The sequence below is a fragment of the Dechloromonas denitrificans genome, assembly GCF_020510685.1.
GTDB lineage: Bacteria > Pseudomonadota > Gammaproteobacteria > Burkholderiales > Rhodocyclaceae > Azonexus > Azonexus denitrificans_A.
In genome coordinates this window covers 1-57,671 of record NZ_CP075185.1, presented here as the reverse complement: position 1 = coordinate 57,671, position 57,671 = coordinate 1, and the positions used below count along the sequence as shown (strand labels likewise).

The window sequence follows — 57,671 nt, the reverse complement described above, 5'->3', positions numbered from 1 at the left end:
CTGCTGGTCATCACCCGGCCGGACGTCATCGGCGGCATTCATCGCGGCTATCTGGAAGCCGGGGCCGATATCCTCGAAACCTGCACCTTCAACTCGACCTCCGTTTCGCAGGCCGACTACAACCTGAGCGAACTGGTCTATGAGCTGAACTTCGAGGGCGCCCGGCTGGCCCGTCAGCTGTGCGACGAATTCACCGCCGCCAACCCGGCCAAGCCGCGTTTCGTCGCCGGCGTCCTCGGCCCGACCAGCCGTACCGCTTCGATCTCGCCGGACGTCAATGACCCCGGCTACCGTAACGTCAGCTTCGACGAATTGGTCGCCAACTACATCGAGGCGATCACCGGCCTGGTCGAAGGCGGCGCCGACATCCTGCTCGTCGAAACGGTGTTCGATACGCTGAACGCCACAGCCGCGCTGTTCGCCATCGAAACCTTTTTCGACCGCGCCCAGCGCCGCTGGCCGGTGATGATTTCCGGGACGATCACCGACGCTTCCGGCCGCACGCTGTCCGGCCAGACCGCCGAAGCCTTCTGGAATTCGCTGAACCACATCAAGCCCTTGTCGTTTGGCCTGAACTGCGCGCTCGGCGCCAAGGAACTGCGCCAGTACGTCGAGGAACTGTCGCGCGTCTGCGACTGCTACGTCTCCGCCCACCCGAACGCCGGCCTGCCCAACGCCTTCGGCGGCTACGACGAAACGGCCGAGATGCTGGCTGACGAGATCGAGAGCTGGGCGAAGAGCGGCATCGTCAATATTGTCGGCGGCTGCTGCGGCACCTCGCCGGAACACATTCAGGCCATCGCCGAACGCGTCGCCGCGGTCACGCCGCGCGCCGTGCCGGTAATCGAAAAGAAGCTGCGCCTGTCCGGTCTCGAACCGTTCAATGTCGGCGCCGATTCGCTCTATGTGAATGTCGGCGAGCGGACCAACGTCACCGGCTCCAAGGCCTTCGCCCGGATGATTCTCGAAGGCCGTTTCGACGATGCGCTGGCCGTCGCCCGCCAGCAGGTCGAAAACGGCGCCCAGATCATCGACATCAACATGGACGAGGCGATGCTCGATTCGCTGGCCGCGATGGATCGCTTCCTCAAGCTGATCGCTTCGGAACCGGATATTTCCCGCGTGCCGATCATGATCGACTCGTCGAAATGGGAAGTCATCGAAGCCGGCCTGAAGTGCATCCAGGGCAAGGGCATCGTCAATTCCATCTCGATGAAGGAAGGCGAAGCCAAGTTCGTCGAACAGGCCAGGCTAGCCCGCCGCTACGGTGCGGCGGTCATCGTCATGGCCTTCGACGAACAGGGCCAGGCCGACACCTACGCCCGCAAGACCGAAATCTGCCAGCGCGCCTACGAGTTGCTGTTGAGCATCGGCTTCCCGGCCGAAGACATCATTTTCGACCCGAACATCTTCGCCATCGCCACCGGCATCCCGGAACACAACAACTACGCCGTCGATTTCATCAATTCGGTGCGCTGGATCAAGCAGAACCTGCCGCACGCCCACATTTCCGGCGGCGTCTCCAACGTTTCCTTCAGCTTCCGCGGCAACGACGCCGTGCGCGAGGCGATCCACACCGTCTTCCTCTACCACGCCATCCAGGCCGGCATGACCATGGGCATCGTCAATGCCGGCATGCTCGGCATCTACGACGATCTGGAACCGGTGCTCCGGGACAAGGTCGAGGACGTGGTGCTCAACCGCCACCCGGACGCCGGCGAAGCGCTGGTCGATTTCGCCCAGACCGTCAAGGAAGGCAAGGCCAAGGACAGCGGCCCCGATCTCAGCTGGCGCGAACAATCCGTCGAAAAGCGCCTGGAACATGCGCTGATCAAGGGCATCACCGATTTCGTCGTGGCCGACACCGAGGAAGTGCGCGCCAAGCTGGAAGCCGAAGGCAAGCCGCCGCTCGCCGTCATCGAAGGCCCGCTGATGAACGGCATGAACCACGTTGGCGACCTGTTCGGCGCCGGCAAAATGTTCCTGCCGCAGGTCGTCAAATCGGCCCGCGTCATGAAACAGGCGGTCGCCCACCTGCTGCCCTACATCGAGGCGGAAAAGACCCGCACCGGCCTGGGCAGCAAGGGCAAGATCCTGATGGCCACGGTCAAGGGCGATGTGCACGACATCGGCAAGAACATCGTCGGCGTGGTGCTCGGCTGTAACGGCTATGACGTCGTCGACCTCGGCGTCATGGTCAGTTGCGACAACATCCTGAAGGCGGCGCTCGAGCATCGCGTGGACATCATCGGCCTGTCCGGCCTGATCACGCCCTCGCTCGAGGAAATGGCCCACGTTGCTAGCGAAATGCAGCGCCTGAAGATGAAGCAGCCGCTGCTCATCGGCGGCGCGACGACCAGCCGCGCCCACACCGCGATCAAGATCGCCCCCAACACCGAAGGCGCCGTGGTCTACGTGCCGGATGCCTCGCGCGCCGTCGGCGTCGCCACCAAGCTGCTGTCGATCGACCAACGCGACGGCTACATGGCCGAGATCGTCGCCGAATACGAAACCGTGCGCGCCGAACACGCTGGCCGCAAGGGCGCCACGCTGGTCACGCTGGAAGAAGCCCGGGCCAACCGTTTCACGTGGAACGAAGCCTACACACCGGTCGCGCCGCAACAACCGGGCCGCCACACGCTGACGCTGGACCTCGCCAAGCTGGTGCCCTACATCGACTGGTCGCCCTTCTTCCAGAGCTGGGACCTGGCCGGCCGCTACCCGGCCATCCTGCAAAACGACGTGGTCGGCGAAACCGCCCGCCACCTGTTCGCCGACGCCCAGGCCATGCTGGCCAAAATCGTCGATGAAAAATGGCTCACCGCCAAAGCCGTGTTCGGCCTCTACCCGGCCCGTGGCGACAACGAAGACATCATCATCTACGGCGATGAAAGCCGGCAAAGCGAACTCACCCGCTGGGTCGGCCTGCGCCAGCAGCACAAGCAGCCTAAGGGCCGGTTCAACGTCGCGCTGGCCGACTATGTCGGCGAAAACGATTACATCGGCGCTTTTGCGGTCACCGCCGGTCTCGGCATCGACGAACACGTCGCCGCCTTCGAAAAGGCCAATGACGACTATTCGGCGATCATGCTCAAATCGCTCGCCGACCGTTTCGCCGAAGCTGCAGCCGAATGGCTACACGCAGAAGTACGCACTCACTACTGGGGTTACGCCAGCGACGAGAAACTCGACGCCGACGCGCTGATCGCCGAGCAATACCAAGGCATCCGCCCCGCCCCCGGCTACCCGGCCTGCCCGGACCACACGGCCAAGCGCGAACTGTTCGCCCTGCTCGATGCGCCAAACACGGCCGGCATGCACCTCACCGAGTCCTACGCGATGACCCCGGCAGCAGCGGTGTCCGGCTTCTACATCGGGCATCCAGCGGCTGCCTACTTCGCCATTCCGAAGATCGGCAGGGATCAGTTGGAGGATTGGGCTGAACGGAAACAAATGGCGGTGAAGGATGCGGAGTATTGGCTGGCGCCGTTGCTCTGATTTTTCGGCACCACGCGGCGGTTGATTTGGTCACCTGATCGACCGCCGCTTTCCGCCCTGCGAGGCGTCTCAGTTTTTTGCTGTGTAGCTGTACCGAATGGCTCCGACGTGCTCAAGGCTGACTTCAATACTTTGACTTCCCGACGATAGCTTCAAAACTCGATGGGGTTAAGGCGAGTTTGAGAACATCATCTCCCATAAGCAAGCCGCATCCAGGACATTGATGCCAGCACTCCATGTGTGCGTCTAGCGAAACTCCACGCCCCTCCTTGATTTCCCAGTTATAGCTGCATTTTGGACACCGAGCCTGTGGTGCGATATATCGACTCTCAAATACCCGTAGAAATAAAAAGGCAGCACCGGGGCCAACCATCATTCCTAAATAAACTTTAGTTGCAGATTTGGGCGACGAGTTTGGTGCAACTAAATCCCAGATGACTGCAATGCTTATCCCGAACAAATATCCAATCAAAAGAATCACGTTTCGCTTCGTGCGATTGCGTCGGGCTAAAGCTTTTGCCTCAAGAGTTTTAGATGCAATGTCAGGCGCGATGTACGGCATGAATAAATCCGAAACATTCGTGAACAATGGAACGGATAATCATATCGGATACCGGAATACTGCTCGTGGCCAAACTGAGGCACTCTTCACCACTGTGACACCCGTTCGAGCCCCTTGAGAGTCGCCGAGCAACGCAGGCTTGAGCGGATAAGGGCGAGGACTGTTTGAGGGCCGCAGGCCCGAGTTCCGCAGCCCCCGCTCAAGACGAGTAGCACAGGGGACCGGGCGCAGCCCGGCGACGACCCAGGGGTCGCCTTTTCTTTGGCTACTTTCTTTTGGCGAAGCAAAAGAAAGTACGCCCGCCCCCAAGGCGGAACACAGCGGCAAATCAACGACGCCACCCAATTCAAGCGCGAAATCGACGAAAATGCCCCCATGCCCCCCGAACAAAACGTGGACCTCACCCCCTTCAACACCCTCGCCCTCCCCGGCCAGGCCGCCCGCTACCAACGAATTACCACCCCCGAGCAGTTGACCGCGGCCAACCTGGCCAACGAGAAGCGTTTCATCCTCGGTGGCGGCAGCAATCTGGTGTTAACCGGCGATTTCCCCGGTCTGATCCTGCACATGGCGATCCCCGGCAAGCGGCTGCTAACGGAAGACGCCGAGGCTTGGTACATCGAAGCCGGCGCCGGCGAAAACTGGCATGACTTCGTGCAATGGGCGCTGGCGCAAGGCTGGCCGGGACTGGAGAACCTCAGCCTGATTCCCGGCACGGTCGGGGCCGCGCCGATCCAGAATATCGGCGCCTACGGGCTGGAAGTCGGCGAGTGTTTCCATTCACTGACCGCCTGGGATTTTGAAAAACAGGCTGTCGTCGGTTTTGACCGTAAATCCTGCCGCTTCGCCTACCGCGATAGCCTGTTCAAGCAGCAAGGCTGGCATTTGAACGGCCGGATGGCGATCACTTCGGTGGTTTTCCGTCTGCCGAAGGCCTGGCGGCCGAATATTCGCTACGCCGACGTGACGCAGCAACTGGCGGCGCAGGAAGTCGCCAGGCCGACGCCACTCGACATCGCCGCCGCGATCATCGCCGTGCGCCAGCGCAAGCTGCCCGACCCGACGCAGATTCCCAACACCGGCAGCTTTTTCCACAATCCCGTCGTCGAGGCCAGCCTGGCCGAACGGATCGCCGCCGATTACCCCGGCCTGCCGCGCTATCCGCAGCCGGATGGCCGGGTCAAGCTGGCCGCCGGCTGGCTGATCGAGCAGGCCGGCTGGAAAGGCAAAGACCTCGGACCGGTCGGCATGTACGAAAAACAGGCGCTGGTTCTGGTCAATCGCGGCGGCGCCACCGGCGCCGATGTCCTGCGCACCATGGCCGCGGTACAGGCGGCCGTCCAGGCGCGCTTCGGCGTGGCGCTTACTCCGGAACCGATATTTCTTTGACGTACAGGCAGGCGGCGATGCCGGTGGCCAGCGCATCGGCCATTCTGGCCTGACGCTCCGGATCGAGCAGCTCCAGTTCTTCTTCCCGATGCTTGATCACCCCGGCCTCGAAAAGCACGGCCGGCAGCGTCGTCCGGTAGAGAACGACGAGATTGTCGTAATACCAGACGCCATTCTCGGCGTCGGCCGGAACATGCTTGCGGCTGTGCCAGGGCGTCGGGATGAAGCCGGCCCGCCGCAGCACGGCGCCAATGGTCGAGGCACAGCGCAGGCTGGTGGCGAGATCGGGATTCTGCGCCGAGACGAAAATGCCGAAGCCGCGCTTGACCTCGGTATAACTCGCCTGGCGCCCATCCCACTCCCAGAACTGCAGGTAACGCTCGCTGACCGAATCATGATGCAAGGCGATGAAGAAATCGCTGCCGACCGCCTGCTGCGGACGCTCGGCCAGGCTGCCGATATCGCCGGCAAAATTGATTTCGCGAACCGCCAGCCCATGGTCGATCAGGGCGTTCGCCAGCACCCCGGCGAGCTGCCGATTGAACTCGAATTCGGGGCGGCCACGCGCACTGATCGCACCACTATCCTTGATGCCGTGTCCGACATCGACAGCGACCAGCGGCGCTGCCGATAACGCTGCGGTAGACAGCCAAGCGAGGATAAAAAGCAGAATGCGCAGGAAAGTCATGCGCAAATTATCGCGGCAATCTAAAATAATTTGCTTCCGGACAGACAATATTCCCCGCGCTTTCTTGCCGCCTGTTGCCTGCCAACCCTGTCATGAGCAAACGGCAAGCCGATTTCGCCATGGATTGGCTCCCCCGCCAGAAAGCGCATAGCAATGACGAACGAGAAGAATCTGCCACGCGGTTCAACCGCCCACCAGCCCGACCTGAGCTGGAGCCAGGTCCGCGAAACGGTGCTGATGCTGGAACTGGCCGCCGTCCAGATCGAGTCGGCGATGAAGGACAGCAACGCCTCGGTCGAGGTCCTGGCGGACTCCTTCACTACCATGGCCGGCTACATGCGGATGATTTCCGACACCGTGCAGACGCTGCCCGACCAGGGCGAGGTCGGCGTCGCCAAACAAAGCCTGAGCGGCGTCTCCGACCATGTCGCAGGCATGGTGAACCAGGCCATCATCGCCTTTCAGTTTTACGACAAACTGGTCCAGCGTCTGGCCCATGTCGGACTCAGCCTTGGCGACCTGAGCAATCTGGTCGGCGACAGCCGCCGTCTGTTCAATCCCGGCGAATGGGTCGACCTGCAGCAAAAAATCCGGGGTAAATACACGACCCGCGAGGAAATCGCGATGTTCGATGCCGTCATACAAGGCATGCCGGTGCAGGAGGCCGTAGACAAGTTCATGGCCGACATGAAAGACAAAGGCGACGATATCGAACTCTTTTGAGGCCGGGGACAGCGCCCCCCGGCACCCGCTCAAAAATCGCTGGCCGCTTCCCAGACGATATTGGCCTTCGCACCGCCGCGTGCGGTGCGTTCCAGCATGTCGATCAGCGGCCAGGCCCGTTGGCCGAACACCACAACCGGAACTTTCTTGCCGTTGGCATCTTCGACGTCGTCGGGCGGCGGCCCTTCGGCGCGCTTCACCGCTTGCCGCAACAACTCGGCGGCCCCGGCCATTTCGGCCTGGGTAAAGGCGCCACGCGCCGTCGTTTCCTTGCCGATGGCCTGCAACAGATCCTTTGCCGCATCGGCAAACATCAGTATCTCGCCGGTCTCGCTCGAATCAAATCTAACTAGCATATTTTTTCCTTCCGTTGCCCAGCTTCCGGTTGTCAGAACGTCCGGCCTTAATGCAGAATGGGGCGATAACGGAGACAACCAATGAGCGTAGATACTACAGCCAATCCCTTCCAGTCGGGAACAGACGAAAACGAACGTCTGGCCCTGGAAGAATGTGTCAAGCGCCAGCGTTACGACCGCCGCGTTTCCGTATTGATCCTGCCGGCCGGGCATTGCGAACTGGCCACTGAAATTGCCCATCTTGGCGCCCAGGTAACTGCCGCGGATACGCCTGCCAAGCGGCACGACATCGAAGGGCGGATTCTCGCCGGCGGCCTGCGCGACAATGTTTCCTACGCCGCCGGCGAAATAACGAACCTGCCGGACGATCTGCCGGGCGAGCCTTTCGACATCGTCGTCCTCCGCCGTGGACTGTGCAGCATGCCCTACGAGCAGGCACGCAGCGTCGTCCGCCAATTACTGTTGAAGCTGAAGATCGGCGGCAAGCTCTACATATCCATTCTCGGTCTGCATTCGGAACTGGGCGATGGCTACCCGGGCGGCGAACAGCTGGTAGAACAGCGCTTCACCGAGCTTTCGCCGAGCGTCGCGAAAAAATACGGAATCACCCACCCAGTCTGCCTTTACAGCGAACGCAACCTGTTCATGCTGTTGCTTGACGCCGGAGCCAGCGTATTGCGCACGCTGACCACCACCTACGGCAATGTCAAAGGCGTTGCCGTGCGGGTTTGAACTTGCGTCTCGGGGTTGACCTTGGCGGCACGAAGATCGAGATCATTGCGTTGGCGGACGATGGTCGCGAATTGCTGCGCCAGCGTATTGCGACACCACAGGGCGATTACCGGGCGACGCTGCGGGCGGTTGCCGGACTGGTGGAAAATGTCGAGCGCGAAACAGGTCAGCACGGCACGCTCGGCATCGGCATTCCCGGCGCCGAATCGCTGGTCACCGGCCTGATCAAGAACGCCAATTCGACCTGCCTGATCGGCCAGCCGTTGCGACACGATCTGCAGACATTGTTGCAGCGCGAGATCCGACTGGCCAACGATGCCAACTGCTTTGCCCTGTCGGAAGCCGTCGATGGCAGCGGGCGGGACGCCGCGACCGTCTTCGGCATCATTCTCGGGACCGGGGTCGGCGGCGGCATCGTCATCGAGCGCCGGGTGCTGACCGGTGCCAACGCCATCGCCGGCGAGTGGGGCCACAATCCGCTGCCGCTACCGGCCACCGACGATTTGCCGCTGCCGCCCTGTTACTGCGGGCGAGCCGGCTGTATCGAAACCTATCTTTCCGGCCCGGCCCTGGCGGCCGACCATTTCAGGCATACCGGCCAACAGCTCGATACGGCCTGCATCGAAGCGCGGGCGACGGCCGGCGATACGGCCTGCGAAGCGACCCTGCGGCGCTACGAAGATCGGCTCGGTCGAGCGTTGGCTGGCGTCATCAACATCCTCGACCCGGCAGTCATCGTCCTCGGTGGCGGCCTGTCCAACATCTCCCGCCTCTATCGCAATCTGCCCGCCTGCTGCGCGCCGCACGTTTTTTCCGATGTTTTGTGCACCAAAATCCGCCCGCCGACACATGGGGATTCCTCGGGGGTGCGGGGCGCAGCGTGGTTGTGGGATTGATGGCAAAATCCGCCAACCATGGCAAAAATTTCATTATTCGTCGGCGGCATCCGGCCGCTCCCTGAATCCGGTCGGCCGACCGGTATTTACAAACAGCCGGTAACGGCACCGCTCGATCTCGGTCGCGAAGGCTTCGTCGGCGACCAGCAGGCCGACCGCCGGGTGCATGGCGGTCCGGAAAAGGCGGTCCATCTCTATCCGGCCAGCCACTACCCGCGCCTTGCCGCACGCTTTCCCGACGCGGCGGCACACCTCGTGCCCGGCAGCCTGGGCGAAAACATCTCGGTCGCCGATCTCGACGAAAACGATGTCCGGATTGGCGACATCTGGCAACTGGGCAGCGCCCGTCTGCAGGTCTGTCAGCCGCGCAACCCGTGCTGGAAAATCGACGAGCGTTTTGCCACCGACGGCATGGCCGCCTTCATTGCCGAACATCGACTGACCGGCTGGTACTGGCGGGTGCTGCAAGCCGGCCGGGTGGCGCCGGACGACCAACTGCAACTGGCTGAACCGGCGACGACCGCCCCGACGCTGGCCGAAGCAATGCAACTCTGGCAGTCGCATCGCCCGCCCCTGGCCGACCTCGAACGACTGGCGACAACCCCCGGCATCGCCGAACATTGGCGGCAAAAAATTGAACAGCGGGCCCGCTGGCTTCGCGACAATTCGGGCAGCGCCCCGCCTCCGACGACGTTCCACGTGAAACCGGAGCAAGCGTGATTTACCCCGCTACCCGAGGCCTGTGGCTCAGGCTTTTTCTGCCGTTTGCCGCCGGTTACTTTCTCTCCTACCTCTACCGCACCGCCAATGCCGTCATCGGCCCGGTACTGGCTCATGAACTGAGCCTCGGCGACAACGCGCTGGGGCTGCTGACCAGTACCTACTTCCTCGCCTTTGGCGCCGCGCAGTTGCCACTCGGCATGCTGCTCGACCGCTTTGGCCCACGCCGGGTGGAAGCCGCGTTGCTGGTGATCGCCGCCAGCGGCGCCGCCGTTTTCGCGCTGTCCGATGCGCTGGGCGGCCTGGCGCTCGGTCGGGCGCTCATCGGCCTCGGGGTTTCCGCCTGCCTGATGGCCTCATTCAAGGCTTTTGCCCAGTGGTTCCCGCCCGAACGGCAGGCTTCGCTAACCGGCTGGATCATGGCTGCCGGCGGTCTGGGCGCGCTGGCCGCAGCGAAACCGCTGGAACTGGCGCTCGGCTTCGCCAGCTGGCGCACAATCGCTCTCGGGCTGGCCGCTGCCACGCTGGCCGTTGCGGCGATTATCTGGTTCGTCGCACCGGACAAGGAAAGCGAAGAAAAAGGCACGGGCATCTTCGCTCAGCTGGCTGGCGTCAAAGCAATCTATTCGAGCCGTCACTTCTGGCGCTACGCCCCGATGGGCTTCTGGTTTACCGGCGGCTTCATGGCCGTGCAAGGGCTCTGGGCTTCACGCTGGATGGCGGTGCTCGAAGGCATGGATGGCGCGGCGATCGCCCTTCGCCTGACCTGGATGAGCGGTGCGATGCTGGCCGGCTTCCTGTTCATGGGTTTTTTCGCCACCGCGCTGGTACACCGCGGCATCAAGCTCGAAAAGATCTATCTCGGCGCCATGCTCGTTGCCGTTGGCCTGCTCAGCCTGATCTGCACGCTGCCGAACTTTGCCGGCGGCCTGTTATGGCCTTTGCTTGGCATCTGCTTTTCGTTGTCCAACGTCTCTTATTCGCTGGTCGCCCAGGCTTTTCCGCCAGCCCTTTCCGGGCGCGCCAATACGGCGCTCAACCTGCTCGTCTTTGCCGGCGCCTTCGGCCTGCAATGGGGCATCGGCGGGTTGGTCGGCGCCTTGCAGGCCGCCGGCTGGACGAGCGACGCGGCTTTCCGCGCCGCTTTCGTCACGCTGTTAGGCGGCCAGTTGCTCGCCCTCGGCTGGATGTTTCTCTCCCGCCGGCGGGGCTGAGACAGCCAGGTCGACCTGCTGCATCTGGCCGACCTCGCCCGCTTCCGACAGATAGAGTCCGGCCGCCCGGATCTGGCCGAGCAGTTCATTGGCTCCATTCTTCAGCGAGAATGGGGCCTCTACCGCCCCCGTATAGAGGGCACCGACGCCCCGCTCGGCCAATGACTGGAAGCTGTCGCCCGACCACACGGCAAGCTGTTTGAAGGCCTCGTCAGCCTCGTCGATCCAGCCGTTATGATCGCCGTCGAGCTGTGCCAGATCGGCAAAGCCGTTGCCGCTGGCCACCCCGAACAGCTCGCTGCCGTTATCGGCCTTGCCGTTACCGTTGCGGTCGAAGACGAGAAAGCCGCTGCCGAAGCCAAGACCGGGAATCTGTTCCGGCGTGCCGTCGGCATTCAGGTCGAAGGCAATGCATTCCTCGGTCAGTTCGCAGGACTTGCCGTCAAAGCTGAGCACCAGGGGGTCGCGCAAGGCGACCGTGCCGCTCTCCTCGCTGCTCTTCTCGCTGTGGTATTCGCGCGCCATGTCGACGGCGTAATTGAAATCGATCTGCCGCCCGTCACAGGTCTTGACCATGCCTTTGCCGCAAACGGTGGTCTTCTCCGACTCACTGACGGTTTCCGTGCTGCTGCGCTGCCAGCTGATCTCCGGGCGCCTGCTCGGCACCGCCTGCCCCTCGGCCGGCAACGCATCGCTGGCGGCAAAGTCTGCCTCGTATTTTTTGCCATCCATTGCCGCCATGATGGCGTCGATCAGCGATTGCAGCAGCTTCTGGACGCGCTGCTCGGCCGTCTCCTGCGCCGCGTTCTGCGGTACGGCCAGACTGGTGAAGACCTGCCGGAAGCTCTGCACCGTGTTGATTTCCAGCGTTTGCGTCCGGCTGGCTTCATGGCTGGCCGAGAGTTGTACCGTCGATTCCTGAATTTTCATGATGCCCTCCTTGCAGTTAATGGGATGACCACTCTGCAAGGGCCGTGCCGGTCAGAACTCCAGCGGATCGACTTCGATATGCCAGCGCAGCTTCGACGGCGCCTTGAGGCCTTCGATGGCTTCCCGCCAGCGCGGCAGAAAGGCTTGCAGGGCCGGGCGGGAGGCGGATTCGGCGAGCAACTGGCCGCGTTCCAGGCTGGCCAGACGGGCGAGCTTCATCGGCACCGGATCGTAGATCATCACGTTGTCGTGTTCCGGAATGACCGGCAAGGCGGCCGCGGCTTTCAGGAAGGCGATGGAATCGGCCATCGCCGGCGCCTCGGCGCGCAACATGGCTTGGAAGGCATAGGGCGGAAACCCCGCCTGCTCGCGCTCCTTGAGCATGCTCGCGGCAAAGCCCGGGTAGTCGTGGGCGACCAGCGCCGAATACAGCGGATGAGTCGGATACTCGGTCTGGACCAGCACCTCGCCTTTCAGTTCGGCCCGCCCGGCCCGCCCGGCCACCTGCATCAGCTGGGCAAAAAGCCGTTCCGGAGCGCGCCAGTCGGCGGAAAACAATGCCGAATCGGCGCCCAGCACGCCGACCAGCGTCAGCTTGGGGAAATCGTGGCCTTTGGCCAGCATCTGCGTACCGACCAGAATATCGGCGTCGCCGCCATGGATGCGCTCGAGCATCACCTCCCATTGCTTGCGGCTCTTCACCGAATCGCGGTCGACGCGGATCACCCGGGCCGCCGGGAATTGTTCCTGGACCCAGCCTTCGAGGCGCTGGGTGCCGCGCCCGAACGGATGGATATCCTGGTTGCCGCAGGTCGGACAGGCCTTTGGGACGCGATGCTCGAAACCGCAATGGTGACAGCGCAAACGCTTATCGGCCAGATGCAGCACCATGTTGGCCGCACAACGGGTACAACGCGAGATCCAGCCACAAGCGGTGCACGCCAGCACCGGTGCATAGCCGCGCCGATTGAGGAAGATCAGGCTCTGCTCGCCGCGCTCCAGCCGGGCCGCGATGGCGGCAATCAGCGGCTCGCTGACGCCTTCCTTGAGCACCATACGGCGCGTGTCGAGCATTTTCACGCTCGGCAAGGTGGCTTCGGGATTGGCCCGTTCGCGCAGCTTGATCAAGCCATAGCGCCCACTCTGCGCATTGGCCCAGGATTCCAGCGCCGGCGTCGCCGAACCGAGCAGGATCGGAATGCCCAATTGGTGAGCGCGAAAGACGCCGATATCGCGCGCCGAATAGCGCATGCCATCCTGCTGCTTGAAGGAGGGATCGTGCTCCTCGTCGATGACGATCAGCCCGAGATTGGGCATCGGCGTGAAGATCGACAGCCGGGTCCCGAGCACGATGCTCGCCTCGCCGGCAAAGGCCGCCCGCCAGTTGCGCTCGCGCGCAGCCTCGGCGAGTTCGCTGTGCAGCGAGACGACGCCGGTTTCCGGAAAGCGCGCCCGGACCCGCCCTTCGAGCTGGGGCGTCAGATTGATTTCAGGGACCAGCAGCAGAACCTGTCGGCCTTCGGCCAGCGCCCGCTCGATCAGGCGCAGATAAACCTCGGTCTTGCCGCTGCCGGTGATGCCGTAGAGCAGGTGGGCCGAGAAGCCGGCGGCCGGATCGACGGCCGCAACGGCGAGCGCCTGCTCGGCGGTCAGCGCCGGCCGGGCGATCGGTTGCGTTGGGCGGCTGGCCCGCGCCTGGCGCCGGGTCGGCGGCACGACCCGCTTCAGACCGACCGGCAAGGCCTGCAGCACGACTTCGCCGAACGGCGCCTGGTAATAGGTGCTGGCAAAATCGCAAAGCGCGAAGAAATCGCGCGGCAGGGCCGGCAGATCGCGCAGAATTTCGCCGGCGACTTTCAGCTGATCGAGCGGCCAGTCGCTGTCATCGGCGACCTCGACGATGACGCCGATTTTTTCCGAGCGCCCGAACGGCACGCGAACGCGAAAACCGAAGTCGGCGGTCGACGCCTCCGGGGCAAGGTAATCGAAGAGGCGGTGCAGCGGCAAATCGAGAGCGACGCGTAAGACAGGCATAAATTTGCCGGCGGGGGCCGTCGTATCTCCGAAATTTGGTGAAAAACCCTGTGTTTACACGGTCGTTTGATTTACCCACAAAAGCTGTGGATAACTTTGTGGATTTCTCTGGTAAAACTGCGCTAAGCCACGGGGTTTAAAGGAATTTGTCACTTTGCCGAAATATTGAGCAAGAAGACAATCCCTTTGTTTTCAAATACTTGAGCAAGTTGTGAACTGTCAAGCAGATTTCAGGAAATTTTCTTGGCGGGATGCAGAACTCTGTGCATAAGTAAAGAACTGCAGCCCGCTTATAGGTATTACTTTCGTAATAAACGACTGTGGCTATGGACCGCTTCGACCAGGGCATTGACGCTATCCGGCGGCGTGAATTGCGAAATACCGTGGCCGAGGTTGAAGACATGCCCGGTATTCCCCGGCCCAAAGCTGTCGAGCACCTTGCGCGCTTCGGCGGCGACGATTTCCGGCGTGGCGAACAACACGTTCGGGTCGAGATTGCCTTGCAGCGTCACCTTGTCGCCAACCCGTCGGCGGGCTTCGCCGATATCGATGGTCCAGTCCAGACCCACTGCATCGCAACCGATGTCGGCGATCTTTTCCAGCCACAGACCGCCGTTCTTGGTGAACACGATGCTCGGCACGCGCTCGCCGTCCTTTTCCTTTTTCAGGCCGGCGACGATGCGCCGCATGTATTGCAGCGAGAATTCCTCGTAGGCCGCCGCCGACAGCGAACCACCCCAGGTGTCGAAGATCATCACCGCCTGGGCGCCGCTGTCGATCTGGGCGTTCAGGTAGGAAATCACCGAGTCGGTGGTCACCGACAGAATGCGGTGCAGCAGGTCCGGGCGCTTGTAGAGCATGCCCTTGATGTGGCGGAAATCGCTCGAGCCCTGGCCCTCGACCATATAGCAGGCGAGCGTGTAGGGGCTGCCGGAGAAGCCGATCAGCGGCACCGAGTTGTCCAGGGCGCGACGGATTTCGACCACGGCGTCCATCACGTAGCGCAGATGGTCGTTGGGATCGGGCGCGGTGAGGTCGTTGATCGCCCATTCTTCGCGCAGCGGGCGCTCGAACTTCGGCCCCTCGCCTTCGGCGAAATAAAGACCGAGACCCATCGCATCCGGCACCGTCAGGATGTCGGAGAAGAGGATCGCGGCGTCGAGGTTATAACGGGCCAGCGGCTGCAGCGTCACTTCGCAAGCCATGTCCGGCGACTTGCACAGATTCAGGAAATTGCCGGCGCGTTTGCGCGTTTCGCAGTATTCCGGCAGATAACGGCCGGCCTGACGCATCAGCCAGAGCGGCGTGTATTCGGTCGGCTCTTTGAGAAGGGCGCGCAGGAAGGTATCGTTCTTGGGTCGGCTCACAGGGGCACTCCGCCAGAAATTCGGAAAGGCGGAATTATCCGCCTTTCCGCGTTGCAGGTCACTTACGCCAGAAGGCGGGGGTCAGTACGACGAGCAGCGTGAAGATTTCCAGCCGGCCGAGCAGCATGGCGAAGATGCAGACCCAGGTCTGGAAGTCTTCCAACACCTCGTAGGTCGTCGATGGGCCAACCACCCCGAGGCCCGGGCCGGTGTTGTTGACGCTGGCGACAATCGCCGTGAACGCGGAAATGATGTCCAGCCCGGTAAAAGTAAGGACCAGGGTGAGCGAAACAATGCTGACCATGTACATGAAAGCGAAGGCGAGAACCGCGAACAGAACGGGTTGCTGCGCCACCTGACCGCCGATGCGCACGTTATAAACGGCATTCGGGTGCATGGCACGGAGCAGCTCCCGGTAGACCTGCTTGTAGAGCAGCAAGGCCCGCATCATCTTGATCCCGCCGCCGGTCGATCCGGCGCTGGTGACGAAACTGGACAGGAACAGCATCCACAGCGTGGCAAAGATCGGCCACTGAGCGAAATCGACACTGGCGTAACCGGTGGTCGTGGCAATCGAGACCAGGTTGAAAGCGACATGGCGAACGGCGACGTTCAGATCGGCATAGGCCCCATCCTTCCAGATGTAGATGGCGACCACGAGAATGCTGAGCAAGGTCACGCCAAGGAACCATCCGGCTTCAGGATCCCGGAGATAGGGACGAAGTGAGCGCCCGCTAACGGCGAGGAAAAGCGTCCCGAAGTTCATTCCGGCAATCAGCATAAAAACGATCGCCACGAACTCGATGGCCGGCGAATCAAAATAGCCGAAGCTGGCGTCGTGGGTCGAGAAACCACCCAGTCCCATCGTCGAAAAGGCGTGGCAGACGGCATCGAACCAGCTCATGCCGGCCCAGCGAAAGCCGAGGATACAGGCCAGCGAGACGCCGAAATAGACCAGCCACAATCCCTTGGCCGTTTCGGCGATACGCGGCGTCAACTTGGCGTCCTTCATCGGCCCCGGCGTTTCCGCCTTGAACATCTGGCGGCCGCCGATGCCGAGCAGCGGGAGGACGGCGATGGCCAGCACGATCAGCCCCATGCCGCCCACCCAGACCAGTTGGTGACGCCAAAGGTTGATCGACATCGGCAGCGAGTCAATGTTGCTCAGCACTGTCGAACCGGTGGTGGTCAGCCCCGATACCGTTTCAAAATAGGCATCGGTATGGCTGATGCCAAGATGAAGCATCAACGGAATCGCCGCAAAAGCCGGCAGGACCGACCAGACCAGCACGACCATCAGGAATCCGTCGCGGATGTTCAATTCGCGCTTGCAGCGGCGATAGCGATACCAGAGGAAGGCGCCGCACAGCATGGTCAGGGCAAAAGCCTCGTCATAAGCCGATTGCGCGCCGTCGTTGGTGACGTAGGAGGTGATCAACGGCGCCAGCATGGTCAGCCCGAAGAGCATGATGATCATGCCCAGCGCACGATAAACCGGGGCAAAACGCGTCATGGCAGCCCCTTAAAGGAAGTGAAAACCGACCTGGAAGAGCTTTTCGACCTTCTTGACCAGCTTCTTGCGGGTACAGAAGACGATCACGTGGTCATCCGCCTCGATCACCGTGTCGTGGTGGGCAATCAGTACCTCGCCGTAGCGGGTAATAGCCGTCCAGTCGTCGGTCTGGCCAACCACCACCGGCTGCGCGAAGTTGCGCACCAGCGCGGCGACCGTCACGCCATGCGGCCAGTCGATCTGATCGATCCGCTTGCCGATCACCTTGGAGGTTTTGCCATCGCCATGGGCGACGATCTCCAGCGCTTCGGCCGCACCGCGCCGCAGCGAATGCACTTCGGCGACATCGCCCTGACGGACATGGGTGAGCAAGGTGCCGATCGACACCTGGGCTGGCGAAATACCGATATCGATCGGCCCGCCTTCGATCATTTCGGCATAAGCCCGCCGGTTGATCAGCGCCACCACCCGTTTGCAGCCGAGGCGTTTGGCCAGGCTGCCGGACATGATATTGTCTTCGTCGTCATTGGTCAGGGCGAGGAAGAGATCCATCTCGGCGATGTTTTCCTGCTCCAGCAACTCCTCGTCGGTGGCATCGCCGAGCAGGACCAGCGCATCGTCAAGCTCGCTGGCTAGCGCCTCGGCGCGTTCCTTGCGGCCTTCGATGACCTTGACCTCGTAGCGCTTTTCCAGCGTCTTGGCCAGCCGGCTACCGATATTGCCGCCACCGGCGATCATGATCCGCTCGACCGGCGTCATCATCCGGCGCAACTGGCGCAGCACCGGCCGGATGTGCTCGGCGGCGGCGAGCAGGAACACCTCGTCGCCCGCCTCGACCACCGTCTCGCCTTCCGGAAAGACCGGCTGATCGCGGCGGAAAATTGCCGCAATCCGGGCCTCCATATCGGGCGGCAGCAAGGCGCGCATTTCCTTGATCTGCCTGCCGACCAGCAGCCCGCCCTCGAACGCCTTGACCGCCACCAGACTGACCCGGCCGCGAGCAAAACTGAGCACTTGCAACGCCTCGGGAAATTCGATCAAACGCCGGATGTAATCGGTGATGACCTGCTCCGGGCACAACGCGTAATCGACGGCAAAGTTGGCGACGGAAAGCAGGCTGGCGTCTTCGAGGAAATCCCGCGAACGCAAACGGGCAATCCGGGTCGGCACATTGAAGACACTCTGGGCCAGCTTGCAGGCCACCAGATTCGCCTGATCGCTCTGGGTCACGGCAATGATCATGTCGGCATCTTCCGCCCCGGCACTGCGCAGGACCGACGGCGTCGCGGCATCGCCGACGACCGTCCGCAAATCAAGCCGGTCCTGCAACTGGGCCAGGCGCGCCGCGTTGTAATCGACGATCGTGATGTCGTTTTCTTCCGAAACCAGGCCTTCGGCAACGCTGGCCCCGACCTGGCCGGCACCGAGAATGATGACTTTCATGATGCCCCCACCAGGACTACGCTGCTATCTCGACGGTCTATTCCTCGACCCGTTTGCCGAGCCGGACATCCAGTTGCTTCAGCTTGCGATACAAGTGCGTACGTTCAAGGCCGGAGCGCTCGGCCAGCTTGGTCATGTTGCCACCGCCAAGCCGCAGGTGGTGCTCGAAATAGAGTTTTTCAAAGGCATCGCGCGCCTCGCGTAGCGGCTGGTCGAACAAGGGCAGCATCGAGACCAGTTCGCGGCAGTCCCCGGCTTCCTGTGGCATGACGCGACTGACGTCTTCGGCCGAAATTTCCTCGTCGAGCGCCGTCAGGGCGAGATTGCGGACCAGCATGTAGAGGTCGGTCCAACTCGTCTCCGAGAGGTTTTTCCAGGGCAGCGTGCGCAGGGCATTGAGGCCGCCGGTGGAAAAACGGCGGGGCAACACTTCGCCGCGTTCGACGAAATTGGTCAGCAACAGGCTGGCGATCTCCGGTAACTCGTCGGCGTGTCCGGCCAGCGACGGCATGACCACCCAGACTTCCCCAAGGCGGGCCAGCAGCTTGCTGTCCCAGCCGGCTTCGCCAAGGGCCGCCAACGGTGTCCACGGTCGCCGCGACCAGCTGCAAATTGAGCTTTTCCAGACGCTCGACCGCATAGGCCAAGTTCATCTGCTGCATTTTGCCGAGAGCCGCCAGATCGGGAACAAACAGGATGCCGCCACTGAGTTTCTCGAGCATTTCCTGGGTCAGCGCGCTACTCACGCCGGACAGATCGAGCCAGGGTGCACGCGGCGGCTGCAAGGTGCGGGCGCAAATTTCCGCCATCCCGCCAGTCGCGCCCTTGAGCAGCAGGATCGGCGCCTTGGCGGCGGCCTGTTCGAGGCGGCGCCGGAATTCCTTGACGAAAGTCGAGCGCCCGAAAGCTTCCAGCGTCAGCGGCGGACGCGACGGCGGCGTATCGTGCTTGAGCGCCTTCTGCACCGTGGACAGCAGCTTCTGCAGCGAAATCGGCTTTTCGAGGAAATCGAAAGCGCCGAAACGGGTCGCTTCGACCGCCGTATCGATCGTGCCGTGGCCCGACATCATCACCACCGGCATATTGAGATGACCGGCCGCATGCCATTCCTTCAACAGCGAAATGCCGTCCATGTCCGGCATCCAGATGTCGAGCAGGACCAGATCGGGGCGCAGTTCGTTGCGGATACGGCGCGCCGCCCCGGCGTTTTCGGCCAGTCGGACATCGTAAGCTTCGTCGATCAGGATTTCCGAGAGCAACTCGCGGATCCCGATTTCGTCATCAACCACCAGAATTATTGCCATGTTTGGCTTTCTCCTCCTTCACCAGGGGCAGACGAATGTCGATTCGTGCGCCGCCCGCCGGTGCATTGCTGATTTCGATGGTACCCAGGTGTTCTTCGACAATTTTCTTGACGATGGGCAGGCCAAGGCCGGTACCGCGGGCCTTGGTCGTGACATAAGGTTCGAAGATGCGCGGCAGCAGTTCGGCCGGAAAACCCGGGCCGTTATCGCCGATCGACAGACGGGCACAGCGCCCGACCGTTTCGGTAACGATGCTGATTTGACCGGCCTCGCGGCCTTCCAGGGCATCTTCGGCATTGCGCAGCAAATTGTGGATGATCTGCCGCAACTGGGTGGCATCGCCCAGTATCGCCGGCAAGGCCTCGTCCAGTCGCGTTTCGATGCGGGCCGACGAGCTCTCGTAGAGGCCGAGGACTTCGCCGATCAGTTCGTTGAGATCGAGCGGCGACACTTCCGGCGCCGGCAGGCGGGCATAGTCGCGGAAGTCGTCGACCATGCGTTTCATCGACTGCACCTGGTTGATGATGGTCTGCGTCCCGCGCGCCAGCAGCTCGGCGTCGCCATTGAGCAGCTTGTCGGCCAGCTTGAACTGCAGACGCTCGGCCGATAACTGGATCGGGGTCAGGGGATTCTTGATTTCGTGGGCTAACCGGCGGGCCACCTCGCCCCAGGCGGCACTGCGCTGGGCAGCGACAATCCGGGTGACATCGTCGAACACCACGACATCGCCGCCGCCGCTCGCTTCGGGCAGACGCGAACCGCGCAGCAGCAGGATCTGCGGCATCCCATTCGGGCGCTCCAGCTCCAGCTGGGCCTGCCATTCGGCATCCTCGGTCGCCGCGAAGTGCTGGCGGATGAAGGTGCCCATCGCGTGCTGGCGCGGCCAGTTATCGACCGCCGCCCCGATCAGCTCGACGAAATCATCGTTCAGAACCGTCAACGCCCCCTCGTTCACGGTGCGCAGGACGAAATTGCGATCGAAAACCAGAACGCCGGACGACAGATTGGCAAGAATCGATTCGAGGTAGCCGCGGGCCGATTCCAGCTCGCTGCGATGGCGTTCGGTTTCGTGGTGCGCCTCATTCAGCTGCCGCGTCATCTGGTTGAAGGACTGGGTCAGGATGCCGAGTTCGTCGCCGCTGTAGATCGCCTGACGCGGCGAGAAGTCGCCCTGCGCCACAGCCTGCGTCCCCTCGGCCAGAATGTAGAGCGGCGCGACCAGCCGACGGGCCATCAAATAGGCCAGCGCAAATGCCCCGAACAGCGCGACGAGCACAGTCAAGGTCAGGGTCAGGGCATAGATCCGGGTCAGGCCAGCCCGCGCCAGTTGCAGCTCCTGATAGTCGCGATAAACGTCCTGCACCGCGTCGGCGTCGTGCGCCAGGCTGGCCGGCACCGGGTTGATCAATTGCAGAATGCGCGGTTCCTCGAACACATCATGGGCCGCGACCGGCACCAGCACGCGCAGATAGAGCTTTCCCCCGTCGCCTTCGACGGTGCTGATCGCCCGCGAATTGCGCGCCTGCTTGAGCTGGGTCTGGCTCGGCAGATCGGGCAGCAGGCTGCTCAATTCCGTGGTCGCACTGGACAACAATTGGCCACCGACCGAGAACAGAGCCGCCGACTGCACCCCTTTTTCCTCGCGCAGACGCAGCAGCGCCGAACGCCGCGACGGCTCCTGGATGTCGGACAACTCGATGGCCATGCTGCGCCCCTTGGCGCCGAGGTCTTCAAGCAGCGAATCGAGCGCCGAGCGACCAAGCTGCAGGCCGGATTCGAGGGCTTTTTCGACGCGCACGTCGAACCAGCTTTCGATCGAACGCGTCACGAACTGCACCGAAACGCCATAGACCAGCGCCCCCGGCAGTACCGCGATGAAACCGAACATCAGCATCAGACGCAGCTTGAGACGCGCCCCGAAGACCTGGGCCTGATAGTCGCGCCACAACGAGCGCAGCTGCCAGCCGACCAGCCCGACCATGGCCAGGGCCAGCACGACATTCAGACCGATCAGCAGCGGATAGTTGCGGGAGAAAAGGACGGTGTCGGCCGCCGTGGACATCAGCAGCAGGAACCACAGGATGCCCCCGATGGCGGCGGCGAAAGCCCCGCCGGCAGCAACGAAGCGCTTCACCGGGTCTCCACCGCGACGGCCGGCAACGGCGCCTGCCAGGTCTTCCAGTCAGCCACCAGGTTCCAGTCCTTGTTGCCCAGGGCGCTGATCTGGAAGGGCCGCGGCAGCTGGGTGATATCGAGGCGCAGGCGCAAGGCGGCCTGATACGGCTCGCCGGTGCGCAGCATTTTGTCGCCCTTGTCGATCACCACCCAGTTGCGCAGGCGGGAGAGCACCGCCAGCGCGTCGCTCAAATTCGAGAATGACTGGTGCAGGCCGCCGGTGGACAAGCGGTACTGGCGGGTCAGCGCATGGTAGGACAGGCTGTAGGTCAGACTGCGGCTGAGCAATTTTTCATCGAGCCAGTACCAGCGCGCCTTGGTCATTTCGTAATCGATGACGAAATAGAGCACGACGCCCTTGTTTACCGCCTCTTCGAGGCGCGGCGTCAGCTCGAAACGAAAATCGGCCGACAGGGCATAACCTTCCTCGGTCGCCGACAGTTGCGCATTGGCTATTTCAATCTCGGCCGCCCATGCCAAAACCGGCATGAAAAGCAGCAACAGCAGCCAATGGCGCAGTCGATCAGGCATTTTTTTCGAGCAGGCAGTAGAAAAAGCCATCATGTTCGGCGGTTGGTAAAAGCTGTTCCTCGTGAGCACGGCGTGCATCCGGCTGACGGGCAAGAAATGCCGCGATCTGCTCGCCATTCTCGACAGGGAAGACCGAGCAGGTCACATAAAGCAGTTTACCGCCGGGCCGGACGACCTGCCACAGCGCATCGAGAATACGCGATTGCGCCTTGGCAAAGCTGGCGATATCGTCTTCGCGGCGCAGCCACTTGGCATCCGGATTGCGCCGCACCACGCCGCTGGCCGTGCACGGCACATCGGCCAGTACGGCATCGAAGGTCCGGCCATCCCACCAGGTATTGAGCTTGGCGCAGTCGGCGGCCATGACGTCGGCCTTGAGCCCGAGGCGGGCGAGATTTTCGACGATGCGCCGACAGCGGGACGGCTTCAGATCGAGCGCCAGCAAATCGAGATCGGCCCGCTCCAGCAGATGCGCCGTCTTGCCGCCAGGCGCCGCACAGGCGTCAAGCACCCGGCTGCCCGGCGCCGGGTCGAGCAGCAAGGCCGCCATTTGGGCGCCTGGATCCTGCACCGAGACGAGGCCATCGGCAAAACCGGGCAAGCGATCAACCGGCAGCGGCTTTTCCAGAGCCAATGCGCACTCGCCAAGCGGCGTCGCGTTCAGCCTTTCGCCATTCAGCCGCGCCTGATAGTCGGCCCGTGTGCCGCGCCGCAGATTGACTCGCAGGGCCATCGGCGGCGGCGTGTTGCCGGCCGCGACGATGCTTGGCCAATCCTGCGGATAGCTCGCCTGCAAGCGGGCCAGCCACCAGTCCGGATGCTGCGAGCTGGCGACCGGATCGGCGGCCAGCGCGACATTCAGTTCGGCCTGCTGGCGCAGGAAGTTGCGCAACACGCCATTGACCAGTCCGCGAAAACGACCTTCGGCCAGTTCGCCGGCGGCGGCAACGGCCTGATCGACCACGGTATGCGCGGCGTCCGGCCGGGTTTCCAGGCGGTAGATGGCAACCAGCAGCAGCGCCCGTATTTCCTCCGCCGTCAGCGGTTTGGCGAGCAGCCGGGCCAGGAAAAAATCACCCCGCCCGAACGCCCGCAGGCTGCCATAGACGAGATCCTGCACGGCCGGCCGGGCCTGCGGATCAACGCGCGCCAGCAATCCATCGGCAAGACTTTGCCCGGCAAATACGGCAGCGTTGATATGAGCGGCTTGATGCAGGGCAAAAGCCAGGGAATCGAAGGGTAAACGGGACATAGGACGGGATTATCGCACGCTGCATAATGTCGCAATGCACCGACTGATTTTTGCCCTTTGTTTCGCCTTCACCCCGCTCCTGGCCCATGCCTGGAATGCCGCCGGTCACCGGCTGACCGCGCTGATCGCCTGGCAGCAATTGTCGCCGACCAGCCAGAAATGGGTGGCCGCCGCACTGGCCGGCCACCCCGACCACCCACGCTGGATGGAAAAGGCACATTCCGGCGAAGCGGCGGACATCTTCGCCGAAGCATCGACCTGGCCGGACGACATTCGCCGCGACCCGCGCTTTTACACCGAGGGACGAGAGCCGGCGACGGCGCCCTTGCCCGGCCTGGGCGACACGGCCCGTCACCAGCGCTGGCATTACGTCGATGTCGACCGCAACGGCAAATCCGAGGCTGGCGAAATCGACCGTCAGATCGAACGACTCAGCCGAGTCCTTCACTCGTCGGCCGACCGCGAGCAACTGTCCTATGCCCTGCCCTGGCTGCTGCATCTGGTCGCCGACATTCACCAGCCCTTGCATGTCGGCCGGCATGACGATGAAGGCGGCAATACGGTCGAAATCGAAAATCCGTTCAACAAGCGCCTGCCGTTTGCCAAATTGCACACCTACTGGGACGACCTGCCCGGCCCACCGTGGCTGCGCGGCAAGCGGCTGGCACAAAACGCGGCGCGCCTGATCGCGGCCTTTCCACCGGCCGACCAGGGCAACGTGCGGGCGTGGCGGGACGAAAGCCATCGCCTGCTCGCCCTCGCCTATCCAGAACCGGCCGGTAGCCTGTTGCCGACAATCAGCGCGGAATTCAATCAGCAGGCACACGATATTGCCAACCGGCGCATCGTCGAAGCAGGCTACCGCCTCGGTCGCCTGCTCGAAGCCATCGTCAGCCACCGCGTTTCACGTGGAACGTCATAGAATTGCCCGATGCACGGAATCCAGTTAATCGCCGACCTGCACGATTGCCATTGCCCACCGCGCCTGCTGCTCGATGCTCCCGGCCTTGAATCCCTCTGCGTCGAGGCCTGCACCCGGCACGGACTGACCGTCGTCGGCCGCCTTTTTCATCCATTTCGCGACGCCAACGACCAGGCGGCCGGCGTCACCGGCACCGTCGTCCTCGCCGAATCGCACCTGGCGATCCATACCTGGCCGGAAATCGCGGCAGTCACGCTGGACGTCTATGTCTGTAATTTCAGCGGCGACAACACCGCACGCGCCCACTCCCTGTTCCGGGAAGTGATCGCCGCCTTTGCCCCCGGACGCACCGAGCGCATCGAAGTAAAACGCGGCCAACTCGGGGCGCGCGAACGCGTCCTCGACGACAGCGCTCCGCCCGAAACGCCGTAGCAACCGGCTGCTACCCGCCGCCCCGCAAAACTCCAGACAATGCCTCAGGCGCCGGCACCCGCCGCACGCCGATCGATAACAATGGAGACAAACATGGCTGCCAAGAAAATACTGATGATTACCGGTGACTACACCGAGGATTACGAAACCATGGTGCCTTTCCAGGCACTGCTGATGGTCGGGCACACGGTGCATGCCGTCTGCCCCGGCAAAAAAGCCGGGGAGGCGGTACGTACCGCCATCCATGACTTCGAAGGCGATCAGACCTACAGCGAAAAACCCGGTCACAATTTCACGCTGAATGCCAGCTTTGCCGAGATCAAGGCCGACAGCTACGACGCCCTGGTCATCCCGGGCGGCCGCGCCCCCGAATACCTGCGCCTGAACCCGGAAGTGCTGGCCATGGTGCAGCATTTCGCCAGCACCCGGAAGCCGATTGCCGCGATCTGCCACGGCGCCCAACTGCTTGCCGCAGCCGGCGTACTAGCCGGCCGCTCATGCAGCGCCTACCCGGCCTGCGCCCCGGAAGTAAAGGCGGCCGGCAGCCAGTATGCCGACATCCCGGTAGATCAGGCCCATGTCGACGGCAACCTGGTTACCGCCCCGGCCTGGCCGGCCCACCCGGACTGGCTGGCCAAGTTCCTGCAGGTACTCGGCACCCACATCACGCTTTGATATGCTGCGCGGGCAGTCTCTGCTAGCCGGACTGCCCGCGCCAACCGAGGAGGCCACCCATGTGTGAAATCTACGTCAAAGCCGAACCGATGCTCTACGAATCGCGTTCACGTTCGCTGCGCATTCATGGCTTCGTCACCAAGATCCGGCTGGAAAACCTGTTCTGGGACATCCTCGCCGAGCTGGCCGGCAACGAGGGCATGACGACCAACCAGCTGATCGCCAAGCTCTACGATGAAATCGAGGCTTATCGTGGCGAGGTCGAGAACTTCGCTTCCTTCCTGCGCGTCACCTGCCTGCGCTACCTTACCCTGCGCCACCAGAAGGAAGGCGAACGCCCCAGCCTGGCCATGGTCGGCACCTTGCCGCCAACCGTCAGTCAGTTGTCGCGCAGTATCGGTGCCGCCTGAAACCGGTCAGCCGGGAATATCGAAACGGTCGCCCGCTTTCAGTGGATTGCCGGCCAGGAATTGCTGCACCGGCAGACGTTTGCCGCCAGCCTTCTGCAATTCACCGATCGCCAACGCCCCTTCGCCGCAAGCGACAACAATGGCACTCCGGTCGACCGCCAGGATCCGGCCAAATTCACCCTGCGCATCGACCATGCTGGCCCGCCACAGCTTGATGGTCTGCCCACCGATCAGCGCCTGAGCCCCAGGAAAGGGGTTGAAAGCGCGAATGTGACGATCCAGTTCGGCCGCACTTTTCCGCCAGTCGATCAGCGCCTCGGCCTTCTCGATCTTCTGGGCATAGGTCACGCCGTCCGCCGGTTGCGGCTCGGCGGGTAGAGGCAAGTGGCCCAGCGCCTCGACGATCAACTTGCTGCCGAGTTCGGCCAACCGGTCGTGCAGCGTTGCCGAGGTATCGGCCGAATCGATCGGGAAGGCACTGCGCAACAATACCGGCCCGGTATCCAGGCCGGCTTCCATCTGCATGATGCACACCCCGGTCTGTGCATCGCCGGCCAGCAGCGCCCGCTGGATCGGTGCCGCACCGCGCCAGCGCGGCAGCAACGAGGCGTGGATGTTGAGACAACCGAAGCGGGGCATGTCGAGCACCAACTGCGGCAGGATCAGCCCGTAGGCGGCGACCACCATCACGTCGGCGCCAATGGCCGCGATCCTTTGCTGCGCTGCCGCATCCTTCAGGCTGAGCGGCTGAAAAACCTCGATGGCCTTTTCCAGCGCCAGTTTCTTGACCGGCGAGGGTTGCAGAACCATGCCCCGACCAGCCGGCCGGTCGGGCTGGGTCAGCACCAACGGCACTTCGTGACCGGCCTGAATAATGGCCTGCAGCGCCTGCGCGGCGAACTCCGGTGTCCCGGCGAAAATCACCCTCATGCGGTAACCCGCGACAGTTTGACCAGTTTCGCCTTGATCCGCGCCTGCTTCAGTTGCGACAGATGATCGACGAAAACCATCCCCTTGAGATGATCGATTTCATGCTGGATACACACCGCCAGCAAGCCGTCGGCCGTCAGCGACTGCGCCTTGCCTTCAAGATCGAGGTAATGGACGGTGACCCGCTCGGCCCGTTCGACCTTGTCGTAGATGCCGGGTACCGACAGGCAACCCTCCTCACCGGTCTGCGAACCGGTAAAGTTTTCCAGTCGCGGGTTGATGAAAACGCGCAGATCGTTCTTCTCTTCCGAGATATCGATAACGACCAGTTGCTTGTGCACATCGACCTGCGTCGCGGCCAAACCGATTCCGGGCGCTTCGTACATCGTTTCAGCCATGTCGGCCGCCAGTTTTCGGATGCTGTCGTCAATTTTGACAACGGGTACGGCGACCTTTTTCAGGCGAAGGTCGGGGAAACGCAAAATGGGTAGAAGAGCCATAGGTTGACAGGAATAAAAGCTTGCTCGCTTAGGTTATTACGTGCAGAATCTAAAGCAATTCTCGAGATATGGAAACGGATTCGCTTGATGCAAATAAGACAGCATCTGATGCACCGCGTTCCGCCGGCACGTGAGGTTACGACTATGGTCCGCATTATATCCGCGCTCATCCTGGCCGTAACGGCCGCTTGCGCATCCGCCGCCGAGCCGCTCAAGCTTGTCGACAACCCGCCCGACCGCCATATCGTCGTGCGCGGCGACACCCTGTGGGGCATTTCCGGCAAATTCCTCCAGCAGCCGTGGCGCTGGCCGGAAATCTGGCAGATGAACAAGGCCGAAATCAAGAATCCGCATCTGATCTACCCCGGCGATGTCGTCATCCTTGACATGTCGAGCGGCAATCCGCGACTGCGACTCGGCAAACAGCACCAGGGCACCGGCAAGCTCCAGCCGCAGGTATACAGCCAGGCGGTTCAGCAGGTCATCCCCAGTATTCCGCCAAATGTCATTGAGCCCTTCATTTCGAAGCCACTGGTCATCGAACCGGGCGCCCATGACGGCAAGGCCCGCATCGTCGCCACCCAGGAAGATCGCATGCTGGTCGGCAACGGCGACGAGGCTTTCGTTTCCGGCATCCCCGACGCCAGCGTCGAGAAATGGCATGTCTTCCGCCCGGGCAAGGAACTCAAGGATCCGGAAACCGGCGAAGTCATCGCCCACGAAGCCTTTTTCCTCGGCCATGCCCGCCTGATCAGGCCGGGCGAACCGGCTACCATCCAGATCACCCAGGCCAAGCAGGAAATCGGTCGCGGCGACCGCCTGCTGCCCGCCCCGCCGCCCGAAATCATTTCCTACGTGCCGCACCGCCCGGATCAGGAGGTCGCTGCCAAAGTCGTCTCCATCTACGGCGGAGTCAACGAAGGCGGCACCAGTTCGGTGGTGGCGTTGAACCGCGGCAAGAACAGCGGGCTGGAAATCGGGCACGTTCTCGCCCTCTTCCGCAACCGCGTTTCGATCAACGTCGATACCGATGGCCGGCGCAGTTCAACTCAGATCCCGGAAGAGCGCTACGCGCTGGCCTTTGTCTTCCGCGTCTTTGACGGTATCGCCTACGCACTGGTCGTCGATTCCTCCAAATCGGTCATCGTCGGCGACTCCGCGCGCAATCCGTGAGTGAATACGAAGGGCTGGCCGCCTGGTTGCGGCTGACCCTGATCCCTGGCATCGGCGGCGAGACGCAACGAAAGCTTCTCGCCGCTTTCGGTTTACCCGAAGCAATTTTTGCGGCCGGGCGACTGACAGTGCGCAGCGTGATCGGCGACCGGGCCGACCTGCTATTCGATTCCGAGGTGAGCGAAAATGTCGAACGCAGCATCGCCTGGGCCGACCAGCCCGGCCAGCACATTCTGACCTTGGCCGATGCCGATTATCCGCAAGCCCTGCTCGAAATCCCCGATCCGCCCAGCCTGCTGTACGTCCGTGGCAAACCTGCCCTGCTGCAGAAATCCGGCCTGGCCATGGTCGGTAGCCGCAACGCAACGCCCCAGGGCCTGCAAACTGCCGAGAATTTCGCCAAAACGCTCGCGGCCAAAGGCTATTGCATCATCAGCGGCCTCGCCCTCGGCATCGACGCTGCAGCCCACCGCGGCGCGCTCGCCGCCGATGGCGAAACCATCGCCGTCATCGGCACCGGCGCCGACCGTCTCTATCCGGCCCGCAACCGGGATCTAGCCCTGGCGATCGCCGAGCGCGGCGCCATCGTTTCCGAATTTCCGCTCGGCACGCCGGCCCTTGCCGCCAATTTTCCGCGTCGCAACCGGATCATTTCCGGCCTGTCACGCGGTGTCCTGGTCGTCGAAGCCGCGCCGGAAAGCGGCTCGCTGATCACCGCCCGACTGGCCGCCGAACAGGGCCGCGAAGTTTTTGCCATTCCCGGCTCGATCCATTCACCGGTTTCCCGCGGCTGCCACAAATTGATCAGGCAGGGCGCAAAACTGGTCGAAACGGCCCAGGACATCCTGGAAGAACTCGGCAACTTCGCCGAACCGACCGACCTTGCCGAGCCGGCCTCCGTCCCGGACGACAACCTCGTGCTCAGCGCCCTCGGCCACGACCCTTGCGGCCTCGACGATCTGCAGGAGCGCACCCGGCTCGCCACCGATGCCCTGCTCACCGAACTGCTGACCCTCGAACTCGCCGGCCAGATCGCCACGCTGCCCGGCAATCGCTACCAACGCCTGGTCTGAAAACCCTGCATATATATTGATGGCTTGCCAAGCCGCTCGCCGCGCACTTATCATGCCTCGGCACCTAACTGACAGAATCCATGACCAAAAAGCTGATAATCGCTGAAAAACCTTCCGTTGCCGCCGACATCGCCAAGGCGTTGGGAGGCTTTACCAAGCACGATGACTATTTCGAGAGCGAGACGCACGTAATCTCCTCGGCCGTCGGTCACCTGCTGGAACTGTCCTGCCCGGAAGAGTTCGAGGTCAAGCGGGGCAAGTGGTCCTTTGCCCATCTGCCGGTGATTCCGCCCCACTTTGCGCTGAAGCCGATCGAGAAGACCGAATCCCGCCTCAAGGTTCTTGCCAAGCTGATCAAGCGCAAGGATGTCAGCGCACTGATCAATGCCTGTGACGCGGGGCGCGAGGGCGAATTGATCTTCAATTACATCGCCCAGCACACCAAGTCGGGCAAACCCGTCCAGCGCCTGTGGCTGCAGTCGATGACCCAGGGCGCCATCCGCGACGGCTTTACCCGTCTGCGCAATGGACAGGAAATGCAGGGCCTGGGCGACGCCGCCGTTTGCCGCTCCGAATCGGACTGGCTGGTCGGCATCAACGGTACGCGGGCGATGACCGCCTTCAACTCGAAGACCGGCGGTTTCCACCTGACGACCGTCGGCCGGGTACAAACCCCGACGCTGGCCATCGTCGTCGAGCGCGAAAAGAAAATCCGCGAATTCAAGCCGCGCTCCTACTGGGAAGTCGAGGCCGACTTCGCCGCCAAGGCCGGCAACTACACCGGCAAATGGTTCGATGAGGGCTACAAGGGCAAGGAAGACGACGAACACGCCCGCGCCGACCGCCTCTGGGAACAGAACAAAGCGGATGCCATCCGTGCCGCCACCCTTGGCAAGCCAGGCATCGTCAGCGAAGAAGCCAAGCCGGAAACCCGGATGTCACCGCTGCTTTTCGATCTGACCAGCCTGCAGCGCGAAGCCAACGGTCGCTTTGGCTTCTCGGCCAAGACCACGCTGTCGCTGGCGCAGTCGCTCTACGAAAAACACAAGGTCCTGACCTACCCGCGGACCGACTCGCGCTGCCTGCCGGAAGACTACCTGCCGACCGTCAAGGAAACCTTGGCCGTGCTGACCGGAGAAGGTGCCGGCAAGGGTCACGACGAAGTGCTGCTCGCCCGCTACTCGCCGTTCGCCCACCAGATCCTGGCCCGCAACTGGGTCTTGCCGAACAAGCGCATCTTCAATAACGCCAAGATCAGCGACCACTTCGCGATCATCCCGACGCCGCAGGCACCGAAGAACCTCAACGAGCTCGAACAGAAACTGTACGACTTCGTCGTTCGCCGCTTCCTGTCCGTCTTCTTCCCGGCCGCCGAATATCTGGTGACCACCCGCATCACCCGCGTCGAAGGCCACCCCTTCAAGACGGAGGGCAAGGTGCTGGTTAATCCGGGCTGGCTGGCCGTGCATGGCAAGGAAGCCCAGGAAGGCACCGAAGGCAATCTGGTCGCGGTCGCCAAGGATGAAACGGTCAAGGCCGAAGACGTCACCGTCAAGGCCAACGAAACCAAGCCGCCACCACGCTACTCGGAAGCCACGCTGCTCTCTGCCATGGAAGGCGCTGGCAAGATGGTCGACGACGAGGAGCTGAAGGCGGCGATGGCCGGTCGCGGCCTCGGCACCCCGGCCACCCGTGCCCAGATCATTGAAAACCTGATCGGCGAGCAATACATGCTCCGCGAAGGTCGGGAATTGATCCCGACTGCCAAGGCCTTTTCACTGATGACGCTGCTCAACGGCCTCGGCATCAACGAACTGACCCAGCCGGAACTGACCGGCGACTGGGAATGGAAACTCGGACGCATTGAAAAAGGCGAATTCACGCGCCAGGAATTCATGCGCGAAATCGCCGAAATGACCCGCCACATGGTCGAGCGCGCCAAGACCTTCGACAGCGATACCATCCCCGGCGATTTCGGCGTGCTGACCGCGCCCTGCCCGCGTTGCGGCGGCCAGATTCGCGAGAACTACAAGAAATTCCAGTGCGAAGGCTGCGATTACTCGCTATGGAAGATCGTCGCCGGTCGCCAGTTCGAGCCGGCCGAGATTGACGCGCTGATCACCGACAAGCAGATCGGCCCGCTGACCGGCTTCCGCAACAAGATGGGCCGGACGTTCGCCGCCGCGATCAAGCTCAACGACAAGATGGAACCGGAATTCGATTTTGGCCAGGACAAGGCCGATGCGGCCGACGCCGAGCCGGTCGATTTCTCGGCCCAGACCAGTCTCGGCAAGTGCCCGAAATGCGCCGCCAATGTCTATGACCATGGCACGTCCTACGTCTGCGAAAAATCGGTCGGCCCGGACAAGACCTGCGACTTCCGCTCCGGCAAGATCATCCTGCAACAGCCGATCGATACCGCGCAAATGCAGAAATTGCTGGCCGACGGCAAGACCGACCTGTTGAAGGAATTCGTCTCCAACCGGACCCGCCGCAAATTCTCGGCCTATCTGGTCGCCAAGGACGGCAAGGTCGGCTTCGAATTCGAGAAAAAGGTCGCCAAACCCAAGGCACCAGCCAAGAAAAAAGCCGAAGCCTGATCGTCGGCTAACATCCAGCAAAAAGCCCTCGGCGATCCACCGAGGGCTTTTTGCTTTGGGTGGCCGCTCGGTGCTGCGGACGAATCAAGCTACAAAGAGAAAGCCTTGAAGGTGCCTAGTACCAAATAGCCAGAAATTAATTACATGCAAGCTGCATGATCTGACTCTGACCGTCAGCCGCCCCACCGTTCCACGTGAAACATCACCGCTTGCTGGTCGCCCCTGGCAACTGACAGGACAGCAGTGCCGCCCGCACCGCATCAATCGCCTGCGGTCGCGGGAAGGTCACCCGCCAGACCAGGCCGACGGTGCGCGACGGCTGTGTTCCGGCGAACGACAGCACCTTGACCAGCGGCTCCTTCTCAATCAGCGGGTCGGCCGCCGTGCTCGGCATGACGGCGACGCCGGCGCCGCTCGCCACCATGTAGCGGATGGTTTCCAGCGAACCGCCTTCGAGCGAGTTGGCCAGACCGTCCGGGGCTGTCAGGCGTGGACAAGATTCCAGTACCTGATCGCGGAAACAGTTGCCCTGGCCGAGCAGCAGTAGGTTCTGACCGTCCAGTTCATCGGCCGGAATAGCCTCGCGCTGGCTCCAGGAATGGGCGGCCGGCACGACAACGCGGAAGGGCTCTTCATAAACCGGCAGAGCGACCAGGCCCGCCTCGGCAAACGGCAAGGCGATGACGATGACGTCGAGTTCGCCGGCCTTGAGAGCCGGAATCAGGTTGCCGGTGAAATCTTCCTTGAGGAACAGCGGCATGTTCGGCGCCTGCTGATGCAGGGCCGGAATGAACTGCGGCAACAGGTACGGCGCGATGCTGTAGATGATGCCGACGCGCAGCTGGCCGCTCAGCGGATCGCCGGTCGAATCGGCGATTTCATCGAGACGCACCGCTTCTTCGAGAACGCGCTTGGCCTGCGCGACGATGCGCTCGCCAAGAGCGGTGATCCGGACATCGGAGGCCGTCCGTTCGAACAAGGCTGAGCCAAGCTGGCCCTCAACCTTCTTCAGCGCCACCGACAGCGTCGGCTGACTGACATGACAGGCTTCGGCTGCCTTGCCGAAATGGCGCTCACGGGCAAGCGCCACGATGTAGCGCATTTCGGTCAGGGTCATGCCGAATAGCCGAGTTTTTGCAGGTCGGCCGTCGAAAGCCAGCGCCATTCACCGGGCTGCAGATCGGCCGGCAACTGCAGTTCGCCTATCGACTCGCGATGCAGTGCCTCGACCCGATTGCCGGCCGCCGCGACCATCCGCTTGACCTGATGGTACTTGCCGCTGGTCAGGGTCAGGCGCAACAGGTGCTCGTCGACCTTTTCGGCCGCAGCGGCGGCAATCGGCTCGGGTTCGTCGGTAAGCAACACGCCGGCCAGCAATTGGTCGAGCAAGGCCTGGTCGACCGGATGCTTGGTCGTTGCCAGATAGATCTTGGGCACCTTGCGTTTGGCCGAAGACAGTTGATGGTTGAGCTGGCCGTCGTTGGTGATCAGCAGCAGGCCGGTGGTGTCTTCGTCGAGCCGGCCGATCGGCTGCACGTCGCGCTCACGCAAGGGCAGCGGCAGCAATTCGAGGACGCCGGGATGGTGCTTGGGCTTGCGCGAACATTCGTAATGCAGCGGCTTGTGCAGCATCACGCAGGCAAATTCGGTATAGGGCCAAGCGACGCCGTCGACGCTGAAAACCAGTCCGTCGGTAGCGACTTCGGCGAAGGGATCGGTACAAATGGCGCCATTGATGGCGACTCTTTCGTGCCGGACGAGGGCCCGGCAACCCTTGCGGGTTCCGAAGCCGTGATGGTGGAGGATTCGTTCTAGTTGCATGGCGGGAATGCTAACATTCGGCCATGAATTTCGAACATCTCATCCAGATCAACGATGCGGAAAACCCGCTGGTTCCGCCCCTGAATCGCCTGCAGCTGTGGCAAGGCCTGCTCTATCGGGTCGAAGATCCCGCCCCGTTCCTGCCCGGACTCGAGTCATGCACCATCCTCGAACGGCAGGCCAATGAACTGTTGCGCGAACTGGATTTCGGCCCGGCCACGATCCGCGACCGCGTGACGCTGGTCGAAGCCGAATCGGTACGTTTCGACATCCTGCCATCGGCAACCCATGCCGGCGGCAGCCTGACCATCAGCATCGAGGAGCCGGAACCCGGCTATCTGTTCCTGCGTTTCGCCTACCAGACGACGCTGGCCAGCGCCCCCGAGTCGGAAGAGCGAGCCTACATCGAGTACGTCAAATCGGCCTACCACCAGTCCGACGTCGATTGCGTGCGGATCATCCGCACGCTGGCGGCCGGTGGCGAGCCGCAGTAAATTCGAATACCGCAATCACCATGAAAAATGCCCGCTGACGCGGGCATCGCATTTATTCAACGCCTTGCGAGGCGAGGTAATCCTCGTAACCACCAAGGTAGTCGATGATCCGGCCATCGCTCTTCACTTCCAGCACGCGGGTGGACAGCGAGGAAACGAACTCGCGGTCGTGTGAGACAAAGACCAGCGTCCCGGGGAATTTCTCCAGACCGGAGTTCAATGCTTCAATCGACTCCATGTCGAGGTGGTTGGTCGGTTCGTCCATCAGCAGCACGTTGTGTTTCGACAGCATCAGCTTGCCGAACAGCATGCGGCCCTGCTCGCCGCCGGAAATCACGTTGACCGGCTTCTTCACTTCGTCGCCCGAGAACAGCAGACGGCCCAGCGTGCCGCGGATCAGCGTTTCGAGGTCGCCGCCCTCTTCGATGGTGGCGCGGGCGTAGCCGGCGATCCATTCGGTCAGGCTCTCGGTGCCGGCGAACTGGGCGCTGTGGTCCTGCGCGTAGTAGCCCGGGTAGGCCTTTTCCGCCCATTTGATGGTGCCGAACTGCGGCGTCACTTCGCCCATCAGCAGCTTCAACAGCGTCGTCTTGCCGACGCCGTTTTCACCGATCACGGCAATCTTTTCGCCGGCGTTGATGGTCAGCGTCAGGTTGTTGAAGATCTTGCGCTCGCCGCCTTCGTAGGTGAAGGAAACATTCTCGATCTCGACGGCCTGGCGGTGCAGCTTCTGCTTCTCGTCGTAATCGAAGCGAATCCACGGGTACTGGCGGGACGACGGCTTCATGTCTTCCGGCTTGAGTTTTTCGATCAACTTGACGCGGCTGGTTGCCTGCTTGGCCTTGGAGGCGTTGGCCGAGAAGCGGCGGACGAAGGTCTGCAGTTCGGCGATCCGTTCCTTGGCCTTGGCGTTGGCGTTCTGGAGGCGCTCGCGGGCGGCCTGGGCGGCCTCCATGAAGTCGTCGTAGTTGCCGGCGTAGGTGGTGATCTTGCCGTAGTCGAGGTCGGCCATGTGGGTACAGACCTGATTCAGGAAGTGGCGATCGTGCGAGATGATGATCATCGTCGAATCACGATTGTTGAGCACGTCTTCCAGCCAGCGGATGGTGTTGATGTCGAGGTTGTTGGTCGGTTCGTCGAGCAACAGAATGTCCGGATTGGCGAACAGCGCCTGGCAGAGCAGCACGCGCAGCTTCCAGCCGGGGGCCACTTCGCTCATCGGACCGTTGTGCTGTTCGATCGGAATGCCGACGCCGAGCAGCAGTTCGCCGGCCCGCGATTCGGCGGTATAACCATCAAGCTCGCCGAATTGGTGCTCGAGATCAGCGGCCTTCATGTAATCGTCTTCGGTCGCTTCCGGATTGGCGTAGATCGCATCGCGCTCGCTCATGCAGGCCCACATTTCCTCGTGGCCCATCAACACGACATCGAGGACGCGCATGTCTTCGTAAGCGAACTGGTCCTGCTTCAGGTAGGCCATGCGCTCGTGCTTTTCCTTCGAGACATTGCCGGCCGACGGCTCGAGCGCCCCGCACAGGATCTTCATGAAGGTGGATTTGCCCGCCCCGTTGGCGCCGATCAGGCCATAGCGATAGCCTTCGCCAAATTTGACGTTAACATTCTCGAATAGGGGTTTGGCCCCGAACTGCATGGTGATATTGGCGGCGACGAGCACGACGATTCCGATCTGCAAAATAACGGTAAAACGAAGGGGCGAATTTTACCTGTTTTCAAGGGGTTGACGGCGGCAAGGCAGCTTTTTGCTGCACTGCGGTGTAACATTCCGGGCAACAATTACTCGCCTTCCAGGCACCGAGACAGCCCATGGTTCCCCACCTGACTACCGCCCTGACCGGCCCCTTGCTCGAACTCGAGCGCAGTTTCCTCGCCAACAGCACGCAGATCGAGCGCTGGCTGCGCGCCCAATGGCAGGAACACACGCCGCCGTTCTATTCATCGTGCGACCTGCGCAATTCCGGCTTCAAGCTGGCGCCGGTAGACACCAACCTCTACCCGGGTGGCTTCAACAACCTCAACCCGGCTTTCCTGCCGCTCTGTGTGCAGGCGGCGATGGTCGCCATCGAGAAAATCTGTCCGGAAGCGCGCAATTTGCTGCTGATTCCGGAAAACCACACGCGCAACCAGTTCTACCTGCAGAACGTCGCCCAGATCGCCGCCATCCTGCGCCAGACCGGGCTGAACGTCCGCATCGGCTCGATGCTGCCGGAAATCACCAAGCCGACACCGATCGAACTGCCGAACGGCCAGAGCCTGCTGCTCGAGCCGCTGGTCCGCAGCCAATTCCGCCTCGGCCTGGACGGCTTCGACCCCTGCGCCGTGCTGTTGAACAACGACCTGTCGGCCGGCATCCCGGACATCCTGAAAAACCTGCATGAGCAGTTCGTCCTGCCGCCTTTGCACGCCGGTTGGGCGGTGCGCCGCAAATCGAATCATTTTGCCGCCTACGATCAGGTCGCCAACGACTTCGCCAAGGAAATCGGCATCGATCCGTGGCGCATCAACCCGGCTTTCTCGGTCTGCCGCAGCATCAATTTCCACGACCGCCAGGGTGAGGAATGCCTGGCCGCCAACGTCGCCGCCGTGCTCGACATCGTCAAGGAAAAATACAAGGAATACGAGATCGACGAGACCCCCTACGTCGTCGTCAAGGCCGACGCCGGCACCTACGGCATGGGCGTGATGACGGTGCGCAACGTCGATGAAGTGATCGCCCTGAACCGCAAGCAGCGCAACAAGATGAGCGTCGTCAAGGAAGGCCTGGAGGTCAGCGAAGTGCTGATCCAGGAAGGCGTTCATTCCTTCGAAACGCTCAACGAAGCCGTTGCCGAGCCGGTGATCTACATGATCGACCGCTATGTCGTCGGCGGCTTCTACCGCGTCCATACCGGGCGCGGCAAGGACGAAAACCTCAACGCCCCGGGCATGCACTTCGAACCGCTGGCTTTCGAGACCGGCTGCAATCTGCCGGACTACGGCTGCAACAACCCGGATGCGGCGCCCAACCGCTTTTACGCCTACGGCGTCGTCGGTCGTCTGGCCTGTCTGGCCGCCGCCGTCGAGCTCGAACGCACGGCCCCTGAAAACGACTGAAAAGCCACCCGGTGACCCAGCAACTACATTTTGAAAAGCATCTCCTCGGCGGTAGCAGCCAGTCGCTGCGCCTGGCCTTCGTCGTCGACCCGCTCGGCGAGCTGAAAGCCTGGAAGGACTCCTCGATTGCCATGATGCGGGCGGCCGAGAAGCACGGTCATGAGGTGTTCACCATCGACTGCGCGACACTCGGCTGGCGGCAGACCGAAGCCGGCCACCTCGGCGGGGTCCATGGCGAAGCGGTGCATATGCACATGCGCCCGGACGACCACGACTGGTATCGGGAAAAAGGCCGGGAATGGCTGCCGCTGAAGAGTTTCGACGCGGTCATCATGCGCAAGGACCCACCGTTCGACTTCGAGTACCTGACCGCGACCTGGCTGCTCGAACGGGCCGAGGCCGACGGGGTACGCGTCTTCAACCGGCCGCGCGCCCTGCGCGATCACTCCGAGAAGCTGGCGATTGCCGAATTTCCGCAATTCGCCCCGCCGTCGCTGGTGGCCCGCGACATGCACCGCCTGCAGCAGTTCGTCGACGAACACCGCGACGTCATTCTCAAGCCGCTCGACGGCATGGGCGGCAGCCAGATTTTCCGCATTCACCGCAACGATCCGAACCGCAACGTCATCATCGAAACGCTGACCCACGAAGGCACCCGCACGGTGATGGCGCAGCGCTACCTGCCGGAAATCAGCCTGGGCGACAAACGCATCCTGCTGATCGGCGGCAAGGTCGTCCCCTGGTGCCTGGCCCGCATTCCCAAGGCCGGTGAAACGCGCGGCAATCTGGCCGTCGGCGGGACCGGCGTGGCTCAGGAACTGTCGCCGCGCGACCACGAAATTGCCGAGACCCTCGCCCCGCTGCTGTTCAAGCGCGGCCTGATGCTGGTCGGCATCGACGTGATCGGCGGCAGCCTGACCGAAATCAACGTCACCAGCCCGACCTGCATGGTCGAAATCCGCCAGCAAACGGGTTTCGACGTCGCCGGCGCCTTCATCACCGCCATCGAGCACGCATGCGGCATTACCTGATTCTGTTGGCGGCGCTGTGCCTGGCCGCCTGCAGCCGAACGCCGTTGCAGGAGCAGCAGGCCTATGTGTTCGGCACGCGGGTTGAAGTCATCGTCGTCAGCGTCGCGCCGGAACAGGGGCGGCAGGCCATCGCCGCCGTGCTGCATGAATTCGACCGCCTGCACCGCGCCTACCATGCCTGGCAGCAATCCGAGCTGACCGCGCTGAATCTGGCCATTGCCGCCGGGCGGCCGCAGCAAGTGACGCCCGAACTGGCCGATCTGGTCCGCGAGGCGCAGCAACTCAGCCGCCAGGGCGATTATTTGTTCGACCCGGGCATCGGCCAGCTGATCAAGCTGTGGGGCTTTCAGGCCGACGAGTTCAAGGCCGAATTGCCGCCGCCCGCCGAGATCGACAGCTGGCTGGCCAGCAAGCCGTCGATCGCCGACCTGACGATCAGCGGGACCACCGTCAGCAGCCGCAATCGCCGGCTCGCCCTCGATTTCGGCGGCTACCTGAAAGGCGTCGCGCTCGACCGCGCGGCGGCCATCCTGCACAGCCAGGGCATCCACAACGCACTGATCAACATCGGCGGCAACGTCATGGCGCTCGGCAGCAAGGAAGGCCGCAAGTGGAAGGTCGGCATCCAGCACCCGCGCCAGCCGGGGCCACTCGCCACCGTCGAACTGGACGACGGCGAAGCAATCGGGACCTCCGGCGACTATCAGCGCTTCTTCGAGGTCGACGGCAAACGCTACCCGCATCTGCTCGATCCGCGCAGCGGCTACCCGGCCGACCATACCCAGGCGGTGACCGTCGTCATCCCGGCCAGCCCGAAGGCCGGCACGCTGTCCGATGCCAGCTCCAAGCCGATTTTCATTGCCGGGCCGGACCACTGGCGGGAAATGGCGCAGAAAATGAATATCGGCCTGGTTTTGCGGGTCGACCGCGACGAGCAGATCTTCGTCACCGCAGCCCTGCACCAGCGCCTCTCGTTCATTGGCCAGACGCCGGCCCTGACCGTCGTTCCCTGAGCCGCCACCGGCGCTTGACACCCCCGGCGGCACGCCGTATATCTGTTTGGCAAACTGTCAGGATAGGCAGCCGTATCGGCATATAACGAGGATCAGCGCGCGGGCACCCAACCAAAGGGGGATGTGGAATGTTGAAGGACGTCTCCTTCAGAAAGCCTGGTTTCGCCAACAGTCTGGTCCTGCGGATCGGGCTGCTCATCCTTTTCGCCCTCGCCGCCTTCACCCTCTGCCTCTATCTGCTGATCGGCCGCCCGACCATCGATCGGCTTGGCGAAAGCCAGATGCGGCTTGCCGCCGAACAGGTCGAAGCGCGCTACAGCCAACTGCTGAAAACCGTCGAAGCCACGCTGCGCAGCAGCCAGGGCTGGGGGGTTGCCGGCGACCTCGAACACGCCGAACTGCAGCGCTTCAACGAGTTCTTTTTCCCGATCATCGCCAATCATGGCGAAATCGCCTCGGTCATCCTGGCCCATCAATCCGGCCGCGAGATCCTGCTCCTGCTCGGTGAAGACGGGCGCTGGATCAATCGCCTGAGCAACCCGGCCGAGTGGGGCCAACAGACTTACTGGATCACCTGGAATGCGCGCCGCGAGATCGAAAGCGTCGAACTGCGCGAACGCGACTACGATGCCCGCCAGCGCCCGTGGTTCACCGGCGGCATGGCCCTGAGCAGCGACCAGGCCATTCACTGGACCGAGCCGTACATCTTCTACACCACCGGCGACCCCGGCATCACTGCCGCCATGCGCTGGACCGGCCGCGACGGCAGCACCTACATCATCGGCCACGATGTCCGCCTGAGCAGCATCGCCGAATACACGACGCGGCTGGCCCCGGGCAGCCACGGCCAGGCCGCCCTGTTTCAGGATGACGGCAAGCTGATCGCGCCGCCCCGCGACCCGCGCTTCCACGACCGCGACTCGATCAATGCCGCAGTCCTCAAAACCGCCGACGAACTTGGCCTGGGCGAACTGGCCGAGGGCTTTCGGCGCTGGCGCGCCGACCCCAGCCCGGCCAGCCGGATGCACCCGCTGCACCGACCGGACGGGCGCTGGCTCAGCCTCTTCCAGCCGCTCACCGGAAGCGCCCAGCCGGTATGGCTGGGAGTCGTCGCGCCGGAAAGCGATTTCGTCCCGATTACCAGCCAGGATCTGCTCCTGCTTGGCCTGATCACGCTCTCCGCCCTCGCCCTCGGCATGGCCGTCGCCATCCGTATCGCCGGGCAGTTCGGGGAACCGCTCAAGGCCCTGGCCGAAGCCAGCGAACGGATCGGTCGACTGGAACTCGAGCAGCCGGTGGTCACCGCTGCGCCATGGCGCGAAGTGACCCAACTGGCGACGGCCCTCGAAGGCATGCGCCGCCAACTGCAGAGCGCCCGCTTGGCGCTGCAGGAAGCCAACGCCGAACTCGAACAGAAGATCGCCGAACGGACCCTGGCCCTGCGCCAGAGCCAGGGCAGCCTGCAGAAGCGGGAAGCCTTCTTCCGGACCATCTTCGACAATGCGGCGGTCGGCATCATCAGCCTCGGCCCGGATCAACTACCGACCCGGGTCAATCGTGCCTTTGCCGATTTCATCGGCTACCCGATCGAAGTGCTGCTGCAGAACCCGGACACCGACGTCCTCACCGCACCGGAACAGGCGCGCATGCGGGCCGCCCTGGCCAGCGTGGCCGACGCCGGTGGCAGCGGCCTGCGCAGCGAATTCGAATTTGTCGACCAGAGCGGCCAGCCGCGCTGGGGCGACGTGCAGATCGCCGCCGTGCGCAATGAAAATGGCGAACTCGACTCGCTGCTGATTACCGTGCTCGACATTTCCGACCGGCGCGAAATCGAACGCGAACTGATCCGCCAGTTCGCCTTCCTGCAGGCCCTGCTCGACACCATTCCCAACCCCATTTTCTACAAGGGAGCCGATACCCGCTTCCTCGGTTGCAACCAGGCCTATGAAGAATTTTTCGGCGTCGAGCGACGCGCCTTCATCGGCAAACGGGTACTCGACCTCGCGTATCTGCCGGAAGCCGCACGCCAGGCATACCAAGCCGAGGATGAAGCGACCATCGCCGCGTGCAGCCGCCTCGTCCGCGAAGCGCAGATGACGTCGGCCGACGGCAGCCTGCGCGACACGCTCTATTCGGTCAGCGGCTTTCGTGCCCCCGACGCCACGCCGGGCGGCCTGATCGGCGTGATCGTCGATATCACCGCCCAGAAGGACGCCGAGCGCGAAGCCGGCCGGGCGCGGGCGGCGGCCGAATCGGCGGCGGCCGCCAAGGCCGACTTCCTGGCCAACATGAGTCACGAAATCCGCACCCCGATGAATGCCATCATCGGCATGACCCACCTCGCCCTGCAAACCGAATTGACGGTGCGCCAGAAGAACTATCTGAGCAAGGTCGACAATGCCGCCAAGGGACTGCTCGGCATCATCAACGACATTCTCGACCTGTCGAAGATCGACGCCGGCATGATGCTCTTCGAGCGCAGCGTGTTCAGCCTCGATGCAACGATGCAGCACCTCGCCGACCTGTCGGCGCTGAAAGCCCGCGAACGCGGCCTGGAACTGCTCTTCGACATCGCCCCGGAGGTTCCCGACCGGCTGATCGGCGACTCGCTGCGGCTCGGCCAGGTGCTCCTCAACCTGGTCGGCAATGCCGTCAAATTCACCGAAGCCGGCGAAATCACCGTCACCATCAAGCTCGAAGACAAGAACGCCGATCTGGTCGAACTCAGCTTCGAAGTGCGCGATACCGGCATCGGCCTGACCGTCGAGCAGCAGGCCCAGTTGTTCTCGGCCTTTACCCAGGCCGATACCTCGACCACCCGCAAATATGGCGGCACCGGCCTCGGCCTGTCGATCTGCAAGCGCATCGTCGAGCTGCAAGGCGGCCGGATCAGCGTCAGCAGCCAGCCCGGCGTCGGCAGCCGCTTCAGCTTCCTGATGCCTTTCGCGCTGCCCGCCGGCGACGCTGAAACGCCCGCCCGCATCGGCCTGCCAACCCACCTGCGGACGCTGGTCGTCGATCACAGCGCCGCCGCCCGCGAGGTTTTCGCCCACATGCTTGACGCCCTGGGCATCGAGCACCGTTTGGCGGCGAGCGGCGCCGAGGCCCTGGCCGAAGTCGATGCCGCCCGGCAAACCGGCCAGCCCTTCGGCCTGCTGATCATCGACTGGAAAATGCCGGCGATGGATGGTGTCGAACTGCTCGGCCAGCTGCGCCAAAGCCTGGCTGGCGAAGCCGAGCCGGCGATCATCATCAGTACCGCCGACGATCAGGCAGAACTGCTTGGCGCCCTCGGCAACCAATCGGTCGGCGCCATCCTCGGCAAGCCGGCGACGTCTTCATCACTGTTCGACAGCATCGTCAGCGCCCTGCACCAGGAGGTCGATCCGGACGAGCGTCTGGCCGAACCGGCCAAACCGGCCTACCGCCTGGCCGGGCGCCAGGTCCTGCTGGTCGAGGACAACGAGGTCAATCGCGAGCTGGCCGAAGAAATGCTGCGGATCGTCGGCTTGACCGTCGATCTCGCCGAAAACGGTCAACAGGCGGTCGACCGCGTCAAAGAGAAGGACTACGACCTGATCCTGATGGATTGCCAGATGCCGGTGATGGACGGCTACGAGGCGACGCGACACATTCGCCGGCTGGCCCCGAACGACCGGCTGCCGATCATCGCCATGACCGCCAACGCCCTGGCCGGCGACCGCCAGCTGTGCCTGGCCGCCGGCATGAACGATCACATACCGAAGCCGATCGATGTCGCCATGCTCTATGCCACACTGGCCCGCTGGCTGGACAGCCCGGCCCAGCCGACCCCCGGCGAAACGCAGGAGCCGGCCGGCAGGACAACCGGCGACATCGACACGGCCGGCGCCCTGGCCCGCCTCGGCGGCAATCAGCAGATGTATGACCGGCTGCTCAGCCGCTTCCGGGAAAACCAGCACGACGTCATTGACCGCCTGAGCCAGGCCTGGCAAACCGGCAACAACCCCGGCCTGATCCTGCAGGCCCACACCCTGCGCGGCCTGGCGGGCACGATCGGCGCCGTCGCCCTGGCCCGCACGGCGGGCGAACTGGAAGAGCGGCTGAAACAGAACGGCGCCCCGGATGGCCCGCTGATCGAGCGGCTGATCGCCCGGCTGGCGACCGAATTGTTGCCCGTCTTCGCGCTGGCCGAGGCCATCGGCCAGGAACCCGAGCTACCGAGCGTCGAACCGCCCGATCGCGCCACGCAGCACGTGATGCTGGCCGAGCTGCAGGAGCTTCTGGATAATGACGATGCGACAACCGGCCGTTATTTCGAAGAGCTATCGGGTTGGCTGGCCGGACAAACCGATCCGGCCCTGGCCGACACCCTGGCGCGGCAGATCAGTCATTACGAATTTGAAGATGCACTCACCACGCTGCAACAAATCCGCAGCAAACTGACCACCTGAATGGACCGGAGAAGTCATGCCCAACCTGCTCCCCAAACAAAGCATCCTGGTCGTCGACGACACCCCGGACAACATCGATCTGCTGACCGACGTGCTGTGCGACGACTACCGGATCCGCGTCGCCACCTCCGGTGAAAAGGCGCTGAAAATCGTCTATTCCGACGAACCGCCCGATCTGATCCTGCTCGACATCATGATGCCCGGCCTGAGCGGCCTGGAGATCTGCCGGCGCCTGAAGGCCAACCCCGACCGGCGGCGGATTCCGATCATTTTCGTCACGGCGATGACCAGCGTCGAGGATGAAGAACGCGGCCTGGCGCTCGGCGCCGTCGATTACATCACCAAGCCGATCAGCCCGCCGATCGTCCGGGCCCGGGTGCGGACCCATCTTGCCCTCTACGATCAGTCGCGCGAGCTCGAACGGATGGTCCGCCAGCGCACCGAGGAACTGCTGACGACCCGCCAGCAGATCATCCGCCGCCTCGGCCGGGCCGCCGAGTTCAAGGACAACGAAACCGGCAACCACGTCCTGCGCATGAGCCACTACGCTCGGCTGATCGCCAGCGCCCACGGCCTCGGCGAAGAAGCCGCCAACATCATTTTCAACACCGCGCCGATGCACGATATCGGCAAAATCGGCATTCCCGACTCGATCCTGCTGAAGCCCGGCCGACTCGATGCGGAGGAATGGAAAGTGATGCACCAGCACCCGATCATGGGTGCCGAAATCATCGGCAAGCACGAAAACGAACTGCTCGAGTCGGCCCGCATCATCGCCCTCTCCCACCACGAGAAATGGGACGGCAGCGGCTACCCGCGCGGCCTCAAGGGCGAAGATATTCCGCTCGAAGGGCGCATCGTCGCCATCGCCGACGTTTTCGACGCGCTGCTCTCGCAACGGCCGTACAAATCCGCCTTTAGCGTCGAACGCTCGCTCGAGCTGATGGATGCCGAAAACGGCCGGCATTTCGATCCGCAACTGCTCGCAGCCTTCCGCCGGGCGCTGCCGGAAATCCTTCGGGTCAAGGACATCTACGCCGACGAATACGGTGCGTTGACCGATCTGGAGTTCCAGATCAAGGAGATCTACACCCATCAGGATGCACCGGAAGGCTATCCGGATGTCCTGCTCAGCGACCGGAAAACCGAATAGTCCTCGAACGCAGCGCCAGGCCTGGCCCGATGAACACCGCAGAAACGCCGGCCCGGGCCGGCGGGCGGGACGGCATCGGCCGCCTCCGGCAGGCGCTGGCCGGCCGCTGAGGGCTTTACTCCGGGGCCCTTGAGTCCAGGCTGATCGTCACCGGCCCGTCATTGATCAGGCTGACCTGCATGTCGGCCCCGAATACCCCGGTCGGCACCGGCTTGCCCAGCTCGCCCGACAGCTTTTCGACGAAGCGCTCGAACAACGGCTGCGACACCTCACCCGGCGCCGCCCGGCTCCACGACGGCCGGTTGCCCTTCTTCACCGAGGCAAAAAGAGTGAATTGCGAAACCGCCAGAATCTCCCCGCCGGCCTCCTGCACGCTGCGATTCATCACCCCGTCCGCGTCGGCAAAAATCCGCATCCGGACAATCTTGCCCGCCATCCACGCCAGATCGGCCTCGCCATCGGCCGCCTCGAACCCGGCCAGCACCAGCAAGCCGGCCCCGATCCGGCCAACCGTCCGCCCATCCACCGCAACGGAAGCTTCATTGACCCGTTGAACGACAACCCGCATGCAAATGCTCTCCGTGAAATGGGTAAAGGCTCCAAAGGTTGGAGCCTTTACTTGCCACCGTCAAGGTAAGGGACAGAGAAGCAACTGCTTACTAGCGCAGCGACGCCTTTTCCGGAGTGCTCTCAAACAAAAACGCGCCAGCGGTCATTTCCGCTTCGGCCTGTTCGGCTTGTCACCGACCCAATCGGGCTTCGGCACGTACTGCCTGACCTGTGCGTCGAGTTGTGGGCTGTGATACATGTCGATGCACTTAAGCAGGTCGAAGCGGGCGCCGGCGTAGCCTTCCACGGGGTTGCGGTAGTCGCGGCGCAGGTAGGTTTCGACAAGCTGTTCGGTTGCCGGGTCGCCTCGGTCGTCGTCGTAATAAGTCCATTCAATGAATGCACTTTTCGTTATCGCGGCATCCTCGCCGGCCGGCGTCCCTTTGTAGGCTTCCGCAATGCAGCCGGCTAGCGCCCGATCCTTGTAGTTCTCTGCGTTGGTCCGCCCCGTCGCAGTGATCGAATCCGCCGCCGTTGCGGTCAGCGATGAACACAATACGAGAGCAGCAAAAATGCGCGCCAGCATCAGGAGAGCCCCCAGAAATTCGCCCGGCTGGTCTGGTACGTGGCGCCCGGCTCATTGAAATAGCAATGGTCATAGCAGCCTGTTCCATCGAAAAGCGTGGCGTGGCCGCTTGCATCACCCCACCCCTGCACGTCGAATAAGACAACGCCTTTCTTCCCAACCAGCACGCCACCGCCCGACGGAGGGTAGGCAACCACTTCTGGAGTCCCCCATCGGTGGGTCAGAAAGGTAATCACATCCTTTACCCGGAAAAAATAGTTCCTATCGTCGCCACCCTTCTTGGTCTTCCCCACCGTAGCCGGAATACTGAGGCCAGACTGGCTCAAGATGTAGCTCATGCGCACGGCACAAGTGTTTCGCCACGGGTTCTTCTTGTCCCGGATGTGAGCAGCTACGTCACCGCCAACGACCTCTGCAACCCGCTCCCCGGAATTTACCGAGTTGTAGATCCTTTGCGAGGCGGCCCAAGCCGCCACGAATGCTGGTCTGGTCATAATCAACCCCTCCACTGTTTGCTCGAATTGATGAGTCAGGCAGGTCGAGATGATAACGGCATACGAATTTAATTTTCCAAGTTTTCTAGTTCGCTGGTTTATCTCACCCTAACTTTGGCGAATGCGCCGCCAACCCTAAGCCGGGATCAGCCGCAGCACGGTGATTTCCGACGGTGCGCCAAAGCGTTTGGGCGGCCCCCAGTAGCCGGTGCCGCGACTGGTATAGACAGCCAGCCGACCGAGTCGGTGCAAGCCGGCAGTAAACGGTTGCTGCAGCTGGACGAAGAGATTCCACGGCCAGAACTGGCCGCCATGGGTATGGCCGGAAAGCTGGAGGTCGAAGCCGGCGGCTTCGGCTGCGTGCGCCGAGCGGGGCTGGTGGGCGAGGAGGATACGCAGCAGATCGGGCGGGCTGCCGGCGAGCGCCCCACGCGGATCGCTGGCCTGGGCGGAATCGAAGGCAGCGGCCGAAAAATCGGTGACCCCGGCCAGAATGAAGCGGGCTCCGCGGTGGGTGATGACGACGTGGCGGTTATGCAGCCCGCGCAGTCCGATGCGCTCGAACTCGCACATCCAGGCTGCCGCACCGGAGTAGTACTCGTGGTTGCCGGTCACGACATAGCTGCCATGCCGGCTGGTCAACCCGCCAAGCGGCGCGGTATGGGCGCGCAACTGTCCGACGCTGCCATCGACCACGTCGCCGGTGATGGCGACCAGATCGGCATCGAGCTGATTGACCCGGTCGACAATGGCCTGGACGTATCCCCGCTTGATCGTCGGCCCAACGTGGATGTCGCTGAGCTGGACGATGGTGAATCCCGCCAGTTCAGCGGGCAATCCGGCCAGCGGGATATCGACACGGAGGACGCGAGCCACCCGCCGGGCATTGACGTAGCCGACCAGCGTAACCAGGCCGGCCAGACCAAGCACGGCGATGGCCGTCGGCTCGTTCAGCGACGGCGCGTCAGCGAACAGCCGAAGGGCATCGCGCAGCACGGTCAACACCAGCACCGACGAAAACAGCCCCATTGCCAGACCGCCCAGCCAGCCGAGCCGGTCGGCCAGCGCCTGACGGGCGACGACGAAGCGCGCCAGCAGGCCGAGCGGGACGAGGCAGGTCGAAATCACCAGCCCGACGATGGCCAGCGCCAGACCGCCGGTGCTGAGGTCGAGGGGCGGCAGCAAGCGCCAGCCGATGTAGGCATGCAGGCCGCCGATGAGCGGCAGAAAACGCCACAGGGTGCGGCGCAAGCGGCCGGGCAGCAGATGACGGCTGGGCGCCAGTCGAGGCAAGGATCGGGTGATGGACATGGGGTTCTTTTCGTTCTTGTTTTGTTGTGGCCCCGGCCGATGAAAACGCCCGGCCAGGGCTTGGGGTTGAGGTGCTGTTTTCAGTGGCAGCGCTGTTCAGCCGCCACCGCCCGGCCGAACCCGGGCGGCGCGTCTATCGTCGCTCAGGCGCCGCCGGCAGGCTTGTCGCCCGTGTCGCCACCGCTCGCCGAATCCACGGCCTTATCTGCGGAACAACAGTTGCTCCAGCGGCTACGGAAGCGCCCCTTGAGCTGTTGGCGCTCTTCCGGCGTCATCTTTTCCCAGCGTTCGCGGCGCTCGCGCCAATGGCCGTGGCAACCGCCGCGCATGCCGCCGAACAGGATCCGGCAGAGGACCAGCACACCAAGCGCCTGCCAGTAGCCGATGGGTGAGACGCCGATAAACAGGTCGGGCAGCAGGCAGTTCCACAATTGCATGACAACCCAGGTAACGGCAGCAATGCCGGCCACCGCCAGCAGGCCGATTTTGATGCAGCGTGCAACGCAGCCGGCTTTGTCAGTAGAGCATTTCATCATGGTCATTCCTTGTTCAAGATTGTTCGTCGTAAAGGGGGCGCAGGCGTTCGCGCAAGTGCATGACCGCCTGCCGTTTCCAGCCAAGCAGGGTGTTCAAGGGTGTGCCGCGCTCAGCGGCCATTTCGTTGAAGCTGCGGCCATCGAGTTCATGGGCGATGAATACATCGCGCGGCCCGGCTGGCAACTCGTCGAGCGCCGCGGCGATGGCATCGAGCCACAGACGACGCAGGTGCGCCGCCTCCGGGCCGCCATCGCTGGCTAGCATGGCGTTCTCCAGCCAATACAGCGCCTCGTCGTTCCCCTCTGGCCCGGCGGCTGGCAAGGGTTCCTCGCGCCGCTTGCGAAAGCGGTCGACGATGCGATTCCGCGCCACCCGAAACAGCCAGGCGCCGACCTGCTCGATCGGCTCCGGCAAACGCCAGGCCTCGACCAGTTCGAAAAAGACATCCTGCAGAATGTCCTCCGCCTCGCCCGGATCTGGCACCCGCTGACGAATGAAGCTGCCCAGACGCCCGCTTTCGCGGACAACGGTTTCAGTCAGACGTCGGTTCCGCTCGGCCATCAGGATGGACTTTTCGTAAGGCGGTGGAAGAGAAAGCGATGTATCCATACCTGTGTAGACGAACGACAGGAGCGGATATTGTGGGGCGGCGAAAAAATAGTTGGCGCGGCGCCAGTATGGACTCTAAAGCCCTGTGCTACTGAAAATGGGGGGACGTCGGCTGGCTGGTCGGCCAACGGCCGGCATGAGGCGGTTACCCATCAGTGGTCTAGGAGCTTCGCTGAAAGGCAAAATTGCCTTTCACGCTACTGCCGGATCGTGCCCAAAGCCTGACTTTCCATTGCTTAGGTGGCTTGGGTTCGTAATGCGATGAATATCGGGCGTTTCTCTTGATAACAATCCTACTAAACTCTAGCGGAAAACAAATTTACCAACCGGTCGAATCGGTCACCATGCAATATTGGATAATCCAAGCTGCTCTACCAGAACCTTATACAGCGAGGATTCGCCACTAGTGCCCGGTTTGAAGTTGTCAATAGTGAAGTCTTCGTCTTTAAGCGAACTTTTTTCAAACAATTTCAAAAATTCGCTCTTAGGGATAACATCGCCAGGCTTCCCGAGACGCAAATAAGCCGGCCTTAATAGCTTCATCAAAGCCCTAAAACCATTCGTCTTTCCAAGCACAGCACCTTTAGCATCAGATTCCCACGCAAGCCCCCAACGATCTCTGGCTGCTTCAAAATAATAAAGAATAACATCGGCGATCTCGATGTCTCTATTATCTAAAAACATGTTTCTAAAAATAAGATCCATAGATTCATTTTCGTTGGCTCGACGTGGATTTTTTCCTTTGATCAAAAGGTCTCTATCTTGAATATGGTTCTTCGTAATATATGGAAGGAGGGACTCAACGAACGTCGCTTGAGTCAAACGCTCGCCAGATCTACCGGGAGTAGAAGCACCTAATCGCTTAATGCGTCGATGAAATGGGCATTCCTCCAATTGGTCGAGTGCAACAGCCACATTGTGGCATGTCTTCTGAGGGCTTCTTGATTTCGAATACTCAAAGAGATCGTAAACGAGACTCTTGTTAACCTTTGTCTGCGCGAGGTTAACCGTCGAAAAGAGGTAAGCCTGATCCTCGATATCAATATCTACAAAAACAACGATATTTACATTAAAAGGCTTGCCATTGTACCCTTGCAATCCTTCGATGCGATGCTGGCCGTCGAGAACCTGAGCAATCTCTATGCGATCAATATCACCTTCATCATCGCCCTCATTCTGAAAGTTTCGAAGAGTCAGTGTTAGGGATTTTTCATCATAATTAGCATATTGGCCTTTTACCGCCAAAATGACACCAGTCGGAAAACAAGCATCCGATGTCTTTACAAACTCTTTAATTTCCTGAACACGATTCGGATTTAGCGGACGTTGTATACCAAGATAGGTCTCGATATCACGCTCTTTGTACATTCTACGGACGTCTGCGTGAGTTATTTCGCATAGCGTCTTCGAATCAAGAGCTGCAATATAAAATGTCCCAAGTGGTTGATCAACAGGAAGAGCCTTGATTTCCACCTGATAGGGATCTCTTAAAATACTGCGCTGCTGCATTAATTTCCCTTTCCGTGCCTAGTGGCAAAGGCATTCTTGAATTGTTGTTCTCCGGCCTGAAGATCTTCTGCATTGAACCGACTCAGCGATTTATTGTATGCAATCGTAAGGTATCGAAGAGCGCAAGCAACCCCCGCAACCCAGAAGGATATGCTTACAGCTTGATTTTTATCTATGCCTAACCCGCCTACTCCTGGCGAAGCATTGGCCTTCATAATGGCAAAAAGGCTTCCACATAGTAATGCGGAAACCACCAAAACGAAGATTAACCACTTGCCAGATGGAAAGCTCTTTGCCTTACGAGCATCGTCCATGACGATAATTAGAATTGGCCCAAGAATCCCAAGCGAAAAAATAAACAATTCTCCGCCTTGAACTGTACTGGAAAGCAAATTACCAAAGCCGATTCCATGGTTTATATCTAGTACGCTAAGGATAACAGCAGACAACCAAAAGGTTATGCTTGAGAAAACTACCGTGATTGAAAAGTCAGAAAGAGCCGAAAAATGATCTCGGGCCGAACATGTAAAAACCGGCCCGATAAGAGGTATTCGTATTAGCCAATCAAACATAAATTCGCCAATTAATTTAAATAATCTCCACATACGCATCTCAAGCAGGGTTCGCAGTGATTTCGTTAGAATAATCTGAGATTACACGCTTTCCAGTAATAATCAGCTCGGGGTAGGTTCCTCTAGTGCTTGATTTTCCGCTGATCGAGCTATATCGCTCAACGCTGCTTAGTTCAAATCCATCTTCATAAAGCGACCTAATACTTTCGTGGTCAGCATTTGTTACAAAGACCTTCGCCCCACGATTAATTGCACGTAGTAGTGAGTTACGCAATCGAACTTGGTCACTCCAAGAAAACAAATTTTCGTTGTACTTAACGAACCCATTAAATTTGTGTCTTACCGTATAGGGCGGGTCAGCAAACACTACGTCTCCCTCAGCAGCTTGGTCAATTAATGGCTCAAAGTCATCCGCAAGTACTTCCGCTGATTCAAGAAGATTCGCAATTGCCTCAAAATCATCAGTGTCTAACAGTACCGTATCTTTTGTACCGATGGGTACATTGAATACGCCCGAAAGATTTACTCTGTACAACCCGTTCCAGCAGGTTCTATTTAGATAAATGAACCTTGCGGCCCGATCAAGTTGCCCCACCGGAATAACTGACCTTATGGAATAGTAATATTCTTTGGAGTGCACCTCTTGATGCCGCTCCAACCTCTCTAATACGCCTCTCCAGTTCGTCTGGATAGCCCTGTAAGTGTCAACAAGTTCGGTATTTAGATCGCCCAACACCGCATCTTTGGGATGAAGAGTAAAAAATACTGCTCCCCCGCCCAAAAATGGCTCAATGTATCGCCCTTCTGGCTGTCCAATTTCCTTAATTAGGCTAGACGCCAGCCAACGCTTTCCTCCCGCCCACTTTAGAAATGGGATAGTTTTTGTGTTGTCACCTGACGAACGTGAAGGGGAATGCGTATTGAGCAAGTTCAAAATCCAAAGGTCGTGGCTTTATCAAGCCTGCAAGTGAAAGCTAACGCATTATGCATGCTGTATGGTGCCAATGACAACGAAATACCTCGAATTTGAGCAGTTCTTGAGAACCGGTTACTGCCACGCTACTGCCTAATATTGGTCTATGCGTCAGCGGCAGCTCCGGCCGAAAAGCAGAGATAAAAATGCCGATCTTTCGACCGGCATTTTTCTATCCAAGTAAATCCAGACTCAAACGAGAACCTACAAATTAAATATCGATCCGTGCATTCAACGCATTGGTTTCGATGAACGCCCTTCTTGGCTCGACCAGTTCGCCCATCAGCGTGGTGAAGATCTCGTCGGCGGCAATCGCGTCGTCGATCTGGACGCGCAGCAGGCGGCGGACTTTCGGGTCCATGGTGGTTTCCCACAGCTGCGACGGGTTCATTTCGCCGAGACCTTTGTAGCGCTGCTTGCTGATGCCGCGTTCGACGTCGGCCAACAGCCACTTCATCGCGTCGCCGAAATTGGTGACGACCTGCTTCTTCTCGCCGCGGGCCATGAAGGCGCCCGGTCCGAACAGGTCGGCAAGGGTTTCGGCCGTCCGGTGCAGTTGCATGAAGTCGCCGGAGAGCAGCAGGTCTTCGTCGATCAGGCCGACCTTGAGGTTGCCGTGATGAATTTTCTCGACGCGCAGGGTCCAGCGTTCCTGGATGTCGTCAAAGCGGGGCACCGTATGGATGCCGCCGACCAGATGCTTTTCGAGCATTTCGCAACTGGCCTTGGCGCCGGCTTCGGAACTCAGATCAAGCTTCAGGTTGTGCTGTACCAGCGCCTTGAGGACGATCGGATCGACCAGATGGGAAATGCGTTCGATGACCGCTTCGGTCAGCAACCAGGAGCGGGCCAGTTCTTCCAGCGCCGCGCCGACAATCGGCTCGGCATCGGCGCGCGGCGTCAGGCTGGCTTCGTCCATCGCCATGCGCAGCAGGAACTGGTGGTATTCCTGGTCGTCCTTCAGGTAGCGCTCGGTCTTGCCGTGCTTGACCCGGTAGAGCGGCGGCTGGGCGATATAGACGTAGCCGCGTTCGATCAGTTCCGGCATCTGGCGGTAGAGCAGCGTCAGCAGCAGGGTACGGATGTGGGCGCCGTCAACGTCCGCGTCGGTCATGATGATGATGCGGTGGTAACGCAACTTCTCGATCTTGAATTCGTCCTTGCCGATGCCGGTGCCGAGCGCGGTGATCAGCGTGACGATCTGCTCGGAGGAAATCAGCTTGTCGAAACGGGCTTTTTCGACGTTGAGCACCTTGCCGCGCAGCGGCAGGATGGCCTGGAACTTCCGGTCGCGACCCTGCTTGGCGGAGCCGCCGGCGGAGTCACCCTCGACCACGTACATTTCGCAGAGGGCGGGGTCTTTTTCCTGGCAGTCGGCCAGTTTGCCGGGCAGGCCGACGCCATCCAGCACGCCTTTGCGGCGGGTCAGTTCGCGGGCCCGGCGAGCGGCTTCGCGAGCCCGGGAGGCTTCGACGATCTTGCCGGTGATCATCTTGGCATCGACCGGGCGTTCGAGCAGGAAGTCGGCCAGTTTCTGGGCAACGACTTCTTCGACGGCCGGACGCGCTTCCGAGGAAACCAGCTTCATCTTGGTCTGCGACGCGAACTTCGGGTCGGGCATCTTGACCGACAGCACGCAGGCCAGGCCTTCGCGCATGTCGTCGCCGGCGATCTCGACCTTGGCTTTCTTGGCGATATCGTTTTCGTCGATGTACTTGTTGATGACCCGGGTCATCGCGGCGCGCAGGCCGGTTAGGTGGGTGCCGCCGTCAGCTTGCGGAATGTTGTTGGTGTAGCAGAGCACCTGTTCCTGATACGAGTCGTTCCACTGCATCGCGACTTCGACGCCGATGGTCACCCCGGTATCGCCGACCTTGGCTTCGCCGGCCGAGTAGAACACGGTCGGGTGGAGGATGGTCTTGGAACGGTTGATGTATTCGACAAAGCTCTGGACGCCGCCGGCAAAGGCGAAGTCTTCTTCCTTGCCGGTGCGCTGATCGACCAGGCGAATGCGCACGCCGTTGTTCAGGAAAGACAGTTCGCGCAGGCGCTTGGCGAGAATTTCGTAGTGGAACTCGATGTGCTCGAAGATTTCGTCGTCGGCAAGGAAGTGGACTTCCGTACCGCGCTTTTCGGTTTCGCCGAGGACTTTGAGCGGCGAAACTTCAACGCCGTTGCGCACTTCGATCAGGCGATCGACGGCATGGCCGCGGCAGAACTCCATCGTGTGCTTCTTGCCGTCGCGCCGGATGGTCAGGCGCAGCCACTTGGACAGCGCATTGACGCAGGACACGCCGACGCCGTGCAGGCCGCCGGAAACCTTGTAGGAGTTCTGGTTGAACTTGCCGCCGGCGTGCAGTTCGGTCAGCGCGATTTCCGCAGCCGAGCGCTTCGGCTCGTGCTTGTCGTCCATCTTGACGCCGACCGGGATGCCCCGGCCGTTGTCGGTGACGCTGATCGAATTGTCGGTGTGGATGGTGACGACGATGTCGTCACAATGCCCGGCCAACGCTTCGTCGATCGAGTTGTCGACCACCTCGAAAACCAGATGGTGCAGACCGGTACCGTCGGAGGTGTCGCCGATGTACATGCCCGGGCGCTTGCGCACCGCTTCCAAGCCTTCAAGAATCTGAATACTGGATTCACCATAACCCGGCGAGGTGTCCTGCGGACTATTTTCTTCGATCATTACTTGTGTTCCACGTGAAACTTTATCTTTGAATACAGGACTCAGATACGCATCGGCATGATGACGTACTTGAAGCGCTCGTTGCCCGGCACGGTAATCAGCGCGCTCGAGTTGGCGTCGTTGAAACTCCACTGGATTTCTTCGGTGTGCACGTTGTTCAGCACATCGAGCAGATAACCGACATTGAAGCCGACATCAATGGCATCACCGGTGTATTGGACTTCGATTTCTTCCTGCGCCTCTTCCTGCTCGGCATTGGCAGCCATCAATTTCAGGCTATTTTCGCCTAAAACTACCCGAATGCCCCGGAATTTTTCGTTGGTCAGGATGGCGGCGCGGTTCATCGCCTGCATCAGGGTCTGCCGACCGACCGTCATGTGATTCTTCAGGGTCGCCGGGACAACGCGTTCGTAGTCGGGGAACTTGCCGTCGATCAGCTTGGATACCAGAACCACCGAGCCAAACGCGAAACGGACCTGATTCGAGGCCAGCGTGATGTTCAGCGGCTCGTCGTTGTCGACCAGCAAACGATTCAATTCGAGCACCGTCTTGCGCGGCAGGATCATTTCCTGACGCGGCAGATCGGCTTCGATCTCGACGCTGGCGAAGGCCAGACGATGGCCGTCGGTGGCGACGGCGCGCAGTTCCTTGCCTTCGACCAGCAACAGCAGGCCGTTCAGGTAGTAGCGGACATCCTGGGCGGCCATGCCGTACTGGGTCTTGCTCAGCAGGTGGCGGAAGGCCTTTTGGCTGATCGAGAACTGGCGTGTTTCGCCTTCGGTCATCGTCATCCGCGGAAAGTCGTCGGCCGGCAGCGTTTGCAGGCTGAAACGGCTCTTGCCGGCGCGTACCGTCAGACGCTTGTCTTCGAGCACCAGGCTGACTTCGGCGGTATCGGGCAACGAACGCAGGATTTCCTGCAGCTTGCGGGCGCCGACCGTTACCGCGCCGTCACCTTCACCGACAGCCACTTCGGTGGATGTGGTGATCTGGATTTCGATGTCGGTGGCCAGCAGCGTCAGCCTGTCGCCCTTCTTTTCGAGCAGCACGTTGGACAGGATCGGCAGGGTGTGACGACGTTCGACGATCCCCGATACCGACTGCAAAGGAGCGAGAAGCGTGTCTCTTTGACTTTTAATAAGAACCATAAATTAAATTCCTTAATAGACTATATCGGGAACAATTCTGTGGATAAAAAATTATTTTTCTTTATTTTCAGATGATTGCGTGAATTTTACGGCTCTTGGGAAAGCTCTGGATTGCCTGTGGATCGATTCTGGATAATTTTCCCACAAACCGGCTATTCCCCGATGATCCACAATTGACTGACAGCTTTTCCCCAGGCTTATCGACAGGCATCATCCTTTCAATACCTGAAGCAGCACATGCAGGTCATGATTCAATTCGTTCTCCTTCAGCCGCAGGGAATCGATAGTTTTTACCGCGTGGATGACCGTGGTGTGATCGCGGCCACCGAAGGCATCGCCAATTTCCGGGTAGCTGTGCGAAGTCACTTCGCGACAGAGCCACATGGCGAGCTGGCGCGGCCGGGCAATGGCCCGCGTGCGCTTTTTCGAGAAGAAATCGGCAACCTTGATCTTGTAGTAGTCGGCGACGGTCTTCTGGATATTGTCGATACCGACATTGCGCACCGAACCGATAAGGTCCTTCAGCGCTTCCTTGGCCAGATCCAGTGCGATGATGCGGCCGTGGAAGGATGAATAGGCGAGCACCTTCTTCAGCGCCCCTTCCAGTTCGCGGACATTCGAGCGCAAGTGCTTGGCAATGAAGAAAGCGACTTCGTCGTCGAGCTGCATGCCTTCGGCTTCGGCCTTCTTCTTCAGAATGGCGACGCGCATTTCCAGTTCCGGCGGCTCGATCTGGACGGTCAGGCCCCAGTCGAAACGGGTGACCAGGCGGTCATCGAGGCCGTTGATGTCCTTCGGATAGGTATCGCAGGTGATGATGATCTGCTTGCGGGCCTCGATCAGCGCATTGAACAGGAAGAAGAACTCTTCCTGCGAGCGGTTCTTGCCGTTGAAGAACTGCACGTCGTCGAGGAGCAGCACATCGAGCGAACGATAGGTCCGCTTGAAACTGTCGAAGGATTTTTGCTGATAGGCCCGCACGACGTCGGAGTAGTAATCCTCGGCATGGACATAACGCACGATCTTTTCCGGATTCTCGGCCAGGATGGTATTGCCGATGGCGTGAATCAGGTGGGTCTTGCCGAGACCGGCGCCGCCGTAGATGAACAGCGGGTTGTAGGCGCCGCCCGGGTTGTTGGCGACCTGAATGGCGGCAGCGCGAGCCAGATCGTTGGCCTTGCCGACCACCAGATTGTCGAAGGTGAAGGCATGGAACAACCGGGATTTTTCAAAATTCCCGCCCTTGGCCCGGGATTTTTCCTGCGCCGAGATTTCTTTTGCCGCCGGTGCTTTGGTCTGGCCCTCTGCCTTGTCCGGCGTTCCTTCTGCCCGACTGGCCGTTGCCTTGCCACTGCCAATGACCAGGGCGATGGTAACCGGGGCCGAGAAAAAGGCCTGGCTGTAGTCTTCGATGCGCGACAGGTAGCGGTCACGCACCCATTTCAGGATGAAACCGTTGGGCGCAATCAGTCGCAGCCCATTTTCCAAGGCAGTGTCTTCGCCTTCGAGCCGAAGTGGCTTGATCCAGGTATTGAATTGCTGGGCGGGCAATTCCTGCTCAAAACGCTGCAAACAGGATTCCCAAAAAACGGCCAT

48 protein-coding genes and 1 pseudogene (1 of these 49 running past the window's edge) are annotated in these 57,671 nt (G+C 61.5%); 20 read left to right on the top strand and 29 right to left on the bottom strand.

The annotated features are described in order from the left end of the window. Positions 1–3,498 carry the 3' portion of a methionine synthase gene (metH, locus tag KI611_RS00255; protein WP_226419966.1) on the top strand. The gene continues 165 nt to the left of window position 1, outside the view, so only the last 3,498 of its 3,663 coding nucleotides appear in the window; its start codon lies off the left edge, out of view; the stop codon is at positions 3,496–3,498. A 124-nt stretch (positions 3,499–3,622) separates the two neighbouring features. On the opposite strand, the gene KI611_RS00250 is transcribed toward metH, so the two are convergent. After that, positions 3,623–4,060 carry a hypothetical protein gene (locus tag KI611_RS00250; RefSeq protein WP_226417844.1) on the bottom strand — a complete coding sequence of 146 codons (438 nt, stop codon included), beginning with the start codon at positions 4,058–4,060 and terminating at the stop codon, positions 3,623–3,625. A 375-nt stretch (positions 4,061–4,435) separates the two neighbouring features. Between KI611_RS00250 and murB the strand changes: the two genes are divergently transcribed. Then, positions 4,436–5,449 (top strand): UDP-N-acetylmuramate dehydrogenase, encoded by a 1,014-nt coding sequence (gene murB / locus KI611_RS00245; RefSeq protein WP_226417843.1) that lies wholly within the window; start codon positions 4,436–4,438, stop codon positions 5,447–5,449. Here murB and KI611_RS00240 read toward each other — a convergent pair. Then, positions 5,424–6,137 (bottom strand): N-acetylmuramoyl-L-alanine amidase family protein, encoded by a 714-nt coding sequence (locus KI611_RS00240; protein ID WP_226417842.1) that lies wholly within the window; start codon positions 6,135–6,137, stop codon positions 5,424–5,426. The two genes, murB and KI611_RS00240, sit on opposite strands and share 26 nt — an antisense overlap. 153 nt (positions 6,138–6,290) lie before the next feature. On the opposite strand from KI611_RS00240, the gene KI611_RS00235 reads away from it, so the two are divergent. Then, positions 6,291–6,860 (top strand): hypothetical protein, encoded by a 570-nt coding sequence (locus KI611_RS00235; protein WP_226417841.1) that lies wholly within the window; start codon positions 6,291–6,293, stop codon positions 6,858–6,860. A 29-nt stretch (positions 6,861–6,889) separates the two neighbouring features. On the opposite strand, the gene KI611_RS00230 is transcribed toward KI611_RS00235, so the two are convergent. Next, entirely contained in the window at positions 6,890–7,216 is a 327-nt protein-coding gene (locus KI611_RS00230; protein ID WP_226417840.1) for a DUF1840 domain-containing protein, read from the bottom strand. Between the two features lie 81 nt (positions 7,217–7,297). On the opposite strand from KI611_RS00230, the gene KI611_RS00225 reads away from it, so the two are divergent. Genes KI611_RS00225 through KI611_RS00210 form a run of 4 tightly spaced genes read left to right on the top strand, consistent with a single transcriptional unit; the run spans position 7,298 to position 10,778 of the window. Then, positions 7,298–7,948: a class I SAM-dependent methyltransferase gene (locus KI611_RS00225; RefSeq protein ID WP_226417839.1), complete on the top strand. Its 651-nt coding sequence runs from the start codon at positions 7,298–7,300 to the stop codon at positions 7,946–7,948. A gap of 2 nt (positions 7,949–7,950) precedes the next feature. Further along, positions 7,951–8,844, top strand: a complete 894-nt coding sequence (locus KI611_RS00220) for an ROK family protein (RefSeq protein WP_226417838.1) — start codon at positions 7,951–7,953, stop codon at positions 8,842–8,844. Positions 8,845–8,862: 18 nt separating this feature from the next. After that, a complete protein-coding gene (locus KI611_RS00215; RefSeq protein ID WP_226417837.1) occupies positions 8,863–9,564 on the top strand; it encodes an MOSC domain-containing protein in 702 nt (233 codons plus the stop codon). Beyond that, complete coding sequence (locus KI611_RS00210; protein ID WP_226417836.1) at positions 9,561–10,778, top strand: MFS transporter; 1,218 nt, start codon at positions 9,561–9,563, stop codon at positions 10,776–10,778. The genes KI611_RS00215 and KI611_RS00210 overlap by 4 nt, the downstream gene beginning before the upstream one ends. On the opposite strand, the gene KI611_RS00205 is transcribed toward KI611_RS00210, so the two are convergent. The 9 genes and pseudogenes from KI611_RS00205 to rsmB form a co-directional block, all read right to left on the bottom strand. Beyond that, positions 10,722–11,708, bottom strand: coding sequence for a hypothetical protein (locus tag KI611_RS00205; protein ID WP_226417835.1), 987 nt, complete (start codon positions 11,706–11,708; stop codon positions 10,722–10,724). The two genes, KI611_RS00210 and KI611_RS00205, sit on opposite strands and share 57 nt — an antisense overlap. Before the next feature lie 51 nt (positions 11,709–11,759). Then, positions 11,760–13,742, bottom strand: a complete 1,983-nt coding sequence (locus KI611_RS00200) for a primosomal protein N' (RefSeq protein ID WP_226417834.1) — start codon at positions 13,740–13,742, stop codon at positions 11,760–11,762. Positions 13,743–14,041: 299 nt separating this feature from the next. Next, positions 14,042–15,109: a uroporphyrinogen decarboxylase gene (gene hemE / locus KI611_RS00195; RefSeq protein WP_226417833.1), complete on the bottom strand. Its 1,068-nt coding sequence runs from the start codon at positions 15,107–15,109 to the stop codon at positions 14,042–14,044. A gap of 58 nt (positions 15,110–15,167) precedes the next feature. Further along, a complete protein-coding gene (locus KI611_RS00190; RefSeq protein WP_226417832.1) occupies positions 15,168–16,622 on the bottom strand; it encodes a TrkH family potassium uptake protein in 1,455 nt (484 codons plus the stop codon). A 9-nt stretch (positions 16,623–16,631) separates the two neighbouring features. Then, positions 16,632–18,065: a Trk system potassium transporter TrkA gene (gene trkA / locus KI611_RS00185; protein WP_226417831.1), complete on the bottom strand. Its 1,434-nt coding sequence runs from the start codon at positions 18,063–18,065 to the stop codon at positions 16,632–16,634. 37 nt (positions 18,066–18,102) lie between these two features. After that, positions 18,103–19,369: pseudogene (locus KI611_RS22115) on the bottom strand (sigma-54-dependent transcriptional regulator). Next, positions 19,347–21,503 carry a sensor histidine kinase gene (locus KI611_RS00165; RefSeq protein WP_226417830.1) on the bottom strand — a complete coding sequence of 719 codons (2,157 nt, stop codon included), beginning with the start codon at positions 21,501–21,503 and terminating at the stop codon, positions 19,347–19,349. Before KI611_RS00165 ends, KI611_RS22115 begins: the two are co-directional and overlap by 23 nt. Next, positions 21,500–22,075 carry a DUF4390 domain-containing protein gene (locus KI611_RS00160; protein ID WP_226417829.1) on the bottom strand — a complete coding sequence of 192 codons (576 nt, stop codon included), beginning with the start codon at positions 22,073–22,075 and terminating at the stop codon, positions 21,500–21,502. Before KI611_RS00160 ends, KI611_RS00165 begins: the two co-directional genes overlap by 4 nt. Further along, positions 22,068–23,327, bottom strand: a complete 1,260-nt coding sequence (gene rsmB, locus KI611_RS00155; protein ID WP_226417828.1) for a 16S rRNA (cytosine(967)-C(5))-methyltransferase RsmB — start codon at positions 23,325–23,327, stop codon at positions 22,068–22,070. The genes KI611_RS00160 and rsmB overlap by 8 nt, the downstream gene beginning before the upstream one ends. Positions 23,328–23,361: 34 nt before the next feature. Between rsmB and KI611_RS00150 the strand changes: the two genes are divergently transcribed. From KI611_RS00150 to KI611_RS00135, 4 genes are all read left to right on the top strand, one after another. Next, positions 23,362–24,249 (top strand): S1/P1 nuclease, encoded by an 888-nt coding sequence (locus tag KI611_RS00150; protein ID WP_226417827.1) that lies wholly within the window; start codon positions 23,362–23,364, stop codon positions 24,247–24,249. 9 nt (positions 24,250–24,258) lie between these two features. Further along, complete coding sequence (locus KI611_RS00145) at positions 24,259–24,681, top strand: S-adenosylmethionine decarboxylase family protein (RefSeq protein WP_226417826.1); 423 nt, start codon at positions 24,259–24,261, stop codon at positions 24,679–24,681. 93 nt (positions 24,682–24,774) lie between these two features. After that, a complete protein-coding gene (locus KI611_RS00140) occupies positions 24,775–25,356 on the top strand; it encodes a DJ-1/PfpI family protein (RefSeq protein WP_226417825.1) in 582 nt (193 codons plus the stop codon). A gap of 59 nt (positions 25,357–25,415) precedes the next feature. Beyond that, positions 25,416–25,766, top strand: coding sequence for a ribbon-helix-helix domain-containing protein (locus KI611_RS00135; RefSeq protein WP_226417824.1), 351 nt, complete (start codon positions 25,416–25,418; stop codon positions 25,764–25,766). A 6-nt stretch (positions 25,767–25,772) separates the two neighbouring features. Here KI611_RS00135 and fmt read toward each other — a convergent pair whose 3' ends face one another. Further along, positions 25,773–26,696: a methionyl-tRNA formyltransferase gene (gene fmt, locus KI611_RS00130; RefSeq protein WP_226417823.1), complete on the bottom strand. Its 924-nt coding sequence runs from the start codon at positions 26,694–26,696 to the stop codon at positions 25,773–25,775. Continuing rightward, positions 26,693–27,196, bottom strand: a complete 504-nt coding sequence (def, locus tag KI611_RS00125; protein ID WP_226417822.1) for a peptide deformylase — start codon at positions 27,194–27,196, stop codon at positions 26,693–26,695. The genes fmt and def overlap by 4 nt, the downstream gene beginning before the upstream one ends. A gap of 144 nt (positions 27,197–27,340) precedes the next feature. Between def and KI611_RS00120 the strand changes: the two genes are divergently transcribed. The 3 genes from KI611_RS00120 to KI611_RS00110 all read left to right on the top strand — a co-directional run bounded on the left by KI611_RS00120 (position 27,341) and on the right by KI611_RS00110 (position 32,042). Further along, a complete protein-coding gene (locus tag KI611_RS00120) occupies positions 27,341–28,369 on the top strand; it encodes a LysM peptidoglycan-binding domain-containing protein (RefSeq protein ID WP_226417821.1) in 1,029 nt (342 codons plus the stop codon). Then, the gene (dprA, locus tag KI611_RS00115) at positions 28,366–29,442 is read left to right on the top strand and encodes a DNA-processing protein DprA (protein ID WP_226417820.1); all 1,077 of its coding nucleotides are present in this window, start codon (positions 28,366–28,368) and stop codon (positions 29,440–29,442) included. The genes KI611_RS00120 and dprA overlap by 4 nt, the downstream gene beginning before the upstream one ends. A gap of 80 nt (positions 29,443–29,522) precedes the next feature. Further along, the gene (locus tag KI611_RS00110) at positions 29,523–32,042 is read left to right on the top strand and encodes a DNA topoisomerase III (RefSeq protein WP_226417819.1); all 2,520 of its coding nucleotides are present in this window, start codon (positions 29,523–29,525) and stop codon (positions 32,040–32,042) included. 202 nt (positions 32,043–32,244) lie between these two features. Here KI611_RS00110 and KI611_RS00105 read toward each other — a convergent pair whose 3' ends face one another. Together KI611_RS00105 and KI611_RS00100 are read right to left on the bottom strand one after the other, a co-directional pair. Then, complete coding sequence (locus KI611_RS00105; protein WP_226417818.1) at positions 32,245–33,159, bottom strand: hydrogen peroxide-inducible genes activator; 915 nt, start codon at positions 33,157–33,159, stop codon at positions 32,245–32,247. After that, positions 33,156–33,863 carry a pseudouridine synthase gene (locus tag KI611_RS00100; protein WP_226417817.1) on the bottom strand — a complete coding sequence of 236 codons (708 nt, stop codon included), beginning with the start codon at positions 33,861–33,863 and terminating at the stop codon, positions 33,156–33,158. Before KI611_RS00100 ends, KI611_RS00105 begins: the two co-directional genes overlap by 4 nt. A 23-nt stretch (positions 33,864–33,886) precedes the next feature. On the opposite strand from KI611_RS00100, the gene KI611_RS00095 reads away from it, so the two are divergent. Beyond that, the gene (locus KI611_RS00095) at positions 33,887–34,357 is read left to right on the top strand and encodes an SRPBCC family protein (RefSeq protein WP_226417816.1); all 471 of its coding nucleotides are present in this window, start codon (positions 33,887–33,889) and stop codon (positions 34,355–34,357) included. A 52-nt stretch (positions 34,358–34,409) separates the two neighbouring features. Here KI611_RS00095 and KI611_RS00090 read toward each other — a convergent pair whose 3' ends face one another. After that, positions 34,410–36,032: an ABC-F family ATPase gene (locus KI611_RS00090; RefSeq protein WP_226417815.1), complete on the bottom strand. Its 1,623-nt coding sequence runs from the start codon at positions 36,030–36,032 to the stop codon at positions 34,410–34,412. Between the two features lie 149 nt (positions 36,033–36,181). Between KI611_RS00090 and gshA the strand changes: the two genes are divergently transcribed. From gshA to KI611_RS00065, 5 genes are all read left to right on the top strand, one after another. Beyond that, positions 36,182–37,468, top strand: a complete 1,287-nt coding sequence (gene gshA, locus KI611_RS00085) for a glutamate--cysteine ligase (RefSeq protein WP_226417814.1) — start codon at positions 36,182–36,184, stop codon at positions 37,466–37,468. A gap of 11 nt (positions 37,469–37,479) precedes the next feature. After that, entirely contained in the window at positions 37,480–38,499 is a 1,020-nt protein-coding gene (gshB, locus tag KI611_RS00080; RefSeq protein WP_226417813.1) for a glutathione synthase, read from the top strand. Further along, a complete protein-coding gene (locus tag KI611_RS00075; protein ID WP_226417812.1) occupies positions 38,484–39,512 on the top strand; it encodes an FAD:protein FMN transferase in 1,029 nt (342 codons plus the stop codon). The genes gshB and KI611_RS00075 overlap by 16 nt, the downstream gene beginning before the upstream one ends. Positions 39,513–39,640: 128 nt before the next feature. Further along, positions 39,641–43,945: a response regulator gene (locus KI611_RS00070; protein ID WP_226417811.1), complete on the top strand. Its 4,305-nt coding sequence runs from the start codon at positions 39,641–39,643 to the stop codon at positions 43,943–43,945. 16 nt (positions 43,946–43,961) lie between these two features. After that, on the top strand, positions 43,962–45,098 hold the full coding sequence (locus tag KI611_RS00065) for an HD-GYP domain-containing protein (protein WP_226417810.1): 1,137 nt from the start codon (positions 43,962–43,964) through the stop codon (positions 45,096–45,098). Positions 45,099–45,213: 115 nt separating this feature from the next. On the opposite strand, the gene dtd is transcribed toward KI611_RS00065, so the two are convergent. From dtd to dnaA, 12 genes are all read right to left on the bottom strand, one after another. Next, positions 45,214–45,666, bottom strand: coding sequence for a D-aminoacyl-tRNA deacylase (gene dtd, locus KI611_RS00060; RefSeq protein ID WP_226417809.1), 453 nt, complete (start codon positions 45,664–45,666; stop codon positions 45,214–45,216). A gap of 144 nt (positions 45,667–45,810) precedes the next feature. Further along, positions 45,811–46,233 carry a type VI secretion system amidase immunity protein Tai4 gene (locus tag KI611_RS00055; protein ID WP_226417808.1) on the bottom strand — a complete coding sequence of 141 codons (423 nt, stop codon included), beginning with the start codon at positions 46,231–46,233 and terminating at the stop codon, positions 45,811–45,813. Continuing rightward, entirely contained in the window at positions 46,233–46,727 is a 495-nt protein-coding gene (locus tag KI611_RS00050) for a T6SS effector amidase Tae4 family protein (RefSeq protein WP_226417807.1), read from the bottom strand. The genes KI611_RS00055 and KI611_RS00050 overlap by 1 nt, the downstream gene beginning before the upstream one ends. Before the next feature lie 135 nt (positions 46,728–46,862). Beyond that, positions 46,863–48,038 (bottom strand): metallophosphoesterase, encoded by a 1,176-nt coding sequence (locus KI611_RS00045; protein WP_226417806.1) that lies wholly within the window; start codon positions 48,036–48,038, stop codon positions 46,863–46,865. A gap of 143 nt (positions 48,039–48,181) precedes the next feature. Further along, on the bottom strand, positions 48,182–48,571 hold the full coding sequence (locus tag KI611_RS00040; protein ID WP_226417805.1) for a DUF3106 domain-containing protein: 390 nt from the start codon (positions 48,569–48,571) through the stop codon (positions 48,182–48,184). Positions 48,572–48,587: 16 nt separating this feature from the next. Next, entirely contained in the window at positions 48,588–49,136 is a 549-nt protein-coding gene (locus KI611_RS00035; RefSeq protein WP_226417804.1) for an RNA polymerase sigma factor, read from the bottom strand. A 387-nt stretch (positions 49,137–49,523) separates the two neighbouring features. Further along, positions 49,524–50,693, bottom strand: coding sequence for a DGQHR domain-containing protein (locus KI611_RS00030; RefSeq protein ID WP_226417803.1), 1,170 nt, complete (start codon positions 50,691–50,693; stop codon positions 49,524–49,526). After that, the gene (locus KI611_RS00025) at positions 50,693–51,298 is read right to left on the bottom strand and encodes a hypothetical protein (protein ID WP_226417802.1); all 606 of its coding nucleotides are present in this window, start codon (positions 51,296–51,298) and stop codon (positions 50,693–50,695) included. The genes KI611_RS00030 and KI611_RS00025 overlap by 1 nt, the downstream gene beginning before the upstream one ends. 7 nt (positions 51,299–51,305) lie before the next feature. After that, entirely contained in the window at positions 51,306–52,193 is an 888-nt protein-coding gene (locus KI611_RS00020; RefSeq protein WP_226417801.1) for a DNA adenine methylase, read from the bottom strand. Between the two features lie 256 nt (positions 52,194–52,449). After that, a complete protein-coding gene (gene gyrB / locus KI611_RS00015) occupies positions 52,450–54,927 on the bottom strand; it encodes a DNA topoisomerase (ATP-hydrolyzing) subunit B (protein ID WP_226417800.1) in 2,478 nt (825 codons plus the stop codon). A gap of 41 nt (positions 54,928–54,968) precedes the next feature. Then, positions 54,969–56,075, bottom strand: coding sequence for a DNA polymerase III subunit beta (gene dnaN / locus KI611_RS00010; protein WP_226417799.1), 1,107 nt, complete (start codon positions 56,073–56,075; stop codon positions 54,969–54,971). Positions 56,076–56,285: 210 nt separating this feature from the next. Beyond that, a complete protein-coding gene (gene dnaA, locus KI611_RS00005) occupies positions 56,286–57,671 on the bottom strand; it encodes a chromosomal replication initiator protein DnaA (RefSeq protein WP_226417798.1) in 1,386 nt (461 codons plus the stop codon).

Coding starts and splice junctions, on each gene's coding strand:
- KI611_RS00250 (WP_226417844.1), bottom strand. CDS start 4,060: ATGCCGTACATCGCGCCTGACATTGCATCTAAAACTCTTGAGGCAAAA.
- murB (WP_226417843.1), top strand. CDS start 4,436: ATGCCCCCCGAACAAAACGTGGACCTCACCCCCTTCAACACCCTCGCC.
- KI611_RS00240 (WP_226417842.1), bottom strand. CDS start 6,137: ATGACTTTCCTGCGCATTCTGCTTTTTATCCTCGCTTGGCTGTCTACC.
- KI611_RS00235 (WP_226417841.1), top strand. CDS start 6,291: ATGACGAACGAGAAGAATCTGCCACGCGGTTCAACCGCCCACCAGCCC.
- KI611_RS00230 (WP_226417840.1), bottom strand. CDS start 7,216: ATGCTAGTTAGATTTGATTCGAGCGAGACCGGCGAGATACTGATGTTT.
- KI611_RS00225 (WP_226417839.1), top strand. CDS start 7,298: ATGAGCGTAGATACTACAGCCAATCCCTTCCAGTCGGGAACAGACGAA.
- KI611_RS00215 (WP_226417837.1), top strand. CDS start 8,863: ATGGCAAAAATTTCATTATTCGTCGGCGGCATCCGGCCGCTCCCTGAA.
- KI611_RS00205 (WP_226417835.1), bottom strand. CDS start 11,708: ATGAAAATTCAGGAATCGACGGTACAACTCTCGGCCAGCCATGAAGCC.
- KI611_RS00200 (WP_226417834.1), bottom strand. CDS start 13,742: ATGCCTGTCTTACGCGTCGCTCTCGATTTGCCGCTGCACCGCCTCTTC.
- KI611_RS00190 (WP_226417832.1), bottom strand. CDS start 16,622: ATGACGCGTTTTGCCCCGGTTTATCGTGCGCTGGGCATGATCATCATG.
- trkA (WP_226417831.1), bottom strand. CDS start 18,065: ATGAAAGTCATCATTCTCGGTGCCGGCCAGGTCGGGGCCAGCGTTGCC.
- KI611_RS00160 (WP_226417829.1), bottom strand. CDS start 22,075: ATGCCTGATCGACTGCGCCATTGGCTGCTGTTGCTGCTTTTCATGCCG.
- rsmB (WP_226417828.1), bottom strand. CDS start 23,327: ATGTCCCGTTTACCCTTCGATTCCCTGGCTTTTGCCCTGCATCAAGCC.
- KI611_RS00150 (WP_226417827.1), top strand. CDS start 23,362: ATGCACCGACTGATTTTTGCCCTTTGTTTCGCCTTCACCCCGCTCCTG.
- KI611_RS00145 (WP_226417826.1), top strand. CDS start 24,259: ATGCACGGAATCCAGTTAATCGCCGACCTGCACGATTGCCATTGCCCA.
- KI611_RS00140 (WP_226417825.1), top strand. CDS start 24,775: ATGGCTGCCAAGAAAATACTGATGATTACCGGTGACTACACCGAGGAT.
- KI611_RS00135 (WP_226417824.1), top strand. CDS start 25,416: ATGTGTGAAATCTACGTCAAAGCCGAACCGATGCTCTACGAATCGCGT.
- fmt (WP_226417823.1), bottom strand. CDS start 26,696: ATGAGGGTGATTTTCGCCGGGACACCGGAGTTCGCCGCGCAGGCGCTG.
- def (WP_226417822.1), bottom strand. CDS start 27,196: ATGGCTCTTCTACCCATTTTGCGTTTCCCCGACCTTCGCCTGAAAAAG.
- KI611_RS00120 (WP_226417821.1), top strand. CDS start 27,341: ATGGTCCGCATTATATCCGCGCTCATCCTGGCCGTAACGGCCGCTTGC.
- KI611_RS00110 (WP_226417819.1), top strand. CDS start 29,523: ATGACCAAAAAGCTGATAATCGCTGAAAAACCTTCCGTTGCCGCCGAC.
- KI611_RS00105 (WP_226417818.1), bottom strand. CDS start 33,159: ATGACCCTGACCGAAATGCGCTACATCGTGGCGCTTGCCCGTGAGCGC.
- KI611_RS00100 (WP_226417817.1), bottom strand. CDS start 33,863: ATGCAACTAGAACGAATCCTCCACCATCACGGCTTCGGAACCCGCAAG.
- KI611_RS00095 (WP_226417816.1), top strand. CDS start 33,887: ATGAATTTCGAACATCTCATCCAGATCAACGATGCGGAAAACCCGCTG.
- gshA (WP_226417814.1), top strand. CDS start 36,182: ATGGTTCCCCACCTGACTACCGCCCTGACCGGCCCCTTGCTCGAACTC.
- KI611_RS00075 (WP_226417812.1), top strand. CDS start 38,484: ATGCGGCATTACCTGATTCTGTTGGCGGCGCTGTGCCTGGCCGCCTGC.
- KI611_RS00070 (WP_226417811.1), top strand. CDS start 39,641: ATGTTGAAGGACGTCTCCTTCAGAAAGCCTGGTTTCGCCAACAGTCTG.
- KI611_RS00065 (WP_226417810.1), top strand. CDS start 43,962: ATGCCCAACCTGCTCCCCAAACAAAGCATCCTGGTCGTCGACGACACC.
- dtd (WP_226417809.1), bottom strand. CDS start 45,666: ATGCGGGTTGTCGTTCAACGGGTCAATGAAGCTTCCGTTGCGGTGGAT.
- KI611_RS00055 (WP_226417808.1), bottom strand. CDS start 46,233: ATGCTGGCGCGCATTTTTGCTGCTCTCGTATTGTGTTCATCGCTGACC.
- KI611_RS00050 (WP_226417807.1), bottom strand. CDS start 46,727: ATGACCAGACCAGCATTCGTGGCGGCTTGGGCCGCCTCGCAAAGGATC.
- KI611_RS00045 (WP_226417806.1), bottom strand. CDS start 48,038: ATGTCCATCACCCGATCCTTGCCTCGACTGGCGCCCAGCCGTCATCTG.
- KI611_RS00040 (WP_226417805.1), bottom strand. CDS start 48,571: ATGAAATGCTCTACTGACAAAGCCGGCTGCGTTGCACGCTGCATCAAA.
- KI611_RS00035 (WP_226417804.1), bottom strand. CDS start 49,136: ATGGCCGAGCGGAACCGACGTCTGACTGAAACCGTTGTCCGCGAAAGC.
- KI611_RS00030 (WP_226417803.1), bottom strand. CDS start 50,693: ATGCAGCAGCGCAGTATTTTAAGAGATCCCTATCAGGTGGAAATCAAG.
- KI611_RS00025 (WP_226417802.1), bottom strand. CDS start 51,298: ATGTGGAGATTATTTAAATTAATTGGCGAATTTATGTTTGATTGGCTA.
- gyrB (WP_226417800.1), bottom strand. CDS start 54,927: ATGATCGAAGAAAATAGTCCGCAGGACACCTCGCCGGGTTATGGTGAA.
- dnaN (WP_226417799.1), bottom strand. CDS start 56,075: ATGGTTCTTATTAAAAGTCAAAGAGACACGCTTCTCGCTCCTTTGCAG.
- dnaA (WP_226417798.1), bottom strand. CDS start 57,671: ATGGCCGTTTTTTGGGAATCCTGTTTGCAGCGTTTTGAGCAGGAATTG.